Genomic DNA, 52,762 nt, shown 5'->3' with positions numbered 1-52,762 from the left:
AAGCATCGTTCATCACGATCGGTGACCGTAGTGCCCGAGGACTCCATGCGCCCACTGAACTGGGCAATCTCCAGGCTTCGTTCAGTCAACGGGGCATCCGCTGCCCAATGCTCCACGTCAACCCCAAGATGCTCGTCCGACTCACCGAACTGGAAGCCGACCTCCTGCAACGCCGTGCACAGGCCAAAGCCGAGGGTTGGATCGGTGAGATTGAAGGCATCGACCTCACCCTCACCTTCCTCCGTGCCAAGCGCGACGAGACCCAACGCCGAGCCCAGCGACCAACCCTGCACCTCGGCATCCCCGCCCGCCGCCGGTCGAAGGGGTCCGAATGACGTACCAGAGACCGATGCCTGATCCAGAACCTCGGACGCCTCGGCGCCCCCCGGAATATGATCGAACGGAACTGCCGTCCATGCCCGGCTCGCGGGCCCTCGGCCGGTACGGCCTCGACCTGCTCCTGTGGCCGGACAACCGCACCTATCGCATGCGAGCCTGAGCCAGTCCAGCCACGCCGCCGCAACGAATACATTCTCTTTCGCGAAATCGACAGCAAGAGTCATGCAGGGGGAAATCATGCCTACCCTTCTCTATTACCCTTTGGCTAAGCCTCCAGTGAACGTGGTCCACGAAGCGTTGCTGTACTGGGACGGCATCGCTTCGATCGTCTCGGATAGACGAGAAACGTATGAACGCACACTCATGGGCACGCTGCAAGATCTCAAGGACCGGGGATTTTACCACCCCATTAATCTCAAGCGTCATTACAGTCTTCTAGCCAACAGGGAAATCGAGGACTTTCCTGGGATGGTCGATCGGCTCCATGCACTCGGCCCCCACAGGGGGCGCCCTGTCTACCTCGACCACGGGGGCAAGGTGGGATTCGGTCTCGAAGAGGGGCTCATCGCACTTGGTGTGGCCCGACGTAATCGATTCCTTGAGCGTCCCAATCTTGGATTCCTCGTAATTCCTGAGAAGGCGCTACTCATCCTGGCCAGCACCATGGCTCAGGAGGTGGCCCGCTCGACAACGAGTATCTCCTACACGCCCTACACCGATCAGTCCACGGCTGATGAACTTTCGCTGAGGCCGAATGCATGGTCCGCTGTGTCGGCTTGGCGCGTGGAACTTGGCCGCATGCTGCCCATGCCGGCACCAGGAACCCCAACCTCCGAGGTTCTGGCCTTCCGTGAAAAATACGCCGCCGAGCGAGAACGTTTGATCAAGGCAACTCAGGCCATGCTCAGTGAGCTCAACCGGCACTGGGAACACCCGGCTGATGTTCTTCAACGCATGCGCAGCGAACTGACCCAGGCACGCGACGACTACCAGGGAGCTGTAAAGAGCAGTCGCATGGCGTGGATCACCAGGTCAATCTCCGCCACGGTGGCGGTAAGCACCGCGGTAGTCGGAGCCCTGGCCGTCCCAGACCTAGCGTGGGCGGCCGGTATCGCCGGAAGCATCGGGTTCAATATTGCCACTCGCGAGGTTCGTCCCGTGGTGCAGAAAAAGCAAGAGCATCCGTTCAGCTACCTCCGGCTCGTCGAGACAGAACTGTCGTAGCAGCGGCTTCGTGGCCGAGTTACTGGAGAGCGAGTATTGCTGAGCACCTGGGCGGACCGGAGATCCGTATCTCGCGCGGACTTCGGCGCCGCCCGCAGCCACCGAGCAAAGGCCCGACGAGCAGAGCTGCCCGTTACTGGACCAAGGAAGAAGCCGGCGCTACCGCGATCTGGCCGACGAACACCGCTGAGCAGCACGTGTCAGGCAACCGCGTCCCTGAGCAGGCAGCTTCGGGGACGAGGGCATCGGCGGTCTACCGGAGGCTAACGCTCACGCCTCGTTCCTCGAAGATCTCCAGGAGCAGGTCGAACAGCGCAACCCGGCGATCGCCGCCAGCGGGCACGCGCTCCACCAACCGTGCCCTGGCCTCGGCCGAGGAACCCCAGTGCAAGGTGAGAACGGAGTGGTGGCGCCCCAGCCGCCCCTCAGGCAGTCGTCCAGAGCGTCAAGGTTCCAGCCGAAGTATCCGCCAGGCCCGTTGATGGCTTCACCGATCGTGCAGTAGAAGGTGTCCTTGTCGACGATGTGCCGGCCGTTCAAGGTGAACGCCTGGCCTGCGGGCGCATCGGGCTTTCCCTGGCGTTGGTACTCCCGGGACCACAGGGCCACCGACAGCCACGCGTGTCTGTCCGCGGGTGCGAGTTCGTGCCACATTCCGGTGCGGTTCAGGCGATCAGTCCGGAGCAGATCCCACGCTCGTTCCGCTCCAGGCAAGGCGTTCTCGCACCACAGTGTCACCGTGAGGTCGACGAGGCCGGCTCCACGGGCGGAAGGCTTGACGTCGACGACGGTGACCTCGTTGACGAAGTAGGACCCCATGGTGGCACCGTCGCCGTCGAGGAGATCGAACCAGGCGTTCCCCGCCATGGCGCGACGACCACCGACATGATTGACGCTCTTCAGTAGGCCACCCTGCGGAAGGCAACCTTCGAGGCGCACTCGGCGAGCGCCCTCATCAGCCGGCAGAGGCGTGAAGAACCCCTCGGCCTCGTGGGCAAAGCCCCAGAAGTCGCTGTCGTCCTCGTCCGAGGTCAGCGTGTACTTCTGCCCCTCGCCGCCCCGCCCTGATGTTCGCATCGCCCCCCCATGAGAGCGCTGATCCTACCGACGCTCGGCGACCTGCCGGGCGGTCGCCGGCGCCGGCGCGCCCCCCTGACCCCATCCCATCCATCTCGGAGGTCCTTTGACGAGCCACATAACCGCCGTCACCCGTGAGAGTGAAGTGCAGAGAAGCACCGGCGAATACAAGATAAAGCCGATAAAACGACAAGTAAGAGAACTCCTCGGCTACCCCTACCCACGGCGCATCCCGAAGGACGTCTTCGTCGAGCAGTGGGTGGGCATCTCCACGGACGAGTTCCACCGCGCCAAGGATGCCGACGTCCGCTACATGCGCAATCGGCACCCTCTGATCGACCTTGGCTGGTCCCGAAGCGACTGCGTCCGGTACCTCACGTCGCTGGGTTTCGCCAACACGCCGAAATCGAGTTGCCTCGGCTGTCCCTTTCACGGCAACGCTCAGTGGCGGCACATCCGCGACACCAGCCCCGACGAGTGGCGGGACGTCGTGGACTTCGACGCTGCCATCCGCCAGGGCAACGCCCGCGCCAACGCCAGCGGCAACCCGCTGCTGGGACAGGCGTTCCTCCACCGCTCCCGCGTGCCGCTGGACCAGGCGCCGATCGACCACGTCACCACCGCCGAGTGGGCCGCCCGCCAGGACGAACTGTCCGACGGCCCCGGCATGGAGGAGTTGGAGCACGGTGTCACGGACGGCTGCTCCCCGTGGGCGTGCCGCGGGGAGGCGGACACCGCGCTGAGGCGGGACGACTTCGGACTGGCCTCTTGACCGTCCTTGATCTGTTCTCCGGCGCGGGCGGCTGGGGCCACGCCCTCACCGTCCTCGGTGTACAGGACGTCGGTCTGGAATGGGACGCGTGGGCCTGCCTGACCCGGGCCCGCGCGGGGCAGTTGACGCTGCGGACGGATGTGGCGCTGTATCCGGTGTGGCCGTGGGTCGGCCGTACGCGGGGGCTGATCGCGAGCCCGCCGTGCCAGGCGTGGTCGATGGCCGGTAAGCGCCTCGGGCTGGTGGACCAGCCGCTGGTACACCAGGCGGTCGCCGACCTCGCCGCCGGCCGGGATACCCGCGAGCATCTGCTCGCCGCCTGCCGGGACCCACGTTCGCTGCTGGCCGCCGAGCCGATGCGCTACCTCCACGCGCTGAACGCGGTGGGTGAGCCGGAGTGGGTCGCGATGGAGGAGGTCCCTGACGTCCTACCCCTGTGGCGGCAGTACGCGGCCGTCCTGCGCCGCTGGGGCTTCTCGGTGTGGACCGGCGTCCTCAACGCCGCCGACTACGGCGTGCCCCAGACCAGACGCCGGGCGATCCTGATCGCCTCCCGGGTCCGCACCGCCCAGCCACCCAAGCCCACCCACGCCCAGGTCGCGGAGCCGGACTCCCTGTTCGGGCCGGGTCGCGCCCGGTGGGTCAGCATGGCCCAGGCACTCGGCTGGGGCGCCACCGACCGTCCCGTTCCCACCGTGTGCGCCGGCGGCGGACCGGGCGGCGGGCCCGAGCCCTTCCCCTCCGGCTCCCGCAAGACACTGTCCGACGCCCGGGAGCGTGGCACCTGGATGCCCCGGTTGGACGAAGTGGTCGTGCAGTCCCGACGTGAAGCCGAGGCTCACCGTTGGTCCTGGTCTCTGCGCAGCAACAACCAGGCCAACGCCACCATCCGTCCGCTGTCCGAGCTGGCCGGCACGCTCTTCTTCGGGCACCGCGCCAATGAGTGCACCTGGGTCGCCGAACCCGCCACCTCTTCGGCCGCGGACCCCGATGCGCCGGTCGTTCCCGAGCCGATCCGGATCACCGCCCGCGAGGCCGGTCTGCTGCAGACTTTCCCCGCCGATTACCCCTGGGCCGGCAACAAGGGCCAGCAGTTCTCCCAGATCGGCAACGCCGTGCCCCCGCTGCTCGCCCGCCACCTCCTCGCCCCGCACCTCGGCGTCGCCCTCGACCCCGACGACTTCACCCTCGCCGCCTGATGCCCCACACCTCCACTCCCGAACCCGACGAAGACGACCTCTACGCCGTCCCACCGCCCCAGCCGGTGTTCCACGTCGAGCAGGCACTCCTGGGGGCTTTCCTCCTCGACCCGCACCGCCTGGACGACGTGAACGGCATCGCCGCTGACTCTTTCTCCACCGCCGCGCACGCCGCCCTGTATGCCGCGATCAGCACCGTGCCGCGGCCCGACCCCGCCGGGCACGCGAAGAACACCAAGTGGCTCGACCGCGTGCTCGCCACGGGTCGGGAGCAGGCGCGCGGACTGACCGCCTCCTACCTGCACACCCTCGTCCAGGTCTGTCCCTGGCCCAGCCACGCCCCCGCCTACGCCCGCATGGTCGAGGCGGAGCACGCCCGCCGCCGCCTGCTGACGGCCGCCGAACACCTCGTCCACACCGCCCACGACGTCTGTCTCCCGCACCCCGTCCAGCCGGTGCTCGCCGAGGCCGATGCGCTCGCGGCGGTCGTGGACGACATCGCGAACCGATTCCCCCCGCGCTCCGGTGTCCTCCCCCGCACCCCGGCGCCGCCCTCCGTCTGGACGACGGCAGCGAACCAGGCGAGATCCTGCGCATGCTGGCCGAACCGGCCGGATCCGTCGAGCACTGGGGCGAGCGCGTCCTGCAGCGCTCCCTCCTGGCCACGGCCGAGCACACGGGCCGACGCATCGAGGCGTACGCCGGCGACCCCGCGAACACCCCCTTCCAGCTCGTCGTCGGCGCCCGCCATCCGCGCCGGCCCGCCGACCACCACGGCCGCACACGCCGCCCGGTCCACACGAGCAACCCGATAACCCCGCACGTACACCGGTGGCCGGCGCCCAAGGCCCGGCCACCGGTGCCAGAGACGAGACCCCCTGTGACCACCGCCATCGACGCCCATGTCCGCCTCGACACCCACCCCACCCACCCGAGCGCCCTGCAGGCTCCTCCATCCCGGTCTGGTAGCGATGGATGCGGTCTTCCGTCCCGTGATAGATCTTCGCGACCAGCTCGTGGCGTTGCGCGTGACGGCTGCTCTGCGTTTCGATCTGTCGGCGATAATCGGGATTGTCGATGAGGCCCAGGATGTGTGCGGTCTTGAAGATTTTCCCGTAGTGGGCGAGGGCCTTGCCCAAGGACGTCGGGGTGCCGTTGCGGATCACAATGCGGATCGCGTCCGCGGACCGAATGCGGCCGAAATGGACCGCTCCGACGAGACGGAGCATGTCGTCCCAGCGCCGTTCGATGAGTGCGGTGCCGATCTTGTTGCGGGTGGCGTGCTGCAAGGGGCCGTAGTCTTCGCCGGAGGCGGTGTCCATGCGGGCGAGGGTCATGTCAGTGATGTCGGCGGCTGCAGGTGTGTAGGTGTAGCCGGAGAGCGCAAGCAGGCCGAAGATGATCTCTTAGTGCGGGCCGCCCTCCGCGACGATCTTCTGGGGCTTCCCATGGGGGCCTGACTCCGGGAGCCGGCGACCTTGAAGGCGTTGGTGCGGCGTTCGTTAACGTACGGCAAAGTGGCCGGTTTGCGGAACACCCCCGCGCCGGCGGGGAGAACTCTCCGCACACCGGGCACGTCAGGGCGGAGGGCGGAACACCCCCGCGTCGGCGGGGAGGACGCGAAGCACGCAGGCCGCAGCGACAGGGACGCATGAACATCTCCGCGTCCGCTGTTGAGGACACCGGGGCAATGTCCGGGGATGCGATTACGGTCATGATCCTCACAAGGCGACCGGAACCCTCCGCCCCATGAGCGCCGCATGGGGGGCATGAGCCAGTGACGATAAGCGCGGTAAATGCGACTGCAAGGCGAGAATGGTGATACGTATCCTTGTGGGCACTCTGGGCGGTTCCTGCGGGCGCGTTCAGGTCTGATATTCCAGACATCTGATTGCTCTTGAGGGTCTTCGGTGTTAACGGGTGGCATACCCGCCAGAGCGTGAAGCCTCCACCTCATAGAAAACGTGATGTATGTCACTCTTGACTGATGAACATGATCGCCACATGATCCTCACAGATTTCTTGTATTGAACACTTAAAGAGGACGGGTGGGTGGGGGGCGTGTTCACGCGGAGACGACGCCATGGTTGGCGCCGGCCGGTGCGAAGCGGGGCGATAGCCGTTGCACTGCTGGCGGGGGCGATACCGCCGATAACGGTTGGGATAACCCCAGCCTTGGCTGACGACAGGGCAGTTTCGGCGTCCGCTGACAGAACTGCCGAGTCGAAGGCGAGCGCTCTCGCGGCGGAGAGCGGTGAGAGGGTCGCTGTGGAGACGGCGACCACCGAGTCCTCTCAAATCTACGCCAACCCAGACGGCACATTCACCCAGGAGATGAACGCTGCTCCCGTCCGCGCCCGCAAGGACGGCGGAACCTGGGCCCCCATAGACACCGCTCTCGTGCGTGAGGCCGACGGCTCCATCCAGGCGAGCAACACGACAACCCATGTCACGTTTAACGGCGGTGACAGCGGCGAGCCGCTGGTGAAGCTGGAGGACGAGGGGCACACATTGCGGCTGGGCTGGCCCACCGCCCTTCCTGTGCCCCAACTGGACGGTGACACCGCCATCTACACCGATGTCCTCCCGGACGTTGATCTGCAACTGACGGCGCTGAGCACCGGGTACACCTCTGTACTCGTGGTGAAGACGGCCGAGGCCGCGAAAAACCCGGCGCTCGCAACCATCCAGATGAGTGTCGCAGGCGGCAGCCTGGGCATTTCCCCTACGGCCGACGGAGGTTTCATCGCGCGGGACGCCGACGGAACCCCGGTCTTCGAAAGCCCGGCCGGGCGCATGTGGGACTCAGCAGGTGACACTCCCACTGCTGCGACCAACGATGTCATCACGCAGTCCGCCTTCACGGCTTCCCCGACCGGAACACAGGAGGGCTCCGCAGAGACGGGACCGGCTCCACTGCCCGAGGCCGGAGGAGAGCCGACGCCCTCCCAGGGCCCAAGCAGCGGCGATGCGACGGCGGAACTCCCGCTCAAAATCACCGACACCGCCCTGGAGATCACGCCCGACCCGGCACTGTTGCACGGCGAGGACACCGTTTTCCCGCTCTACATCGACCCGCCGACCAAGGGCATCGCACTGGGCGACTGGACGGCACTGTCCTCAGACGGCGACAAGTTCTGGGAGTTCGACGGGGACAAGGGCGTGGGGCGCTGCTCCAACTACGCCGGCTACCTCTGCTCCAACAGCCCGTACACGCAGCGCCTGTACTTCGAGTATCCGCTCTCGTCGATCCACGGTAAGAAGATCCTCGACGCGACGATGGAGGTGTACCAGGTATGGACGTTCACCTGCGATCCGCACTGGTACGACCTAAGCCATGTCGACAAAGGCATCTCCTCCAGCACCACTTGGTCTACCCGGCCCACCGCGGACGACCTCATGGGCGACCGGAACGTGGCCTACGGCCGGGGCAGCCTGTGTGACCCGTCGCAGCCAGCGAACTGGGTGCGCTTCAGCGACAACGTGGACGAGGAGACGAACGAAAACCTGACGACGACGCTGGCGTCCCACGCTGCGAACAAGTCCGCGCAAATCACGTTCTCCCTGACCGCGCACGACGAGTCCGATGCCGGCGCCTGGGCACGCTTCCGCAACGACGCCAAACTGTCGGTCACCTACGTCTCCTACCCCAGCAAGCCGACCTCCTACGGCGTCCAGCAGGGCACGACAGGGCGGGCCTGCAACGCCGCCACCCTCCCCTTCGCCACCAGCGACACCACGCCGAAGATGCTGGCCACGGTACAGTCAGCCGACGGCTCCAACTCCCAGCTGCGCGCCCTGTTCGAGGTGTGGAAGGCCGACGGCTCCAGCCGCGCCTGGTACGCAGCTTCCCCGGACGAAGCCTGGGTGGCCGACAACGCTCCCCGCACCGCGACATCGACCGCGCTGCCGGCGCAGACGGATTACCGGATGCGGGTCAAGACGCAGGCGTACTACAAGACCGATCGCGGAGCCACCGGCGTTCTCGATTCGGCTTGGTCGTCCTGGTGCTACTTCCGTGTAGACACCGACTCACCACCGCCTCCCGTGGTGACGAGCGCCGACGATATCTACAAGCCGGCGGAGACCGATCCGGCCGCCGGCGGTGTGGGCGTCGCGGGCCAGTTCACTTTCACTCCTGCGGACACCAATCCCAGCACCGCCGGTATCCAGTCCGACGTCGTCAGCTACAGGTTCAAGCTGAACAGCGGAGCGGTCTCCGCCCCGATCAACGTCGCCAAGGGCGAGGCCGTCACCCGCACCATCACACCCAACCAACCCGGTGAAAACACTATCCAGGTCTGGGGCTACGACGCGGCCAGCCACAGCTCGCTCACCGGCTACTACAGCTTCCTGGTCAAGGGCGCAGAACAGCCCACCGGTATCTGGCACCTTGACAACGGCCTCACCGACACCACCACTGCCACGCAGCATCCGCTGACCTCCTCGGGCGCTACCTACGACGCCCTGGCACGCGGTGGGTCCGGCGCGGCAAAACTCAACGGCACCAGCACCTACCTCTCCACCTCCGGCCCGGTCCTGGACACCACCAAGTCCTTTACTGTCTCGGCCTGGGCACGGCTGACGAAGAAGGACGTCAACTACACCGTCCTGTCCCAGGCGGGAACGACTGCCTCGGGTTTCCAGCTGTACTATTCGACCGCCTACGACGCCTGGGTCTTCAACCGTCACCAGACCGACGTGTCCGGCCCCGCGATCACCCGCTCGATCGGCACCAAGCCGCCGGTCCTGAATGCCTGGACCCACCTGGCGGGCGTCTACGACGCGGCGGCACAGACCGTGCAGCTCTACGTCAACGGTTCCCCCCAGGGCGACCCAGTGCCGTTCACGGTCACCCCTTGGAAGGCATCCGGGAACCTGCAGGTCGGGCGGCTGTGGGCATCGGCGACCGGCAAGGAGCACTTCGCGGGCACCATCGACGAGGTCAAGGTCTGGTCCCGCGCGCTGGCCGACACTGAGGTCACCCACGACGCCTGGCTGGAGGACGAGGACATCAGCGACGGCACGGCCGGCGACCCCGTCCCAGCGCTCGTCGCCAAGTGGGACGCCACCGACCTGAGCAACGCCACCGGTACCACGGTCAAGGACACCAGTGGCTTCGGCCGCAACCTGACACTCAACGGAGCCGCGCTCACTCAGTTCACCACCGGCGACCCGGACATCGGCGAAGAGGTCACCACCACGCAGACGATGACCCTGAACGGCACCAGCGCCTACGCCACTGCCCCCGGGCCAGTCGTCGACGACTCCGGATCCTTCACCGCCACCGCCTGGGTCACCCTGGACCCGACCAAGCTCGCCGACACCAGCAAGTCCTACACGGTGCAAGTGTTCGGACAGTCGGGCACAAGCCAGTCCTCCTGGGGAGTCTGGTACGAACAGCCGGCCGGCAGCGCGCAAGGACGATGGACGTTCGGCCGACCTGACAAGGACGGCACCGGCGCCGCCTGGACCGAGAGCGAGTCCACCGCACTGACCACCACCCAGCTCGGCGTGCCGGTCATGCTGACGGCCGTCTACGACGCCCAGGCGGCAGCCGACCCCGAAGACACCTCCAAGCTCGGCGCGCTGCGGCTGTACGTCGACAGCGCCCTGATGGGAGACGAGGACGGCGTGCCGTACACGACCACCTGGCAAGGCGGAGGCGCGTACGAAATCGGCCGAGCGAAGATCAACGGGGCCGCCGCCCGCTACTTCCCCGGGAAGATCGACAGCGTCCGCGTCTGGGCCGGAGCCACCTCCACCGACAGCGTCGCCAACCGGCACAACCTCGAGCAACGGTAAAAACGGGACAGGCCGGGGCGCATCCGTTGCGCCCCGGCCGCGTCGTGACCCAGCTCGGGTGCCGCTGATGCTGCCGCCCAAGCCCCAACTGTCTCCCCATATATCCCGGACACACGCCTGTTCACGGACGTGTGTCCGGGAGCAGCGCCCACGGCACCGACGTCATTGCCACGGACGTTCCCCCACCCATCGTCAAACACGGAGAGTAACTGTGTCATCGCCACCCTTCCGCAGACGCCTTCCAGGGGCAGTCCTGCGCCGCTGGCTCGGCCGTGGTGCCCTCGTCACCTCCCTGGCAGTCCTTCCTCAAGTCGTGGTCCCCCTGGGGTACGACTTCGCTGCCCAGGCCCAGACCGCGACAGCCCGCAAGCAGCTGGAGGACCGGCCCGAGGCGAAGATCGACAAGGTCGGCAAGCTCAAACCCGGCACGTCCAAGGCCCCGAAGGACAAAGCGACTCCCGCCTCGGCCAAGACCCGTACCCGGCTGAAGAACACCTCCTGGCCGGCCACCGGAAAGGCCACCACCGAGGTGCCCGCGGCCTCTGAGAGCACCACCGTCACCGTCGGCGGACTCGGCGTGGACCTGGCCCAGGAACCCACCGCCAAGGGGCACAAGTCGGCCAAGACCAAGACGGAAGCCAAGGCCACCGGCCCCGCTGAGAAAGTGGCCCTGCGGGTCCACTCCCAGGCAGCTGCGAAGAAAGCCGGCGTCAACGGCATCCTGCTCACCGTCGACCCCGCCGAGGCCACCACCGGAGACACCGACCGGCTCCGGGTGTCTTTGGACTACTCCATTTTCAACGATGTCTACGGCGGCAACTTCGGTCCCCGCCTGAGCCTGGTGACGCTGCCGGTGTGCGCCCTGACCACCCCGGAAAAGGAGTCCTGCCGCAAGCAGCAGCCCGTCACCGGAGCGAACAACGACACCGGGGCACAGACCCTGACGGGAACCGTCTCCGCCCGTACCCTCGCGGCCGGCACCCCGGTGCTGCTGGCAGCGGCGGCCGACAGCTCAGGCGGCGGAGGCGACTACGGAGCCACCCCGCTGTCACCGACCGCGACCTGGGAAGCCGGCGGCAGCACAGGCGACTTCACCTGGAACTACCCGCTACGGGTTCCGCCGGCCACCGCAGGCCCCGCCCCGGAACTCTCCATCTCCTACAACTCCGCCTCGGTCGACGGCCGCACAGCCGGGGAGAACAACCAGACCTCGGTGGTCGGCGAGGGCTTCTCCATCACCGAGTCCTACATCGAGCGTAAATACGCCTCCTGCAAGGACGACGGCCAGTCAGGCAAGGGCGACCTGTGCTGGAAGTACGCCAACGCCACCCTCGTCCTCAACGGCAAAGCCGTCGAACTCGTCAACCCCTGCACCGACGACGCAGCCTGTGACACCGCGTCCCTGTCCGAAGCGCCCGGCGGCAACTGGAGACTGAAGAACGAGGACGGCACCCGCGTCGAACACCTCACCGGCGCCACCGGCAACGGCGACAACAACGGCGAGTACTGGAAGGTGACGGACGCCTCCGGCAACCAGTACTACTTCGGCAAACACCGCATGCCCGGCTGGAGCGACAAGAGCACCACCGACACCACCGACGACGACCCGACCACCGACTCCACCTGGACCGTCCCCGTCTTCGGCGACGACAGCGGCGAGCCGTGCTACAAGTCCACCGGCTTCGCCGACTCCTCCTGCAACCAGGCATGGCGCTGGAACCTCGACTACGTCGTCGACACCCACGACAACGCCAGCACCTACTGGTACAGCAAGGAGACGAACTACTACTCCAAAAACGCCGACACCACGGTCAACGGCACCGGCTACACCCGCGGCGGCTACCTCAACCGCATCGACTACGGCCTGCGCAGCGACCTGATCTACACCAAGCCCGCCGCACAGCAGGTAAAGTTCACCTACGCCGAGCGCTGCGTCACCACCGACGGATGCGCCAGCCTGACGAAGGACACCAAGGCGAACTGGCCCGACGTGCCCTTCGACATGATCTGCGCTTCGGGCACCGAATGCACCACGCAGATCGGGCCGGCCTTCTTCACCCGCAAGCGCCTGACCGACGTCACCACCTCGGTCTGGACCGGCACTGGCACCACGCGCAGGGACGTCGACACCTGGCACCTGGAGCAGAACTTCCCCGACACCGGAGACGCCTCGTCGCCCAGCCTGTGGCTGAAGTCCATCCAGAACACCGGCAAGGCCAACGGCACCACGGCCGCCATGCCGCCCATCGTCTTCGGCGGCATCCAGATGTCCAACCACGTCGAGGGCAGCGGCCCGGACACCCTGCGCTACATCAAATGGCGCGTGCGCACCATCAAGTCCGAGGCCGGATCCACCCTCACCGTCAACTACTCCGACCCCGACTGCATCTGGGGCAGCAACATGCCCAGTGCGGTCGACAAGAACACCCAGCGCTGCTTCCCCGTCAAGTGGTCCCAGTCCGGAGCAACCCCGACCACCGACTGGTTCCACAAATACGTCGTCACCTCCGTCTTCCAAGACGACCCCTACGGGCACGCCGACACCGCCGAGACGTACTACGACTACCAGGGCGGCGCCGGCTGGGCCTACGCCGACGACGAGGGCCTGACCAAGGCGTCCAACCGCACCTGGTCCCAGTGGCGCGGCTACGGCAAGGTCGTGGAAACCTCCGGCAACTCCGAAGGCCCGCGCTCCAAGAAGTCCACCCTCTACATGCGCGGCCTCAACGGAGAAAAGGAACTCGACGGCACCGCCCGCACGGAGAAGGTGACCGACTCCGCCGGGACTGCCCTCGACGACGCCCGCCAATACGCCGGCTTCGTCCGCGAAACCATCATCTACAACGGTTCCGAGGAACTCAGCGGCACCATCAACACGCCCTGGTCCCACAAGACCGGAAGCCACACCTACAGCTGGGGCACCACCGACTCCTGGATCGTCCAGGCCGGCGAGACCGCCACCCGCACCAAAATCTCCACCGGCACCCGCACGGTCAAACAAAAGACCACCTACGACACCACCTACGGCATGCCCCTCACCGTCGAGGACAGCGGCGACGCCGCCAAGACCGGTGACGAATCCTGCGTGCGCACCAGCTACGCCCGCAACACCGACGTCTGGATCGTGAACAAGGTCTCCCGCACCGAGACCTACTCGGTCCCCTGCGCCACCGTCCCGACACTCCCCGACGACGCCGTCTCCGACCTCACCACGGCCTACGACGGCCAGGCCGTCGGCGCCGCGCCGACCAAGGGCGACATAACCGCCTCCTACAGGATCACCAGCTACAACGCGGCCGACAAAACTCCCGTCTACCAAAGGGTCTCCAGCTCCACCTACGACAAGCTGGGCCGTCCCCTCACCGCGACCAACGCCCTCAACCAGACCGTGAAAACGGCCTACGTCCCCGACGGCAGCGGCTACGGCCCCCTGACCTCCAAAACCAGCACCGACCCCAAGCTGTACACGTCCACCACCGAGGTGGACCCGGCCTGGGGAACAGCCACCAAGACCACCGACGCCAACGGCAACATCACCGAGTGGGCTTTCGACGCACTCGGCCGCCTCCGCTCGGTCTGGAAACCGGACCGCTCCCGCGCCCTCGACGACGCCGCTAGCATCACCTACGCCTACAGCGTCAACAACGACAAGGAGACCTGGGTCCGCACCGACGCCCTCAAGGCCGACGGAAAAACCTACAACAGCTCCTACGAAATATTCGATGGCCTGCTGCGCCCCCGGCAGAAGCAGATGCCCTCGCCCAACGGCGGCCGGGTCATCTCCGAAACCCTCTACGACGACCGCGGCCTCGCCACTGTCGCCAACGACCAGGTCCACGACAACAACACGCCCTCGGGAGCGCTGGCCAACACCTACCCCGGCTCCGTCCCCGCCTCGACCGAAACGGTCTTCGACGCCGCGGGCCGCGCCACCGAATCCATCTTCCGGGTCTATGACCAGGAGAAGTGGCGCACCAAGACCGACGATCAGGGAGACCGCACCGCCGTCACCGCCGCCGATGGCGGCACCGGCACGCTGACCATCACCGACGCCCGAGGCCGGATTACTGAGCGCCGTGAGTACGGCGGCCCCGTCCCGACCGGCAGCGACTACACCCGCACCCTGTACGAATACACCCCGGGCGGCCAACTACAGAAGATGACCGGTCCAGACGGGGCAGTGTGGACCTACGGCTACGACCTACGGGGAAGGAAAACCACCTCCACCGATCCCGACAAGGGCACCGTCACCACCACCTACAACGACGCAGACCAACCTCTGACGGTCACGTCCACCCTCGACCGCACCACACGAACCCTCATCACTGACTACGACGAACTCGGACGTAAGACCGGTACCTGGGACGGCACCAAGGACAACGCCCACCAGCTCACCAAATTCACCTACGACACCCTGGCCAAGGGACAGCCGACCGCATCGATCCGCTACGTCGGCGGCACCACCGGCAAGATCTACTCCCAGGTCGTCACGGGCTACGACGCACTCGGCCGCGCCAAGGGCACCAAAACAGTCATCGCCGCCTCCGACCCCCTGGTCACCGCCGGCGCTCCGCAGACGTTCACCACGTCGGCCACGTACAACATCGACGGAACCATCCAGTCGACCACAATGCCCGCAGTAGCCGGTCTGCCCGCCGAAACCGTCACCAACAGCTACAACAGCCTCGGCATGCTCACCGGCACCGACGGCATGACCGACTACGTACAGAACATCGGCTACTCACCCTACGGCGAGATCGAAGAAACCCGCCTGGGAACGTCCACCGACGCCAAGCAACTGCAGATACTCAACCGCTACGAGGACGGCACCCGCCGACTGGCCAACACCCACACCGTCGACCAAACCAACGCCGGATACACCAGCGACATCGACTACACCTACGACGCCACCGGCAACATCAAGTCCATCACCGATGAAGCAGGCACCCAGGACACCCAATGCTTCACCTACGACGGATACCGCCGTCTGACTGAAGCCTGGACACCCTCCTCGAACGACTGCACCAGCTCCCGCTCCGCGACAGCACTCGGCGGACCGGCACCCTACTGGACCAGCTGGACCTACAAGCCCGGCGGCCTGCGCGACACCCAAACCGAACACACAACCACCGGCGACACCAAGACCGTCTACAGCTACCCCGCCGTCAGCACCGACGGAGCCGGCCAGCCCCACACCCTGACGTCCACCACCACAGGGAACGCGACCAGGACATACAGCTACGACGAACAGGGCAACACCACCAACCGCTACGGGCCCAGCGGTACAGCCCAAGTCCTTACCTGGGACATCGAAGGAGAGCTCACCCGCCTCACCGAGGGCACGAAGACCACCGACTACCTCTACGACGCTGACGGCGAGCTCTTGATACGCCGCGGCTCCGACAAAACGGTCCTCTATCTCGACGGCCAAGAACTCCACTACAACACGACCACCAAAAAACTCACCGCCCAGCGTTACTACCCGTCCGGCGATGCCACCGCCGTCCGTACCGAAGCGGGATTGTCCTGGATGGTAGACGACCACCACGGCACCGCATCGATGACGGTCGACGCCACCACACAAAACATCACCCGCCGCTACACCAAACCCTTCGGCGAAACCCGCGGCGCCACCCCATCGGCCTGGCCCGACGACAAGGGATTCCTCGGCAAACCCACCGACGCAGACACTGGCCTCACTCACGTCGGCGCACGTGAATACGACCCGACAACCGGACGCTTCCTCACCGTCGACCCTGTCCTCGCACCCGACGATCACGAATCCCTCAACGGCTACGCATACGCCAACAACACCCCCGTCACCAAATCCGACCCCACCGGGCTACGACCGGACACTGGATGCGAGCGGGGATGCAAAGACGCCGCAGGGAACTCCTATCAAGTCGCGGTGACTCCGAGCGCTAACGGATGGGTGTACCACTCGACCAAGACGTACACCCAAAATTTCGAGTACCAGAAAAATGATGGCAGTACCGGAAGCGGCACCATGACCGTCACCGTCCGCACAGACGGGGGTGTAAGCACAGCGAAAATTACCTTCAAGAAGGGCCCCGACCCGAAACCTGAGAAGAAGGAACAGCCCCGTTGGACCCTGCTCGCGGGCAGCTACCCCCAGCCGGCGAACCAAGCGGCAGAAGACCTCCTCGCCGACCGGCCCAAGCTGGCAACTTGGCAAAAGGTTGTGGTGGGTGCCATCGCCACCGTGGCCGCAGCTATAGTCGTTGCCCCGGTCGCCGTCGCCGTGGGCGAGGGATGCCTGGCTACAGCTCCGGTCTGTGCGGCGGAAATCGCAGAGATGGCGACCGGTGGTGCATCAGGCGGGAGCGCGCTTGTAGGCTCAGGAGCGGCCGGTGCTGCCGGACTCCGCGCGGCAAGAGGCGCGGAAGCGCAAGCTCTGGGCCTTCGCCGAGAAGAGTACGTGGCCAAACTAGTCGGAGGCTTCGTCGCTAAGGACGAGAAAGGGCAGGACATAAAGATTGTTATGCCCAACGTAGGGTCGAGCGGCCTCGACGTAGTCGGGCCGAATGGGGAATACATATTCGTGGGAGGTGGAGCGAAGGCGGCAAAACCGGCCGAATTCGGCAAGGCCCTCAAAATCAATAAGTACGCCGCAGACCAGGCTGGCGTGCAAGGTCATTACTACCTAGACGCCAGCAATACGCCCGAGAGTGCATTTGCGCAAGCACGCAAAGTATTCGGCGAAGATAACGTACACAGCTTCAACATGCCGTGAAGGTTGCAATGGGAGACGGTTTCATTCGCTGGTACAGAGAGTCAGGTGCGATTCCTGTATTCTCTGACCAAGTGGCCGCATTCAGAGACCATGGCGTGACAATCGCCAACCCGGCGACCGGACTAATGTCCATCGTCAACGTGGACGGGGAAAGTGTGCCCGTGGAGTCTAGGACGATACCGCGCCTGATAGGACTGAGGATTCCTTCTATTACCGTCAACTGGTGGCTCTCGTCTGACGTTGACGTCGTAGGTACACACACCCACGAGCCGATGGGCTGTGAGATTCAAACCTTCTGGCTAGACGGTTTGGACTTCGAGGAGGTAGAAACAATTCGGATGGCTGTTATTTCCGCAATCCGTCGAGTTTCCACGCCCACGCGAGCTCTAGTCTTCGACAAACAGGGAATAACTGATGCCAACGATTGGGACTCTGTGCTTCTTTATGGCGGCACTCAACTGCCAGGCGTCGTCGAATCGCTGCTCCTAGGCCCTGAAGTTTCAAGCAAAGTACTTCAAGCCTCGGGAAGTTTGACCGGGGAATACATCGAGGGTGGGCTAATGAGGGTTCTCGCGACCTAGCCCGGATCGTGCACCGCCTGGGCCTTCCGCCATGGCGTCAGCGCCGCTGATATCGCGGTGTCCAAACCGGCCTTGCGGACAGTCTCGACCAGCAGCACACCCCCGGCCTGCGAGACCACCGCCCGGCCGCCACCCTCGACGCGGACACACGGGTAGGACCCGATACGCTTCTTCACCTGGAGAGTGCTTCTTTCCTTGCGGCGACATGGACCCTAGACAAGTCCCATCGTTGCAGGTCAGGAGCACTCTCCGCTTATTTGATCAAACCTCGGACGCTCCGCCCGGTGAAAGCGCGAGGCTAAGGGCAATACCGGTAACTTAGGGTTTTGGTATGCGTTTGGCCCGTTTGGGTTTGGTGGCGCCAACGATGGTGACGGCCGCAGCAGATGGGCGGTTTGCAACGCGGTGGACAGCGCGTTTGAGGGGCCAGCTGGCGACTTTGCGTTTGATGACGCGGGGGTTGGCCCGGCGGCGTCGCCGTGGCAGGAGGCGTTCGAGGAGTTCAGCGTGGGTAGCTTTGACCGCGCGGGCGAGTCGGCCGGGGGGAAAATGCCGCCTGGTCGGTGACCTGGCGGCGCACGACGCGCAGTGAGCGGGTGAAGGAGATCCGGTCGGGATCCTGGTCGACTTGTCGTGCGGCCTGGTGCATCAGGTGCCGGATGGCATGGTGGACGAGCAGAAAGCCGTATAGTTCCTGCTCGGCCCCGTCGGGGTGCTGCGAACGCAGTACCAGGTGCGACCCGCCGAGGTGGGTCTTGATTTCGTCGAGGGTGGACTCGAACTCCCATCGCTGGGCGTAGAGGGCGGCCTGAACCGCCCCGTGTTCGGCAGAGATCTCAGCTTGTGGTGGTGACCTGGGTTTTTTTGCTGGTGAGGTAGTAGTTGGTCTCGTGTTCGGCGGGTGGAATGTGCCCTATCTCACCGTGGAGTCGGCGGTGGCAGTACCAGTCGATCCACTCGGCGGTGGCGAGTTCGACCTGGGCAAGGTTTCGCCAGGGCCGTCCAGGCTTGATCAGCTCGGTTTTGAACAGGCCGATCGTGGACTCCATGAGGGCGTTGTCGTAAGCGTCGCTGACCGAGCCGATCGATGCCGCGATGCCGGCGGCATCCAAGTGCTCGGCGAGCCGGAAACTCGTATATTGCGATCCGGCATCGGAGTGATGTATCAACTCGCCGCGCTGATACGGCCGTTCGTCGCGGTCGCGTTGCCACAGGGCCATGTCCAGCGCGTCCAGGACGAGCCGCGTCTCTTTCGACAGAGCGGCGGACCAGCCGACGATGCGGCGGGAGAAGGTGTCGACGACGAAGGCGACGTAGACGACTCCCGACCATGTGCTGACGTGGGTGAAGTCGGCAACCCAGCAGCGGTTGGGGGCGGGCGCGACGAAGTTGCGGTCCAGCAGGTCCGGCGCCCGCTTCACAGAACTGTCTGGGATCGTGGTGATGATCCTCTTCCCGCGGACGGCTCCGGTGACGCCCAGCTCGCGCATCAGGCGTTCGACGGTGCATCGGGCCACGACGTGGCCCTGTCGGTGCAGCTCACGCCACACCTTCCTGGCTCCGTAAACACGGTAGTTGGACTCGAAGATGTGCCGGATGAGCGGCTTCAGTTCGGCGTCGCGGACGGTGCGGGCCGACGGGGCCTGGAGTCGTTTGTGGTGGGCGTAATAGGTGGAAGGGGCGATCTTGCAGTCGTGCTCGGTGAGCACGCGGCAGATCGGCTCGACCCCGCCGAAGCGGTCCCGGTGCTCGTCGATGAACGCTACGAGCGTGTGTGTGGCCGGTCGAGCTCGGCCGCGAAGAAACTCGCCGCAGCCTTCAAGATGTCGTTCGCCCGTTTCAGCTCGGCGATCTCCTTCTTCATCGCCTTGATCTGTGCGGACTCCTTCGTGGTCGTCCCCGGCCGCTGACCGGAGTCGATCTCGTCCCGCTTCACCCAGTTCCGCAAGGTCTCGGCCGAACCGATCCCGAGCTTCTGGGCGACTGCCCTCAAGGCCGCCGACTCGTTCGGATAGTCACCACGGACCTCGGCGACCATACGGACCGCTCGTTTGCGCAGCTCAGCTGGATAGGAGGAAGGACGTGCCATGACTCAATCCTTTCACGGAATCGAGTCTCTACCGAACACGGGGCGGTTCACCATCGAGGAGTGCTCCCCGTACTTGGAAACCAGGTCGGCGACGTGGTTGCCGACCATGCCGCCGAACCAGCGGCACTGGTCCCGGGCGTGGGCGAGGGCCTCGGGCGAGTCGTCGGCGGTGACGTAGGCGGGGGCGGCGACGCAGATCGTGAGGGCGTCGGGGTCGCGGCCCGCGTCGGTGGCCGCCTGCCGGACGGCCTTGACCATCCACTCGGTGAGGAAGGGGTCGGCGAGCTGGAGGATGAAGCCGTCGGCCTTCTGCCCGGCGAGCGCGAGGGCCCTGGGGCCGTACGCCGCCATCCACACCGGCAGCTTCCCGTTCTTGATCCAGGGGATGCGGATCGGGTTGCCGTCCACGGTCGCCTCGCGGCCCTCCGCCAGGTCGCGGATGACCTCGATGGCCTCGCCGAGCCGGGCCAGGGTGTTGGGCTTGCGGCCGGCGACGCGCATCGCGGAGTCGCCGCGGCCGATGCCGCAGACGGTCCGGTTGCCGAACATGTCGTTGAGGGTGGCGAAGGTGGAGGCGGTCACCTCCCAGGTGCGGGTGCCCGGGTTGGTGACCATGGGGCCGACGTGGAGCTTCGTGGTGTGCTCCAGGATCTGGCTGTAGATGACGAAGGGTTCCTGCCAGAGCACGGCGGAATCGAAGGTCCAGCCGTAGCGGAAGCCGTTGCGCTCCGCCCGGCGCATCAGGCCGACGACCTGCGAGGCGGGCGGGTCGGTCTGCAGGACGAGTCCGAAGTCCACTGCGGTGGCCTCCCAGTTCGAGTCGGTGCGACGAGACCCCGGGCTGCTCAGCCCAGGTACTGACAGAGGCCGCGCGGCACGAAGACCCCGTGCCCCGCGCGGCCCACGTACTTCCGCCGGTCGATGACGACCTCGCCCCGCGAGAGGACGGTCTCGACCCGGCCGGTCACCGTCCTCCCCTCGTACGCCGAGTAGTCGACGTTCATGTGGTGCGTCTCGGCCGACAGCACCTGGGTGGCGTGCGGGTCGTAGATCACCACGTCGGCGTCCGCGCCGGGGGCGATGGTGCCCTTCTGCGGATAGATGCCGAACATGCGGGCCGGGGTGGCGCAGGCGATCTCGATCCAGCGGCGCCGCGAGATGTGGCCGTCCACGACCGCCTGGTGCAGCAGGTCCATCCGGTTCTCCACCCCCGGCAGGCCGTTGGGGATCTTCGAGAAGTCGCCCCGGCCGAGCTCCTTCTGGCCCACGAAGCAGAACGGGCAGTGGTCCGTGGACACCACCTGGAGGTCGTTCGTCCGCAGGCCCCGCCAGAGCGCCGCCTGGTGCTCCTTCGGCCGCAGGGGCGTCGAGCACACGTACTTGGCGCCCTCGAAGTCCGGCTCCGCGAGGTTGTCCGTGGACAGGAAGAGGTACTGCGGGCAGGTCTCGCCGAAGACCGGAAGCCCCATGTCCCGGGCGGCCGCCAGCTCGGCCACCGCCTCCTGCGCCGACACGTGGACGACGTACAGCGGGGAGCCCGCGACACGGGCGAGCTGGATCGCGCGGTGGGTGGCCTCCGCCTCCAGGAGCGCCTTGCGGACCTCCCCGTGGTAGCGGGGGTCCGTCTCCCCGCGGGCCAGCGCCTGCTCCACCAGGACGTCGATCGCGATGCCGTTCTCCGCGTGCATCATGATCAGCCCGCCGGTCTCGCCGGCCACCTGCATCGCCCGCAGAATCTGCCCGTCGTCCGAAAAGAAGACACCCGGATAGGCCATAAACAATTTGAACGAGGAAATCCCATGCTCGATGAGCTTCGGCATCTCCTTGAGCGTCGCCTCGTTCACGTCCGACATGATCATGTGGAACCCGTAGTCGATCGCGCAGTTCCCGTCCGCCTTCTCCATCCAGGCATTCAGGCCGGCCTGCAGCGACTCACCTTTCACCTGCACCGCGAAGTCGACGATCGTCGTCGTCCCGCCCCACGCGGCGGCCCGCGTCCCCGTCTCGAACGTGTCCGACGCGAACGTGCCGCCGAACGGCAGCTCCATATGCGTATGCGCGTCGACCCCGCCCGGGATCACATACTTCTGCGACGCGTCAATAACCCGGTCCGCCGTCCACTCCTGCGTCCCCGGCGCCGCCAGCGCCACCACCCGGCCATGCTCGATCAGCACATCCGCGTGCACCTCGTCCGCGGCCGTGATCACAAGACCACCGGTAATCAGGGTCCGAGTCATTTCCCAGTCGTCCCTTCACGCCGACCAACGAACAGACCACCACTGACGCGGGCCGGGGACACACCCCGGCCCGCTGGCCCCCTCACGCCGCCACCTCGCACGACACACGGCCTACTCCGTTAGAAAACCTCTGGTCACGCGACCGAACGAAACTCTTGATTGCTCTAGGAACCCTCAAAGGACATGGCGCTGAGCATGCTGAGAGTTCGAGTTGGTCGGAGTACCCCGGCTCGTCGTCAGAGGAGCGTTCCCCATCATGCGGACGTCCTGGAAGAAGAGGGGCAGGACCGTTGCGGTGAGCAGCGCGGTCAGGGCCGCCAGAAGGAACATCCGACTGCCGAGGGTGTTCACCATGACCGGTGCCGCCGCGACGCCGAGGGGCATGAGCGCGTAACTGCTCAGCATGTCGAGGGAGAGCACACGGCCCAGGGTCTCGTTCGGTACGTTCCGTTGCAGGGTGCTGATCCAGACGACCCCGCCGAAGGCGTATCCGGCCCCGGTGGCGAAGGCTGCCAGACCGATCAGCGGCACGGGCGCGGCGTAGGCCAGGCAGGCGAGCTGGAGCCCTGCCGCCGCGTTCGCGCAGATGACGGCGGTGCCCGCGTTCCGTGGTGTCCATCGCGCGGCCAGGATGCCGCCGGCCAAGCGCGCCGGCCGCCTGGAGGGCGATGAGAGGCCCGTAGGAGGCGAAGTGGCCTCCTTTTCGCAGCAGGTCGGGGAGGAGGAACAGGAGCGGGCCGATCACGACGAGGGCGTGTACCGACCCCAGGGCCATCATGGCCAGTGCCCAGGGCCTGGCTCTCACCTCACCGAATCCGGCGCGTGCTTCCTGCCACGCGTTGCGCGACGGCGGCCGTGCGGGGCGCGGGTCCTTCGTGCCGATGAGCGTGAGAATGCTGACCAGGAAGGTGGCCACGTTGAAGAGCAGGACGCTGTCCGCGCCGTGGGCCGCCAGGAGAATCCCGCCCGCGGCCGGCCCGATGACGGCGGAGAACTGGAGGGCGGCCGACCGGAGCGCGTTCGCCGCGGGAATCGCCTCCGGAGGCACGAGCGACGGTACGAGGGCCCCAAAGGCGGGCCTGAAAAGGGCGGCGCCGGCGCCCATCATCGCGGCCAGTGTCATCAGCAGCCACAGAGGGAGATCCGAGGGCGCAAAAAGAAATCCGAGGACGGCCGTGAGCCTGAGGATGTCGGAAACGGCCATGACGCGCGCCCGGGACGATCGGTCGACCCACACACCGGCGAACAAGGTCACCACGGCGAGTGCGACGCCCTCCGAGGCCAGGGCGGAACCAAGGTCGGCGGCTCGACGCTCGTTCAGGATGATCCCGACCATCGCGACGGCGAAGGCGCTGTCGCCGACGGAGCTGGCGAGCTGACTCAGCCACAGGCGACGGAACCGCGCGTACCGTAAGGGCTGAAAGAACGCAGGCATGGGTCCACTTCCGACTTCTCCGCTTCTCCTTCTCGGCTTCTCCGTGGCTCGCGCGGAGCGATGGCGGGGCGGCGTTCGTCCCCGCCATCTGGATGGCCTCCGGTTTCCTTACCAGGGCTTACCCGGGAACGCTCCCATGCCGTCCACCTCCTTCCCGTGTCACCACGAGAGGAGTGGCAGGTGTACCAGCCGGGCCGAACGGCCCAGCGGGAAGCCTGAACCACTCCCCCCGCGATGCGTCGAACGACTCCATGAGACATCTCCGGCCGGTCGGGATTCTTTTCTCAGCGTGCACATCGCTGGTCCCGGCGTGAGCCGGTGCCCTCGGTGGCGGGCGTACGAGCGTGCAGTCCTGGAACACAAGGGGTCGCGCTGGGGATAGAAGCGCCGAATCCGCCTCCCTACGGTGATTCGAGATCAATGGCGCGGAACGGAGCGCCGGCGCCTACCCACCGCGGCAAGGTGACGAGCAGAAAGGCAACCTTTCATGAACCACTCCCACGGGGTGTCCCGCCCACCGGCCCACACCGCACACGCCGCCGGCCCGGAAGGCACGGCGCACCACCGCACGGGCGCTTCCTGGGGCACCGCGGCGAAGGCGACCGCGCACTGTCTGAGCGGTTGTGCCGTGGGCGAGATTCTCGGCATGGTCATCGGTACGGCGCTGAGATGGAGCAACGCTCCCACGATGGCCCTGGCCATAGCACTGGCCTTCGTGTTCGGTTACGCGACCACCCTGACCGCCCTCGTACGGGCCGGGCTCACCCTCGGCGCCGCGTTCAAGGTCGCCCTGGCCGCCGACAGCGTCTCCATCGCCGTCATGGAGCTCATCGACAACGGCGTCATCGCCCTGGTCCCGGGGGCCATGGACGCCCACCTGACGGACGGTCTGTTCTGGACGTCGCTCCTGGGTGGATTCGCCGTCGCGTTCGTGGTCACCACCCCGGTCAACAAGTGGATGATCGGCCGCGGCAAGGGGCACGCCGTCGTCCACGCCCACCACTGACGTCACCTTGCCGCCACGCCGGCCCGGCGTTCCCGCCCGGGAAGCGGTCGGACCGCGCTGTCTTTCGCGGCAACGGCCTACGTCCTTGGCACGGCAAGCATCTGACGGTGTCACAAGTCCGGCCGTCAGAGCGAGCGTCGTCCCGGAGCGCGAGGGCGTTCCGGCAGGGGTGGTCGTGTCCGGAAACGAGTGGCTGGATAATCTGCGCCCGGCGCAGGGGCTCCCGAGCCGACACCTCCCGTGCGCCTGCCACAGGTCGGCCGACCACCGGCTACCGGCCCGCCGGACGACCGCCCCCCTCCGGACAGGAATCGCGACGCCCATGCCCGACGAGACGCCCGCCAGAACCACGCTGCCGCCTACCAGGCAGGTGACCGCTCCGCCGGCCGGGGATCCTCCCGCCGAGCCCTGGGCGGCGATCACTCACTTCGCCGAGCGGACCCCGCACGCGCCGGCGCTGGGCGACAGCCGACGCACGGTGACGTACGCGGCGCTGGTCGAACGCGTACGGCGCCTCTCCACCCAGCTGCGCGCGAGGGGGATCGGGCCCGGTGATGTCGTGGGGGTCCTGCTGCCCCGGAGCGCGGACTTCGCGGAGACCGTCCTGGCGATCTGGCACGCGGGAGCGGCCTACCTGCCCCTCGATCCGGCCGACCGGACGACGTGGACGGCCGACGGGATCCGGCAGGCCGGGGCCGTCCTGTGCGTCACCCGCTCGAAGGACGGGGCCGGGTCCGGGCCCGGGACCCCAGGCCGACCCGGACTGCCGGTGCCGGTGCTCGACCTGGCGCGCGTCGAAGCGGCCCGGCCCCCCGTCGTCCCCTCCCAGGGCAGGCCGGAGGCCGGAGCGCCCGAGCCCGGCAGCTGGGCGTACCTCATCCGGACGTCGGGCAGCACCGGGCGCCCCAAGCTCGTGCCGGTCACCCATGGGGGGCTGCCCCACCTGGTGGCGGCGCAGCGCCACGCGATCTCGGGACTCGGACCGGGCAGCGTGGTGCTGCAGGTGTTCACCCCCCTCTTCGACGGCTGGGTCTTCGACCTGCTCCTCGCGCTCGGCCACGGCGGCCGTCTGGAAGTGCTCGACGAGGAAAGGCTGGGCCGCCCGCTGCCCGCCGTGGCCGCCGAGACCGGCACCACGCACGCGACGGTGCCGGCGGTCCTCGCCCGCACCCTGCGACCCACGGACTTCCCCGGTCTCAGAGTCCTGCTGAGCGCGGGCGACGTCTGCCTCCCGGAGACCGCCCGGCGGTGGGCCGGGCACGTCCAGTTCGTCAACGGATACGGCCCGACCGAGGCGACCGTCTGCGCGACCCTGCACACGGTCGACCCTGCGGCCCCGCCCTCCGGCACCGTTCCCGTCGGCCGTCCCGTACCCGGTCGCCGGATCCTGCTCCTTGATGACGCGCTGCGGCCCGTCCCCGACGGGGAGTTCGGCGAGATCTGCATCGGCGGCTGGGGTCTCACACCCGGGTACGTCGGTGACCCGGAGGAGACGGCACGCCGTCTGGTCGAGGATCCCACGGGCACGGTTCCCGGTCCGATCTACCGCACGGGGGACCGGGGCCGGCTGCGGCCCGACGGTGACCTGGAGTTCGGCGGACGTCTGGACGCGCAGACCAAGGTGAACGGGTACCGCGTGGACCCGACCCAGGTCGAATCGGCTCTCGTGCGGCTGCCGGACGTCCGGGACGCGGTGGTCGTGGTGGACGAGAACGTGGAGGGGCGGAGGCTGCTCGGCTACGTCACGCTGAAGGACTCGGCGTCCCTGCGGCGTCACGGCAATGACCTGCGGGCCGAGCTGCGCAACGTGCTCCCGACCCACCTCGTGCCGGCCTCGGTGACGGTGCTGGACGCGTGGCCGCTGACCCCCTCGGGCAAGGTCGACCGGAGTCTGCTGCCGCCGCCCGGGCGGGAGGCCGCCGCCACGGCCCCGCTCTCGGGACCGGCCGCCCGTCTGTCCCGCATCGCGGGGGAGGTCCTCGGCAAAGGGGCCCTGGGCGCCGACGACTCCTTCACCGCGCACGGTGGGGGCTCGCTCCAGGCCGTCGAGTTCACCGCACGCGTCCGGGCGGAGACGGGAACGGTCCTTCCGCTGCGGGCCGTCCTCGAAGGGGCCGTCATCACCGAACTCGTCGCCCTCGCCGTCCCCGTCGAGCAGGACGGCCCACCGCTTTCGCTGCCTGCCGGCGAGAGCGCCGGACCGCCGCCCTGCTCGGCCGCCCAGCAGCGCGTCTGGCTCGCGGAGACCATGTCCGGCGGGACACCCGCGTACCACGCCGCCTCCGTGGCCCGGGTCCGCGGCCCCTTGTGCGAGCCGTCCCTGCGTGCCGCCCTTCAGGCGCTGGTGGACCGTCACGAGGTCCTGCGCTGCCGGCTCCCGGTCCACGACGGGACCCCGCGCTACGTGGTCGATGCCACCGCCCGCGCGGAGGTGCGGTACAGCGATCTGCGGGACGCCGCGGATGTCGAACGGGCCGTGTCCGAGGCCACCCTCGCCGCGGCCCGCCAGCCCTTCGATCTGTCGGCGGGGCCCCTGATCCGCTGGCACCTGTTGCGGACGGCGGACGAGGAACACGTCCTCGTCCAGACCGAGCACCACGCCGTCCACGACGGGCACTCGGCACGGCTGCTCCTCGCCGACCTGGTGCGGGGCTACGCGGAACACGTCCGCCACGGACGCATAGGCATCCAGCCGGCCCTTCCCGGCTACGGGGCGCTCACGGCCGCCGAGCGCCACTGGACGGCCGGGCCCGGGGCCGAGCGGCAGAGGGCGTACTGGCGCGTCGCACTGGACTCACCCCCGCCGCCCCTGCCGCTGCCTGCCCGGAAGGCGTCTGCTTCCGCCTCCGGTGCGGAGGGCGCGGAGCAGCGTCTACATCTGGACGCAGAACTGCTTTGCCAGGTAAAGGAGTTGGGGCGTGCGCACGGCGCCACCGTCTTCATGGTCGCTCTGGCCGCGTTCCTGACCGTCCTGCACCGGACGACCGGCGCACGGGACTTGCTCGTCGGCTCGGGGATGGCGAACCGGCGCCGCCCCGGTACGGCCGAGGTGGTGGGCATGTTCGTGAACACCGTGGTGCTGCGCGGGAAGCCGCACCCCGGCCTGTCGTTCTCCGCCTTCCTCGCGGAGGTGCGTTCGACCTGCCTGGACGCGTACGAGCACCAGGAGCTGCCGTTCGAGGAGGTGATCGCCCTGCACCCGCGGCGCACCGGCGAGGAGAGGAACCGGCTTGTGCAGAGCGCCTTCAGCTTCCACGACACCCCCTTGACCGTCCTCCCGGAGTCACCGCTCGACATCACGATCCGTGAGGGTCTCCCCCTGGGCGCCGCCAAGTTCGAACTCGGCGTGACCGGCTTCCCTCACCACGAGGAGCAGCCGGACCGCAGCGGGATCGGCCCGGACGGTCTGCTGCGCATACCCCGCTCCCGTGGCCCGGTCCTCCCGGCGGACCGGCCGGCGGGACTCACCCTGACCTGGCAGTACGAGACCGCGCGGCTCGACGACGACACCGTGCGCGGCATGATGGACTGCTACGAGGCTGTCCTGCGCACGGTGGTCGACCGCCCCCACACGGCGATGGACGACCTTCCGCACTGGGCGCCCCGGGCCGCCGAGGCCGTGGAGCCCTCCCCGTCGGCCCCCGACAGGCGGGCGGCCAGCCTGAGGTTCCCCTCCCCGTCCGGCATCACCGGGTCGCACGGGCACGCCGTCGCACTCGCCCGGTTGATGGGCCGGGTCCTGGGGGTGCCCGACATGGGGACGGAGGACGACTTCCTGGAGCTCGGCGGCGATTCGCTCGGCGCGCTCCGCTTCACCCTGCTCGCCCGCTCCGAACTGGGCCTGGACATCCCCCTGAAGCCGTTCCTCGGGGCGCCGACGGCCGCCGCGGCGGCGGCTTTGGCACGGCCGACGGTCCAGGAACTCATCCCGCGCCGCCCCAGGCGCCGTTCGGCAGAGGAGGCGTAGGAGCGTGCCGTCGTACGACCGTGTGTGGTTTCCGCTCGCGGAGCCGCAGCGCTGGCTGCTGGACCAGCTCGGCCCCGGCGTCGATCCCTCCGCGCACGTGAGTTTTCTCGCCCATCACGTGCGCGGTCCCCTCGACCTTCCCCGGCTGCGGCGGGCCCTGGACGCGCTCACCGCTCGTCACGAACCCCTGCGCACGACCTTCGCCGCCGACGAGGACGGCACGATCCGGCGGCAGTGCGTCGAGGCACCCGACGTGACGCCGGAACTGACCGTCGTAGATCCTCTCGCCGCCCCGTCGGGCACTGTGTCCCCGCTCGATGACGAGGGTGCCCTCCTGCGGGACTTCGCCGGTCGCCCGTTCGACCTGGCGCGGGGGCCGCTGGCACGTGTGCTGGTGATACGCCGAGCGGCCGGGGAACACCTCGTCGTCCTGGCGGTCCACCTCCTGGCCGCCGACGGCTGGTCGTTGCGGATCCTGATGGACGAGCTGGGCGGGTACTATGCCGACACCGAACGCGCGGACGCGGTCCTCCCGCCGCTCGACATCCAGTACGCGGACTGGGCCCACTGGCAGGCCGGGAGAGCGTCCCACCCGGAGTGCCCACTCCCCCAGGTCCTCCCCCGTCCGGCCGGCGGGCCGGGGCGGCGCCTGCGGACGGCTCCCGTACCGATCCTGGAGGCGCAGAGCCTCGCCCGTCAGGAACGGGTGCCGCTCTTCACCGTGCTCCTGACGGCCTTCGCGCTGGCGGCACGCCGGACGTCGTCTCCTCGCGTGGTGGTGGACGTCCCCGTCTCCGGGCGCGACCACCCGCAGCTCGCCGCGATCACGGGCTTCTTCACCCGGCTCCGCCGGTTCGACGTCCCGCTCCCCGACGGCACAACCTTCCGTCAGGCGTTGCGCCGGGTGCACGACGCCTGGGCGGAGGCCGAGGAGAGCGGTACGGGCCCCGGGAACCCGCTCCGCCCGGCTCCGGCGGACAGCGTCGTCCCCCTCTTCTCCTACCGCAGCGGCGACGTGCAGCCGCGGCTGCTGCTGGAGGGATGTGTGGTGACCGAGGCCGATTGGGTGCACGACGCCGCGAAGGTGGATCTCGGGCTGATCGCGGACCGCGTCGGGGACGCCGTGCGCCCCCTGCTCGAGTTCCGGCCTTCGATCGTCCCGGAGCGGGCCGCCGGTCGCCTGGCCGGGCGGTTCGCGACACTCCTGGACGGCGCGGTGCGCGACCCGGACGGACCGGTGGGCTCCGAGGAGCGAGGAGCGCCCTGACGGCCGCCGTCACGACATTCCGAGCTGTGACATGGGCGTGAGCGATATTCTCGTGGCGGGCCGGCGCACGCGGGGACGGGTACGGGCGCACCGGCAGACGGGGCATGGGGGGGCGACGTTCGGGTGTGTGAGGCGGAGGACGGGGAACTCCTGGGGCGGGAGCGGGAGACGGCCTTGCTGTCCTGTGCCCTGGAGGCGGCGATCTCCGACGGGAGAGGAACGGCGGTCCTGCTGCGGGGCCAGGCCGGCATCGGGAAATCGGCACTGCTGACCTGGGCACGGAGCGCGGCGCGGCGGCGCGGCTTCGCCGTCGTGCAGGCGGTAGGGGCCGTGGCCGAGGCAGAGCTCGCCTTCGGAGGCTTCCACCAGGTCTTCTGGCCGCTGCTGAAGCGCTCCAGAACCCTCCCCGCACGGGACCGGGACGTGCTGGAGTGCGCCTTGGGCCTGGGTGAAGGACCGCCTGCCGGTGCGGCCTCGCTGGGTGCCTCCGCCCTCACCCTGCTCACCGAGGCCGCGCGCGACCGACCGCTGCTGGTCCTGGTGGACGACGTGCAGTGGATGGACGACTCCAGCACCGCGGTGTTCGACTTTCTGCACCGGCACGTCGCCGCTCTGCCCGTGGTCTTCGTCGGTGCGGGCCGCGAGGACGATCCGGCCACTGAACGGTGGTCCGCGGAGCCGGTACGGGTGGGAGCACTGGAACCGGCCGCCGCCGATGCGCTGTTGCGCCGCCACCACCCGACCCTGCCCGCGGCCGCGGCCACACGGGTGCTGGCGGAGGCCGCCGGCAATCCGCTCGCCCTCATGGAACTGCCCGCGCTACGGGGCGACGAGCACGACGCGGGGGTCCCTGGCGCCCCCGGCCGGATGTCCTTGACGCACCGGCTGGAGCACCTCTTCGCCGAGCGGATCCGTTCGTTGCCCGCTGACGCCGCGCACGTCCTGCTCCTGGCCGCTCTCGGTGGCCGGCTGGACGTACGGGAGGCGGGCGCCGGACCTGTTCCCGCGGTGCCCGGAGAGCCCGCGGAGGTCGTCGCCGCCCTTGAGGCGAGCGGGCTGGCGCACCTCGACGGGGACGGTGCCCTGGCCTTCCGCCATCCCCTGGTGCGCAGTGCGGTGATCTCCCTGGCCTCGCCCGAGGACGAGCGGGCGGCCCACCGGTTCCTGGCGGGGCGGCTGGAGACCGGTGATCCCCGGCGGCTCCGGCACGAGACGCTGGCCGCGGTCCTGCCGGACGCGTCCCTCGCCGAGCGGCTGGAAGAGGCCGCGCGGCGGCTTGCGCGACGCGGCGGCGACGCGGAGGGGGCGGTGCTGATGGACCGGGCGGCAGCCCTGAGCGCCGACGCCGCGTCCCACACGGCCCGCCTGACATGGGCCGCCGTCATGGCGGCACGGGGCGGACGGCTCGCCCACACGGCGGAGTTGGTGGAGGAGCTCCAGCGCCGTCCGGTGCCTCCGGGCTTCGCGCCCCTCTTCGCCTACGCGGTGGTGTACGTCGACCAGAGCCACCGGATCGACTTCGAGTCGTCCTTCACACTGCTGCCGCAGGCCCTGGACCTCCTCTCGCGGACCGGGGTGGAGCCGTTCGAAGGGCTGGCGGAGCAGATGTATTTCAAGCTCCTGCTCGCCACCTCCTACACCGACGACCCCCGGGGCCGGCGCGCTCTGGAGAAACACGCCGACGCCGTCTCTCCGCTGGCTCGGCTGTGCCGTGCGGTCTGGTCCGACCCACCCCGGACGGCGCACGGGGCGACCCGTGAACTCGACCTGCTGACGCAGCAGATGAGCGAGGAGCAGGAGGCGGGGGCAGCGTGGCTGCTGCTGTGGACCGCGGCGGCGGTCGACGCGGCCGACGAGACGCTGTGGCGCCGCTTCACGGGGCAGCACGCCTATGCCACCCAGGGCTCGGTCGCGAAGGCCCGGTTCTACCAGGACTACCTGCGGGGCCGGTGGGAGAGCGCCGCCGCGTGCCTGCGGGAGGCGGAGGCCGCGGACGACCGCGGTTACCACTGCAATGCCTTGCTTTTCCGTCACTACTACGCGCACTTCCTGGCCGGCCGGGGCGACGAACAGGGCCTCCGGGAGATGGAGGCGCTCATCGAGCCGACGGCCTCGGGCGCCCGGATGCGGTTCGTCACTGACCACATCGTCCACCTGCGGGCCCTGGTCGCGCTGGCGCACGGCCGGTACGAGGAGGCGTACCTGCTCCTGGTCCAGCTCATGTCCCCCGGGGTGCTGCCGCGCGGTCTGCCCTGGTTCCACCTGCCGTACTTCGACCTCGTGGTGGCCGCCGTGCACACGGGTCGCCGACGCGAGGCCGCCGCCCACGTCGAGGCCGGGCAGGCGGCGCGGATGGCCGACATCTCAGGTCACCACGCTTTCCTCCTCGCCGCGGCCGCGGCCGTCGCCGCGACCGACGACGTCGCGGACGCCCGGTACCAAGCCGCCTACGCCGTCGAGGGCGCCGAGACCTGGGTCTTCGGCATGGCCCGGCTGCGACTGGCCCACGGCTCGTGGCTGCGCCGGCGCCGGCGCGCGGAGGCACTCGACGTACTGCACCGAGCGCACGAGGCGTTCAGGCGGCTGGGCGCGGAGCCCTGGGCCGAGTGCTGCGAGGAGGAGATGGCCGCCGCGGGACCGGCGATGGCGACGCTCGGCGGACGCGGGCTCCTGACGGGCCAGGAACGGCGCATCGCCCAGCTCGCCGCGACGGGCCTGACGAACAAGGAGATCGGTACGGCACTGCAGGTGTCACCTCGTACCGTCGCGGCGCATCTGTACAAGATCTTCCCCAAGCTCGGGGTCACCTCCAGGGCCGGGATCTCCCGGGCACTGGCCGACGACTCGGCCCAGCAGGACTGAGCGCGGTTCCCGCCCGGCGTCCGGCGCCCCCTGGTGATCCCGCCGCGAGGGAAGGGCTCCCGTCCTCGCCGCTCCCTTGAGCGCACCGGTCCCTGTCGTCGGCTCCACCGAGCCGTTCTCGGCCCGCTGGTCCCTCCACTCGGTCGGCGACATTCCGTAACGGGCGCGGAAACACCTACTGAAGTGGGCGGCCGTGGCGAATCCCCAGCGCTGGGCCACCGCCTGGACCTTCACCCCGCTGCCGCCGCGGCCCAGTTCCCGCCGGCACTCCTCCAGCCGGCGCTGCTGTATCCAGCGGCCGATCGTGCCGTTCTCCCCCGCGAAAAGCTTGTGCAGCCGGCGCACGGACATGTGGTGGGCCTCCGCGATGGCGTCCGGGCGGAGCCGGGGGTCCGGAAGCCTGGAGTTCACCCAGCGTCGGATCTCGTCCGCCGCCCGGCGGTCGCCGTCCGTGAGACCGCTCTCTCCGGGGCGGGCGTCACGCTCGGCCTCCTCGGCCACCAGGCTGGTGAGCAGGTCCGCCGCCTGGTGCCACAGCCGTGTCGCCATGCCGCCCCTTCCCTCCTCCGTTCCCCAGGATCCCTCGGCCGTGGCCAGGGAGAGCAGCAGGGGATGCAGCAACGAGGCGACGCCCGTCGAAGCGTCGTACGCCCGGCCGGTCGTCCGCGCCAGGGCATCGTCCGGGAACGGCACCAGCCGGCGTGGCACGCTCAGCACCGCCAAGGCGCATCCGGCCGTCCCGCTCACCACGACCGGGGCGGCCGAGTCGGCCAGAACCAGGCTCCCGGGCGTCACCCGGCCACCGCGTTCGGGGGCGAGGAGGAGGCCGCCCCGGAGCGGGGCGCAGACCGTGATCTCGCGGGAGTCCGGCTCGTCGGCCGCCCGAGACGGCAGGGTGCGTGCGTGGGCGATTTCCGCGCCGGCAATGACACCGATCCGGACGTACGACGGCCGTTCCGGACCCGCGGCGTGGAGAACCGGACCGGAACGCGGGTCCGGTCCATGGAGTGCAGGCTCAGGGGACGGCACCGTGGGCTCCTCTGGTCTTGTGCGCGAATGGTCCGCGCCTCCACTTTCGGCGTGCCCCGCCTCCGGTACGTAGGTCGGATGACTGACGCCCGGGGCGCGTCAGTTCACGGCGGTGCGCTGTGCTCCCCTCGACAGCTCCGGGCCGGACGTGCCCTCCGCCAGGTCACCGGCGAGTCTCCACTGCCGCGGTGGCACGCCGAACACCCCCTTGAAGGCGCGGCTGAAGTGGGCGGGGCTCTGAAAGCCCCAGCGGCGGGCGACCGTCGAGACCGTCGGGCTGACGCGTCCTCGACGGGACAGTTCCCTGGCGCACTCCTCGACCCGGCGCCGCAGGATGAGCCGCCCCACCGTCGTCCCCTCCCCTTCGAAGAGGCGGTGGAGATAGCGCACCGAGATGTAGTGGGCCGCGGCCACTCGTTCCGGTGTCAGGTCCGCGTCGCCCAGGTGCCGGTCGATGTAGTCACGGACGCGCGGCACAAGGCGGGCGCGCGTGTCGCCCGGCGGTTCCTGGTCCCTCCCGAGCAGTTCGTCGGCGAGGAGGGCGATGAACTCGACGGTGTTCCCGGCGAGCAGGTCACCGGTGGCCGGAGTCACCTGGTCCGCGAGGTGGGAGAGACGTTCGAGGAACGGGATCAGCAAGGCGGCGACACCGCTCCGTCCCGTCACGGCACGCCCGGTGAGCTGGAACAGGTAGTCCGCGGGGTCGCCCAGCGTCTGCCGGGGCAGGGAGACCAGCAGCATCCGGAAGGACTCGCGCTGGTCCAGGGCGAAGGGCCGGCGCGGGTCGATGAAGACCGCTTCTCCGGGCTCCAGCGCGGTGCTCCTTCCGTCCTGGGTGAGGAACGCGGTGCCCGACTGCTGGAGGGCGATGGCGACCCGTTCGGCCGGACTGCGGGCGATGTGCCGGGGAGTGCGGCTCATCTGCGACGGCCCCGCTTCGGCGAGCAGCAGGCTCAGATAGCCGAGATGGGTGATCGACGGTGGCGGAAGGTCTACTGAAGAGGTACGCATCACGAGACGGACGGGGGCGAGGAGACCGTCGAAGGCGTCCTGCCACGGTCGGGGCACCTCGTGTTCCCGTCCCGCCGCCATGTCCCGAAGAACGTGTCCCACGCGTGCTCCTTGTCCTCGGGCGCCGGCCGGTCGGCGAACTCTCCGCTCAGGGGGTGCGAACGGCCACGTGCGTTCCCTCACATGCTCGGCGGCGTGGGAAGTCCCCACATAGGTCATTTGACGTGCGGCCATGGCCCAGGGCGGAGCGTCAGCCGCCCTCTGGGACAAGAGGTGTGCACGGACAGGCACGTATGGCCGGTGCGGAGGGGCCGCGGAGCCCCGGCCGGTCCGTAGGCTGGGGGGTCCGTTGGCCGGGCGGCCGCTGCCGCGGTCAGGAGCGGACCGGCCCGACGGATCCGTCAGCTCTTCCGTCCCGGATCGCGCCCACGCGCGGGAGTGTGTCGTGGAACATGTCGCCGGACCGCCTCCGGTCCTCGAACAATTGGCCCAGGCTTTCGTCGAGGCCCACGAATGCCCGGGCGTGCCGGGGAGAGCGGGGCCCGTTCTCTCCGGAGCGGCGCTCGCCGCCCTGCGTGGAGAGGCCGACAGGACACCGGACGTCGAGGAGGAGTGGCTGGCGCTCCCGGGTCGCGACGGGGACCGCGTCCGCGTGCGGATCCTGCGGCCGACCGACAGCGAGGAGCTCCTGCCGGTGGTGCTCTACCTGCACGGCCTGGGCTGGGCCCACACCACCGCCACCACGCACCAGCGGCTCCTCGAGGACTTGGTCCTCGGTTCTGACGCGGCCGTCGTCGTACCCGAGTACGACCGTGCTCCGGCCGCCCGCTATCCGGTCGCCGTCGAGCAGAGCTACACCGTCGCCCGCTGGATCGCGGAGAACGGCGCCGACTGGCGGCTCGACGGCTGCCGCATCGCCGTCGTCGGCGTCTCGGCAGGCGCCAACCTCGCCGCCGCCCTGACACTGCTCGCCAAGGAGCGGGGAGGCGTGGACTTCGTCCACCAGGTCCTGGTCTGCCCCGTCACGGACGCCACCGGTCGGACGGCGTCCTACCAGGACTTCGCCGAGGGCTACTTCCTCCGCAGTACCGTCATGCGGAGCTTCTGGCAGAGCTACGTCCCCGACGCGGCACGGCGCAGGGAGATCACCGCGTCGCCGTTGCTGGCGACCGCGGACGACCTCAGGGGGCTGCCGCCGGCGCTGGTTTTGACCGCGGAGGCCGACGTGGTGCGCGACGAGGGCGAGGCGTACGCGGCGAAGCTGAGGGCGGCGGGCGTCTCCGTCGTGTCCGTGCGCTACCACGGCACGATCCACGGTTTCATCCTGTTCGACATGCTCCGGGACAGCGACGCGGGCCGGGCCGCCCGGACGCAGACCGTGGACATCCTCCACGTCGCCTTGCACCGGGGGTGGTGAAGACCGTCCGGAGGGAGGAACGAGGCGCACCCGTTCCGCCGTGCGCCCTCGGGCAAGACCTGTGCACGGGGGGCCGGTTCGCGCCGCACGAAGGGACATAACGTCCCGGTGTGCCGCCTCGCGGCGGCGCGTCGACGTACGTCCGTCCCTCACGAAACGGGTTCAGCCATGCACGAGTTCACTCCTGTCACCCCTGTCCTGGAGCCGGCCGCGGCGGCCTTCGCCGAGGCCACAGCCCAACCGCCGTTCCTCTTCCAGATCTCCGTGGCGGACGGCCGCAAGGCCGTCGACGAGGTCCAGTCCGGACCGGTGGAGAAGCCCGAGGTCGACGAGGAGTGGGTCACTATCGCCGTCCCCTCCGGCGGATCCGTCAAGACGCGCGTCGTGCGTCCCGCCGGCGTCCGGGGCGAGCTGCCCGTCATCCTGTACATCCACGGCGCGGGCTGGGTCTTCGGTAACTCCCACACACACGACCGGCTGGTGCGGGAACTGGCCGTCGGGGCCGGTGCGGCCGTCGTCTTCCCGGAGTACGACCTGTCCCCCGAGCACCGCTACCCGGTGGCCGTCGAGCAGAACTGGGCCGTCGCCCGCTGGGTCGTGACCGACGGGGCGGACAAGGGCCTGGACGCCACCCGCATGGCGGTCGCCGGAGACTCGGTCGGTGGCAACATGAGCGCAGCACTCACGCTGATGGCCAAGGAGCGGGGCGGTGTGGCCCTGCGCCAGCAGGTGCTCTTCTACCCGGTCACCGACGCGTCCTTCGACACCGCCTCCTACCACCAGTTCGCCGAGGGCTACTTCCTTCGCCGCGACGGCATACAGTGGTTCTGGGACCAGTACACGACCGACGAGGCCGAACGCGCTCAGATCACCGCCTCCCCGCTGCGCGCCACCACCGAACAGCTCACCGGCCTGCCGCCCGCCCTGGTCATCACCGCCGAGGCCGACGTCCTGCGCGACGAGGGCGAGGCGTACGCGAACAAGCTGCGCGCCGCCGGCGTGCCGGTGACCGCCGTGCGCTACCAGGGCATTATCCACGACTTCGTCATGCTGAACGCCCTGCGGGACACCTACGCCGCCCGGTCCGCCATCGCCCTCGCCGTGGACACGCTCCGGGCCGCGCTCGCCGAGGACTGAACCGGCACGGGCGGCGACGCCCGGGACAGGGCCCGCCCCGTGCGGACGCCCCGGGGTACGCGGGCCCGGCAGGCCGGCGTACCCCCCGCTCTTCCCGTTCCCCCTCCGAGCAGGCAGGCAGCCCATGGACACCCCCGACAGCCCGACGCCCGTTCCCGGCGGCCGGCACCACGAACCCGATCTGCGGAGCATGACACGCATCAACCTCCGTCCGATCGCGTCACCGATGCCCCTCGGCTTCTACGCCGTGGCCATCGCCTCCGTCATCGTCGGCTGCCTCCAGCTCGGCGTCTTCGAGGAGAACGCCCACCGGGCCGTCGCCTTCACCATCCTGCCCGCCTTCGTGCTCCAGCTCCTCGTGGGCGTCCTGGCGTTCGGCGCCCGGGACGTCCTCGCGGCCACGCTCATGGCCTGCTTCTCCGGGACCTGGCTGGCCACGTCCCTCGTCCTGGCCCTCGCCCCGCCCGGCGGCACGGCGGTGCTGGGCGTCCTGAACCTCGCCTTCACCGTGTTCGCCGCCCTCATGGCGAGCGTGGCCAGGGCCAAGCGGGCCCTGTGGGTCGTGCTGTGCGTCGCCGTCCCCCGGTTCGCCGTGGCCGCCGTCGCCAACCTCTCCGGCGTCGCCTGGCTGGGCACCCTCTCCGGCGTCCTCGCCCTGGTCCTGGCCTCCACGGCCCTGTACGCGGCCTTCGCCCTCATGCTGGAGGACATGCGCGGCGAGCAGGTCCTGCCGATCGGCCGCAGCGGCCCGGCACACCACGCCGTCGAGGGCGACCTCTCCGTCCAGCTGCGCAACCTCGAACGCGCGGCCGGTGTCCGACGCACGCTCTGAGCCCTCCGGTCGTCGTGTCCGCCCGCACCGGTGGCGCCGGCGTCCCCCAGGACCACGTTTCGAGGAGTCTCCGTGAGGCCCGTCCAGCAACTCGTCACGGTGAACGTGTTATCGCCGGACCACGGCGCAGCCCGGCTCGTGGTGGGGATCCGGCACGATCCCGGCGACCCGCTGGCGGTGCGACTCGACTTCGCCCCGGCCGAAGACCCGGACGAGGGCGGGGCGGCGACCTGGGTCTTCGCCCGGAGCCTGCTGGAGGACGGTGTCGTCCGGGCCGTCGGCGAGGGCGACGGCCGGATCCGGCCCGGCGACGCCGGCGAGACGCACATCGAACTGGTCTCCCTCTACGGCTCCTGCGTGGTGCGCTTCCGCACGGACACGCTGTGCTCCTTCCTCTCCCTGACCCAGCCCCGGCCACCCGACGTCTCTCCGCGGATCCGGACCGAGCTCGACCGGATGCTCAACGCCATCCTCGGGCGGCGCGGCTAGAACCACCCGCCGCCCTCCCCTGTCCTTTGCGGGGCTCGTCGGGCCCTGCCCCACTCCTCCCGAGAACGAGAGGCCCCGTCATGACGACGATGCCGGTCAGCGGTGTCACCCCCTTTCCCGACCTCGACGACGGCGACACCGCGGACCTCGTCGTCCGCAACGCCAAGATCCATACCGGTGATCCGGAGCGTCCCGCCGCAACGGCCCTGGCGGTCCGCGACGGCAGGATCACCGCCCTCGGCGACGAGGGGACGGTCGCGCGGCACGTGGGGCCGCGGACCCGCGTGGTCGACGCGCTGGGCCGCCGGGTCGTCCCCGGCCTGAACGACTCGCACCTGCACGTGATCAGGGGCGGCCTCAACTACGTGCTGGAGCTGCGCTGGGACGGCGTGCCCTCGCTGCGGCAGGCGCTGGCCATGCTGCGTGAGCAGGCCGGCCGCACCCCGAAGGGCCAGTGGATACGGGTGGTCGGCGGCTGGACGGCCGAGCAGTTCGCCGAGCGGCGGATGCCGACGGTGGCGGAACTCAACGCGGCGGCCCCGGACACCCCCGTCTTCGTCCTGCACCTGTACCAGTCCGCCCTGATGAACCGCGCCGCCGTACGCGCCGCCGGCTACACCCGCGACACCCCCGACCCGAGGGGCGGACAGATCGTGCGCGGACGTGACGGGAAACCGACAGGGGTCCTGCTCGCCGCGCCCAGCGCGCTGATCCTCTACTCGACGCTGGCGGCGGCGCCCACGCTGGGCGAGGAGGACCGGAAGACCTCCACCCGGCACTTCCTGCGAGAACTCAACCGGTTCGGTCTCACCTCCGCCGTCGACGCGGCCGGCGGGTTCCAGAGCTTCCCGGAGAACTACCGGACCGTCACCGAGCTGGCCCGGACCGGAGAGCTCTCCTTGCGGATCGCGTACCACCTCTTCCCGCAGACCGCCGGACAGGAACTGGACGACCTGCGGCGGTGGATCGAGACCGTACGCCCCGATGAGGGCGACGAATGGCTCCGGCTGAACGGTGCCGGAGAGAACCTGACCTGGGCGGCGGCCGACTTCGAGAACTTCTCGGAGCCCCGGCCCGAACTCGCCGCCGGCTACGAGGCCGAGTTCGAGAAGGCCGTCCGGCTGCTCATGGAGAACGGCTGGGACTTCCGGCTGCACGCCACCTACGACGAGACCATCCGCCGGGATCTGGCGGTCTTCGAGAAGCTGGCGGCGGACGGCCTCTTCCCCTCGGGCAACCGCTGGCTTTTCGACCACGCCGAAACGGTGTCCCCGCGGAGTCTGGAGCGGATCGCGGCGCTGGGCGGCTCGATCGGCGTGCAGAACCGCATGTCCTTCCAGGGCAGGGCCTTCGTCGACCGGTACGGCGCCGAGGCGGCCGAACGCACGCCGCCGGTCACGGAGATGCTCGAGCGGGGCCTGCCGGTGGCGGCGGGCACGGACGCGACCCGGGTCTCGTCGTACAACCCGTGGGTGGCCCTGCACTGGCTCGTCACCGGGCGCACCGTGGGCGACCTCTGCCTGTACCCGCCGGGCCGGCTGGTGTCACGGGAGAAGGCGCTGGAGATGTACACCCGGGGCGGCGCCCGGATGACCGGCGAGGGCGAGGTGAAGGGTCTGCTGAGGACGGGTTTCCTGGCGGACTTCGCGGTCCTGTCCCACGACTACTTCGCCGTGCACGCGGACGACATCCCGCACATCGAGTCGGTCCTCACCGTCGTCGGCGGCCGGCTCGTCTACGCGGCGGCGGAGTACGAGGGCCTGGACGAGGTGGTCCCGCCCGTCAGCCCCTCCTGGAGCCCGGTGGCCCACTTCGGCGGCTACCAGGCGACCCCGCCACCGGGAATCACGGGGGCGCGCCAGGCGGACCGCCTGGCCGAGGCGGTGGCGGCGTCGGAGCAGCACCGCCAGTGGCGGGTCGCCCGTGGCTTCGCCCCTGAGAACGCCCCCCAGGTCTTCGATCCGTGCTTCGTCCTCTGAGCGGACGCCGACGAGCCATGCAGTGTGAGAACAGCCCCGGCCACCCTGAGCAAAGCTGCGGTGCCCCTCACGACCGTAGCGTCTGTACGTGAACAGGGCAGGTCAGCCCGCAAGCTGACGACGGATCAGCCCATGCGGCATCGCCCTGCCCCCTCGGGCACTTCTCTTCGCCCTCTCGACTCTCATCCCCTTGAAAGGACCCGTCGTGATCGACTTCGATGCCGTCGAGGCAGCCCCCAGCCCCGACCTGCTCACCCCCGACAACGCGATGATGCTGTTCGTGGACCACCAGCCGCAGATGTTCTTCGGCGCGGCCAGCTCGGACCGCGCCGGGGTCATCAACGCCACCGTGGGCCTCGCCAAGGCGGCCACCGTCTTCGACGTGCCCGTCGTGCTGTCCACCGTCGCCGCCGAGTCGTTCTCCGGCCCGCTCCTGCCGCAGTTGCGCGAGGTCTTCCCGAAGCACGAGATCGTGGACCGGACCACGATGAACGCCTGGGAGGACCCCGCGCTCGTCGAGGCGGTCAAGGCCACCGGCCGCAGCAAGATCATCCTGTCCGGGCTGTGGACCGAGGTCTGTCTCGTCCTGCCCGCCCTCTCCGCCCTCGGCCAGGGCTACGAGGTGTACGTCGTCGCCGACGCCTCCGCCGGCGTCACGCCCGAGGCCCACGAGCACGCCATGCAGCGCATGACCGCGGCCGGCGCCGTCCCGGTCACCTGGCTCCAGGTCCTGCTGGAGCTCCAGCGCGACTGGGCGCGCTCGGAGACGTACACCCAGACCCTCGACGTGGTGAAGGAGCACGGCGGCGCCTACGGCATGGGGGTCGTCTACGCCCAGTCCATGATCGACCCGCACGCCGCGGGCTGACCCCGCCTCCGACGTCCCCCAGGAGCACGACGATGGACATCGGTCTGCTGGTCCTGCGGCTTCTCGTCGGGCTTCTCGTCGCCGGGCACGGAGTGCAGAAGGTGAGCTTCCGGCTCGGCGGCAAGGGGCTGGCGGGCGGTGCCGCGGAATTCCGGGGCGACGGCTTCCGCGGCGGCGCCCTGACGGCTCTCGCCGCGGGCGGCGCCCAGATCGGGGCGGGGCTGACGCTCGCCGCCGGTGCCCTGACCCCGCCGGCCGCGGCCGGTGTCATCGGCGTGATGACCGTGGCCCTGACCGTGAAGCTCCCGCACGGGCTGTGGGTGCAGAACGACGGCTACGAGTACCCGTTGGTCCTCATGGTCCTGCCCGCGGTCCTCACCCTCACCGGTCCCGGCCGCTGGTCCGTGGACGCGGCCCTGGGCCTGACGCCCTGGCCCGTCTGGTGGACCCTCGTCGCCGTGGCCGGCGGGGTGGGCAGCGGCCTGGCCGTCCGTGCGGTGCTGCACCGCCCCGCGCCCACGGGGCCCGGCGCCAGGCTCCGTACCCGCCCCTCAGACACCCGGAGTGGAACATGACGGCTCCTCCGTCCCTCGACACCCCGCCAGAGCCGGAAGGGAGAGGAGGTGCAGGCATTCGGCACCGTGCAGCACGTGGGCATCGGCCTCTCCCACGAGAGTCGGCTGTACTCCTGCCGACGCCTCAACCTTCTGCTGGCCGACACCCAGATGCTGTACGCCTTGTACAAGAAGCACCACTGGCTCATGCGTGGGCCCACCTTCCACCAACTGCACCTGCTCCTTGACCGGCACGCGGAACAGCAGCTGGCGATCGTCGACCTCCTCGCCGAACGCGTCCAGAGCCTCGGCGGCGTCGCGGTGGGCGACCCCCGGCACGTCGCGGAGATGACCCGCGTCCCCCGCCCGCCCGACGGCGTGGAGAAGCTGCCCGCCATGCTGTCGCGCCTCCTGGAGGCGCACGAGACGATCCTGGTCGACGCCCGGGACGCCGCGCGCCGGGTGGCGGAACGGGACGACGTCGGCAGCGAGGACCTCATCGTCTCCGAGGTCATCCGGACCGGCGAGACCCAGGTCTGGTTCCTCGGCGAGCACCTGGTCCGCACCCCGCTGACCCGCGCCTGAAAGACGCCCTCCGCCCCGCCGAAACCCCGCACAGAAAGCGCAGACACATGTCCCATGCCCAGGCCATGTCAGGAAAGGGCCTCTCACGGCGTACGGCGATCACGGCCGGTGCCGCCACGGTCGCGTCGCTCGGCATCGGCACCGCCGCCGCACACCCCGCCGCCGCCCAGGACCGCGCGCCCTCCGGACAGCCCCGGCCCACCATCGTCCTGGTGCACGGTGCGTTCGCCGACGCGTCCAGCTGGTCGCCCGTCATCGAACGGCTCCAGGACCGCGGCTACCGCGTGCTGGCCCCCGCCAACCCGCTGCGCGGACTGCACCACGACGCGGCCCACATCACGGCGTTCCTGGAAAGCGTCGAGGGCCCCGTGGTCCTGGCGGGCCACTCCTACGGCGGTGCGGTGATCACCCAGGCCGCCGCGCGCACCCCCGGCGTCCGAGCGCTCGTCTACGTCGCGGCGTTCATGCCCGACGCCGGCGACGTGCTCGGCGAACTGTCGTCCCGGTTCCCCGGCTCGCAGCTGGCACCGGCACTCATCCAGGTGCCCTCACCCGCGCCCGACGGCTCCCCCGGCATCGACCTCTATCTCAGGACCGACAAGTTCCACCAGGTCTTCGCCCAGGACGTGCCGCGCGACACCGCGCGCGTCCTGGCCGCCGTCCAGCGTCCGCTGAGCGCCACCGCCTTCGGCGACCGGGCGACCGAGGCGGCCTGGCGCACGCTCCCGTCCTGGACGCTGATCGCCACCGAGGACCGCGGCATCCCGCCGGAGCTCCAGCGCTTCCAGGCCCGGCGCGCGGGTTCGCACACGGTCGAGGTCCCCAGCTCGCATCTGCCGCTCCACAGCTTCCCCCACGCGGTGACCTCGCTGATCCGATCGGCCGCCGGCGCCGTCCGGCGCTGACCGCGCCCCACTCCCGAAGGGATGTTCCGTGTCTCTCCCCTCCGAAAGCTCCTACGCGCGTGACCTGGCCCAGGTCGAACGAGCCAACGCCGACGGCCGCGTCCCCGTCGTCTTCGTCCACGGCCTCTGGCTCCTGCCCACCAGTTGGGAGCGGTGGGCGGCCGTGTTCGACGCCGCCGGTTTCGTCCCCGTCATGCCGGGCTGGCCCGACGACCCCGAGACGGTCGAGGAGGCCAACGCCCACCCCGAGGTCTTCGCCGGCAAGAGCGTCGGTCAGGTCGCCGACCACTTCTGCGACCTCGTGCGGAAGCTCGACCGCAAGCCGGTGGTGGTCGGGCACTCCTTCGGCGGCCTGATCACCCAGATCATCGCGGGCCGCGGGCTGTCCCGTGCCTCGGTGGCCATCGACCCGGCACCGTTCCGGGGCGTGCTGCCCCTGCCACTGTCCTCCCTGCGGGCGGCCAGTGCGGTACTCGGCAACCCCGCCAACTACCACCGGGCGGTGCCGCTCACCTACGAGCAGTTCCGGTACTCGTTCGCCAACGCCGTCAGCGAGGCGGAGGCGCGCGAGCTGTACGAGACCTTCGCCGTGCCGGCCCCGGGCGAACCGCTGTTCCAGGCCGCGGTCGCGAACGTCAACCCGTGGACCGAGGTCAAGGTGGACACTCTGAACCCCGACCGGGGTCCCCTGCTCATCCTCTCCGGGGAGAAGGACAACACCGTTCCGTGGGCCATCGCCCACGCATCGTACAAGAAGCAGGTGCGCAACGGGTCCGCGGTCACGGAGATCCTGGAGATCCCGGGCCGGGGCCACGCCCTCACCATCGACAGCGGATGGCGCGAGGTCGCCGACACGGCCCTCGCCTTCCTCAACCGTCACGTCGATCCCACGGCGGGAGACGCGGCATGACCGCCCACTGACGAACACGCCCCTCCGAGCGGCCGGTCCGGACCTCTGTGTCCGGGCCGGCCGCTTCGCGTTCTCCCCTCGTCCGCCCGGTGGGTGCCGCGCGAAGGACGGAAAAAACCGGAGGGGCACCTCCGCGGCCCGTGGCTGCGGAGTTCCGGCCTGTGGCCGCGGAACTTCGGCCTGTGGCTGCAGGGCTTTGGCCTGTGCGTGCGCGACCGCCGGTTCCGTTCCGTCCGCGTCCTAGCGTCGAAACCGCGGTGGGGGGGGCCGTGTCCTCGCCGCTCGACGCGGTCACGGTTCCAGGGAGCGGCACGATGACGTCCGACGGCACGACGGGAGCACCACCCCGGTCCTGTACGTCGCTGGCGGGGCGGGACGCCCCCTGGTCAGCCTTGCGGGACGCCGTGGTCGCGGCCCCGGCCGGAGGGCGGGCGCTGTGGCTGCGCGGCGAGGCCGGCATCGGCAGGACCGCGCTGCTGGACGAGGCGGCCGCCTTCGCCTCGGAACGGGGGATGCGCGTCCTGCGGGCCGCCGGCGCCGCCCCGGAGGCGGGCATGGCCCTCGACGTCCTGCGCCGGCTGGTCCGGCCCCTGCTGGACCGGCACGACGTGCTGACCGACTCCCAGCGCCTCTGTCTGGAAGCAGCCTTGGACATCGTGGTGGACACGACTCCCGGAGGGTTGGCCGTCGCCGCGGCCACCCTGGCGCTGCTGAGCGGGATCGCCGACGAACAGCCCCTGCTCCTGGCCGTCGACGACCTCCAGTGGGTGGACGCGCCCAGCGCGGGCGTCCTGGCCTTCGTCCAGCGCAGAATCGCCACCGCGCCGATCGTCCTGGTCTGCGCCGTGCGCGCCGAGGCCGCGTCGGCCCTGGACAGCACCGGTGCCGAGGTCCTGGATCTCGCCCCGCTGACCTCCGCCGAGTCGGATGCGGTCCTGCGCCGCCGCCGGCCCGACCTCACGGCGCAGACCCGGGCCCGCCTCGTACGGGAAGCGGCCGGCAACCCGCTGACCCTGGTGGGAACGCCCGCGCGGCCGGAGCACGTCGACCGTACGGAGCAGGCTCCGGCCCTCGCCGCTCCCTCGAGCGACCGCCCGGCACACGACTTCGCCGTGCGGCTCGACGCCCTGCCTCCGCGAACCCGCTTCCTGCTCCTGCTCCACGCGCTCGCCGGCCACGAGGAACGGAGCGTCCGCCTGGTGATCGAGGCCGCCGTCACCGCCGGATCGCCGGCCGCGGAGGACACGCTGGTGGCGGCCGAGAGGTCCGGCCTGGTCCGCCTGCACCACGCCAGACTGACCTTCCTGCACCCTCTGGTCCGCACGTGCCTGATACAGACAGCCTCCGCCGCGGACCTGCGCCGCGCCCACGCCGCCCTGGCCGCCGTACTGCCCCGTGACGACGAGCGGCATGCCACCCACCTGGCCGCGGCCGTCGAAGGCACCGACGACGACGTGGCGGACCACCTCGTGGAGGTGGCCCGCCGCAGGATCCGGCACGGTGGCCACGCCGAAGCCGCGACGCTCCTGGAGCACGCCGCACGGCTGAGCGCACGCCTGGGAGCTCGCGGCGCCAGGCTCACGGCCGCCGCCCACGCGGCGGCCGTCGGCGGACAGCCGGCCCTCGCCACCCGCCTGCTGGCGGACGCCGAGGTCGAAGGCGTACCCGCTGACAGCCGCCCCCTGTGGGAACTGACCGACGCCTACGTCCGGTTCGAGAGCGACGGCGATCTCTCCCCGGCCGTCACCCGTCTTCCGGCGCTGCTCGCCGGTCTGCGCCACCGTGCGCCGACGGCAGACGACACCGCGCGGACCACCCTCCGTTTCCTGCTCCACCTGACGGCCGTCTTCTCCGACGAGCCGGCGCTCCGCGACGCCCTGCGCACGGAACTGCCCCGCTCCGGAGCCGTGGCACGGCTCTGCTCCGACCTCTGGAACCGGCCCACCCGTCCGGACACCGACGGAACGCGCCGCCTGCGGCGGCTGGTAGCGGCGCTGACTCCCGAGGAAGAGGTCAGGGACGCCTGGCAGTTGCTGTGGATCGCAGCTGCACTCGACAGCGTGGGCGAGCACGCCCAGCTCTGGCACCGCGTCGTCCAGCGGGCGCCGTATCTGACCCAGGCGCACGTGGATCTCGCCACCTGCGGAGACGACTACCTGCGAGGCCGGTGGGACCGCTGTCTCACCGTCTCCCGCCGGGGCGCGCACACGGCCCGGGAGCAGGGCTGCGGACTCCACGAACGGCTCTTCCGCCTCACCGAGGCCGCGGTCCACGCGGCACGCGGCCGACAGCCGGAAGCGGTCCTGGAACGGATCGAGTCCTGGGCGGCGAAGCGCGGCCAGTCCTACGTCCTGCGCCGGATCACCGGCATCCGCGCCGTTCACGCCCTGGCCTCGGGAGCGGACGAGACCGCGTACGCGCTGGCGGCGTCCCTGACCCCGCCGGGGACGTTGCCTCCTCAGGAGCCGCACTTCCAGCACGTGTTCCTCGACCTGGTCGAGGCGGCGGTGCGGACCGGACGCCGCGCCGAGGCGCTGCGCCACATCGCGGCCGGCCATGAGATCCGGATGGGGGACATCGCGCCCCGGCACGCCTTCGTGCTGGCGGCCGCCGAGGCGATGGCCGCCGAGGGCGGGGACGTGCACACCCTCAGCGAGGCCGCCTACGCGATGCCGGGGGCCGACGCGTGGCCCTTCGAACTGGCCCGCCTGCACCTGCGCCATGGCGCGTGGCTGCGGCTCGCCCATCGCCCCGAGGAGGCCCGTGCCCACCTGCTAACCGCGCACACGCATTTCACCAGGCTCGGGGCGGAACCCTGGTCCGGCAGGGCAGCGGCGGAACTCCGGGCCGCCGGCACGGTCGTCGCGCGGACCAGGCCGACAGAGGTGTGGCAGCTGTCCCCCCAGGAGCTGCGCATCGCGCGACTCGTGGCGTCGGGCCTGAGCAACGGGCAGATCGCCGAGCGGCTGAAGGTGTCACCGCGCACCGTCGGCACCCACCTCTACAAGATCTTTCCGAAGGTCAACGTGGCCTCCCGCGCGGCCCTGGCGCACGCGGTGCGCGAAGCGTACGACCGCTGAACGGCCGGATGGCCCAAGGGCGTTCCGGAGCAGGTGACTCGGTGAGCACGTGTTCTTCGGGAGCACGAGCCCTGGACTCAGGCGCGGGGCGGGGCGCTGGTCCCCCGTCTCGCCTGCTGCCTCCACTCGCGCGGGGACACGTCGTAGGCGGACCGGAATCTGCGGGCGAAGTGGCTCGGGCTGGAGAAGCCGCAGCGGGCCGCGACGGCTCCGATGGTGAGGCCCGCGTGGTCGGGCGAGGCCAGCATCTTCCGGGCGGTGGCGAGCCGCTCGGAGATGACCCACTGTTCCAGGCTCATGTCGGCGTCGCGCAGTACCTGGTAGAGGTGGCGGACCGACACCCCGTGCGCGTGGGCGATGCTCTCCGCGGAGAGGCCGGGGTCGGTGTGGTGCCGGCGGACGTGGGCCATCACCCGGGTGAGCAGGGTCTCGTCCATCACCGACCGCACGACCGGTGTCCGCGGGTCGTGCGCTGCGGATATCAGGAGCGCGCGGACCAGGTCGGCGGTGGCACCCGCCAGGGCCGTCGCGCCGGGGTCCCGGGCCAGTCGGCCCGGATTCCGCCACATGTCCCGCAGGTGCCGCAAGACCAGGTCGTGGAGCGGACTGGCCCGCAGCTGGAGAGAGGCCCGCACCACCGTCTCCACGGGCAGGCCGATCCGCTCGACGTCGAAGACCATGGCCTGGGATCCCCCGTCGCCCGACCATCCGTAGACGCGGGGCGAGAGCTCGTGGAAGACGCAGACGTCGTCCGGCCCGAACGTCAGCCGCTCGCCGGCTACTTCCGCGCGGCCCGTCCCCCGGTGCTGGAGCGACACCGAGACGACCGGGTTGCTGCGTTGCCTGCGGATGTGCGCGGGGGTGCGGTGGGCCTCGAAGCCACTGTTGTACGTGGAGAACATCGGCAGGTCCCCGACGTTCCAGAGTTCCATCCGGGCGTGAACACCTTCGGAGGACTCGTGAACGATGCGGTTGGGCACCGACTCGTTGGTCATCCCGTGCCGGAACGCCTCCAGCCGTTCGGCGGGGGGCAAGGCGCCAGTGTCCAGCAGCAACAACGTTCCTCCACCTGTTCTCCCTGTTCGAGGACCGATTCTCCTCGCGCTCGCGGTGGCGCTCAAGGCACTTCCGTGAAGCTCTGGCCCGCGGGAGAAGAAACCCTCGTTCCCCCGCACTCGGCGACCGGCGCGCAGCTGGCCAGGGCACCGTCGGGCCGAACGCCGGCAGACAGCACCGTCGCCGCTGCCCGGCATCACGAAGGCGACGGAGGCAGCGCGCGTCGGTACAGAACCACCCACCTGGCCGGCCTGACGTAAGAGCCCTTGACCTCGATCTCTGCCGCCGAGGCGACGGCCCTGCACTCCGGGATCCAGGTGGCGGCCGTGGCGTCGCCGCGCTGCGAATCGAGAAGCTCGGCCGATTCCAGCCGAACTCAGGCACTACCAAACCGGCATCGGCCTTGGGGAACATCGGTACAGCCGTTGGCGCTGAGAACGATCATGGTCGGCTAGCACAGCGATCATCCCCAGAACTGAGGTTCGCCGAAAGATCGTCGATCACGGGTGGGGCCTGGCTACGGTCCGCGTCATGCCGGTGGAGTTCTTAACTGATGATCAGGCCGAGGCGTACGGGAAGTTCGCCGAGGAGCCGACGAGACCCGAGTTGGAGCGGTTCTTCTTCCTGGACGATGTGGACCGGGATCTGATCGCGCTGCGGCGTACGAAGCATCATCAGCTGGGCTTCGCCCTCCAGATGTGGTGTGTTAACTGCACCAGTGCCTCCGATCATGGAGCGAGATGATCTCCGCCTGCAAGGAAGTGTGTGTTGCAAGACCTGCATCGCCAGCTGATCGAGGGCCGGGCCGATGTGCCGCGCGTCGGCTCGGTTATCGAGCTGGAATCCATACCTCGGTACACCGTTCTCGACGCTGACGGGGCCGCCGTCGCCCCCGTCCTTCCGTACCTCCGCGGCCTGATCCTGGACGACAACCGGCCGTTGACCGCCAAGAGTTACGCGTACGATCTGCTGCGCTGGTACCGGCTGTTGTGGTTCCTCGGCATCCCCTGGGAGCGGGCGACGGAGGCAGAAGCGTCCGCGTTGGTCGGATGGCTCCGGGTCGCTCCGAATCCGCAGCGCCGCCGGGGGAACCCGAACGCACCGCACCCCGGCTCGGTGAACCCCCGCACGGGCAAGCCCTATCTCAAGGCCGGCTACGCCCCCAGCACGATCAACCACTGCCTGACCGTGGTCAGCAGCTTCTACGCCTACCACCGGCACTACGGCCGGGGCCCGCTCGTCAACCCGGTGCCGGAGTCACGGGCACAGCGCCGGGCGCTCGCTCACCGGGCCCCGGACAGCGAGGTCCCTCAATTCCGGCGGGCCAGGCTCCGCCAGCGGGTCCGCCGGACCGATCCCCGCTCGATTCCCGACTCGATGTGGGACGAGTTCTTCGGGGCGATGACGTGCGGCCGTGACCGGGCCGCGGTCCTGCTCTACGTCTCCAGTGGCTCCCGCGCCAGCGAACTCCTCGGGGTCACCCCGGGAGACATCGACTGGGCCAAGCAACTGATCTGGGTGATCACCAAGGGGACCGACGACCGCGAGGCGGTCCCGGCCAGCCCGCAGGCGCTGACGGTCCTGGCCGCCTACCTCGACCACATCGGACTGCCGCCGGCCGACGAGCCGGTTCTCCGCACGCGGCGGGGCCCGGACCGGCCGCTGACCTACTGGGCGATGCGGCGCGTGATCCAGCGCGCAAACGAGAAGCTCGGTACGAACTGGACCCTGCACGACCTGCGGCACACCGCAGCCACTCGGATGGCAAACGACCCCAACCTCACCCTCGCCCAGGTCCGCGCGATCATGCGGCACACCGACCTGGCCAGCACCGGCCGCTACCTCAATGCCCGCGTCGAGGACCTCTTCGACGCCCTGCAGGCCCACTACAACCGCCCGCGGGTGCAACGGACCTTCGCCGCCGGTTACGACCCCGACGACGTCAAGGCGGTGTTCGGTGCCTAACCGCACGACCGTCGAGACCTACACGGCCCGCCACCGGCGCCAGAACTACGACACGGTGCCCAATCAGACCGAGCCAAGAAGGTTCACCAGCGCATCGCTGAAGGCGGCCCCAGCTCCCCGGCCCGCAAAGCCTCCGGCCCCGTTCGGGGACCTGTCGCAGGCCAGCATCGACGATCTGTGCGAGCTCGCCCGTCACGCGTGGCCGAACCAGGGGCGCTCCCTGGTGGAGAAACGCACGGCTGGCATCCGGATGCTCTTCGGGCACCTGGAGACACTGTCGGGGCAGACCTGGCAGGAGCGCTGGGAGGCCAGCGGGTTCAACGAGGAGAACGCCCTCTCGGTCAATGTCCTGGGACGGCCAGGGGTCGGCTACGACGGCAGCAACATGGTCTCCGCGCTGAAGATGGCCTTCGCCGCCCGGATCATCCAGCCCTCGCTCTCCGGATTCCGGGCGAACAAGTTCTCCGACTACGCCGAGCCGTTCCGGAAGATCCAGCAGGACCCCCGGCTGGACGAGTTCTTCAAGACGGTCGACGCTCAAGAGCGGCTCACCACGATGCACCGGCAGCGGGCGAAATTCGACGTGACCTGCGCGCTCACGACACAGGGCATCCACTTGGAGGACCTGACCCCGCCGGCCCTGCTGCACTACTCGCTGGAGAACAAGCGTCTGGGGCTGACGCCCGGCGCGACCAAGAGAACCACGCGTTTCGCGGCCCTGGGCGCCTGGGAGATCCTGCACAGGATGGGGCACTTCCCTCCTGGGACGGCCCCGACCCTGAGGACGTTCATCTATGACGGTCAGCGAAGCGTCGAGGAACTCGTCGACCGCTACAACATCAAGAACGCTGCCGTCCGGCAGCTCCTGATCGACTACCTGGCACGGCGCAAGGCCGACACCGACTACATCACCCTCGAAGGTCTCGCCCGCCAGCTGGCGAGCCTGTTCTGGGCCGTCATCGAGGAACTCAACCCCGAGCAGAAGGACCTGAACCTCAGCCAAGAGCTATACGACCAGTGGCGGGCCGAGATCCAGTACTGGCGGAAGAACGGCAAGGCCGACCGGACCCGGCTACGAAAAGACGCTGCCTCTGTGCTGCTGGCCGTCCGCTGCCTCTACGTTGACCTTCACAGTTGGGCCGTCGCCGAACCGGAGCGGTGGGCTCAGTGGGTGGCTCCCTGCCCGATCCTGCCGCGAGATCTCAAGGGGTTCGGCAAGCGGCGCCGCGAGATCAACCGGCGGATGGCCGACCGCACCCGCGCTCGCCAGCCTCTGTTGCCGGTCCTCGTCCGACATGTTGAGGACCGTTACGAGCACCTGGCGGACCTGCTGGAGGCTGCCCGTCCCGTCCCTCTTGGCGAGCCGTTCGAATATCAGGAGCGTCGTTACAGCCGCACGGATTCCCGCGAGGACCGCCGCCGGGCCAAGGCCCTAGCCGAGCCATCCGTACGGATCATCGACCACAGCACCGGCGAGATGATCAACGTGACCATGGCGGAGGAGTCGGCGTTCTGGGAGTGGGTGGCCGTTGAGATCCTGCGGCACAGCGGCATCCGGGTCGAAGAGCTCGTTGAACTGACTCACCTGAGCATTCGCCAATACGAACGGCCCAACGGCGAGGTCATCGCTCTCCTGGTCGTCGCCCCGTCGAAGAGTGAACGCGAGCGGGTTATCCCGATGTCCGCCGAGCTGTTCCATGCCATCGCGCAGATCATCCGCCGCCAGACCCGCAACGGCCAGGCCATTCCCCTCGTGACCCGCTACGACTCGCACGAGAAGCTCTGGTCAGAACCTATGCCGTTTCTGTTCCAGCGTCAGCTGGGGACTATCCGCAATGTCATCGCCCCGCACACGATCCTCAACATGCTCGCGCGCAGCTGCGAAGAAATTGCTGAGAGCGCCCCGGCGTTCGCCGGCACCAAGTTCACGCCGCACGACTTCCGCCGACTCTTCGCGACCGAGATCGTCAACGGCGGCCTTCCAATCCACATCGGTGCCGCCCTCCTCGGACACCTGAATCTCCAGACGACACAGGGCTACGTCGCGGTCTTCGCCGAGGACATCGTCAAGCACTACCAGGAGTTCCTGAACCATCGCCGAGACCTGCGTCCCGAGCACGAGTACGGCGATGTGACCCCCGAGGAGTGGGCCGAGTTCGAGGAGCACTTCGACAAACGCAAGGTCGAACTCGGCAACTGTGCTCGCCCCTACGGGTCACCCTGCCAGCACGAACACGCCCCGTTGACTGAACGAAGCCTGGAGATTGCCCAGTTCAGTGGGCGCATGGAGTCCTCGGGCACTACGGTCACCGATCGTGATGAACGATGCTT

The 52,762-nt window shown here is 69.4% G+C and carries 31 protein-coding genes and 6 pseudogenes; 26 read left to right on the top strand and 11 right to left on the bottom strand.

The window, feature by feature from the left end; genetic code table 11:
* Positions 1-335 (top strand): annotated as a pseudogene (locus ACIQR3_RS36470) (hypothetical protein); the annotation flags it as partial.
* Between the two features lie 241 nt (positions 336-576).
* Positions 577-1,563, top strand: coding sequence for a hypothetical protein (locus tag ACIQR3_RS36465; protein ID WP_403545626.1), 987 nt, complete (start codon positions 577-579; stop codon positions 1,561-1,563).
* A gap of 270 nt (positions 1,564-1,833) precedes the next feature.
* Here the strand turns inward: ACIQR3_RS36465 and ACIQR3_RS36460 are convergent, their stop codons facing one another.
* On the bottom strand, positions 1,834-2,640 hold the full coding sequence (locus ACIQR3_RS36460) for a barstar family protein (protein ID WP_403545624.1): 807 nt from the start codon (positions 2,638-2,640) through the stop codon (positions 1,834-1,836).
* Positions 2,641-2,785: 145 nt separating this feature from the next.
* Here ACIQR3_RS36460 and ACIQR3_RS36455 point away from each other — a divergent pair, with 145 nt between their 5' ends.
* The 3 genes from ACIQR3_RS36455 to ACIQR3_RS36445 are packed head-to-tail and all read left to right on the top strand — an operon-like array spanning position 2,786 to position 5,426.
* Positions 2,786-3,412, top strand: coding sequence for a hypothetical protein (locus ACIQR3_RS36455; RefSeq protein WP_403545623.1), 627 nt, complete (start codon positions 2,786-2,788; stop codon positions 3,410-3,412).
* Positions 3,409-4,611 (top strand): DNA cytosine methyltransferase, encoded by a 1,203-nt coding sequence (locus ACIQR3_RS36450; RefSeq protein WP_403545621.1) that lies wholly within the window; start codon positions 3,409-3,411, stop codon positions 4,609-4,611. Before ACIQR3_RS36455 ends, ACIQR3_RS36450 begins: the two co-directional genes overlap by 4 nt.
* Positions 4,611-5,426 (top strand): DnaB-like helicase N-terminal domain-containing protein, encoded by an 816-nt coding sequence (locus ACIQR3_RS36445; RefSeq protein WP_403545620.1) that lies wholly within the window; start codon positions 4,611-4,613, stop codon positions 5,424-5,426. The genes ACIQR3_RS36450 and ACIQR3_RS36445 overlap by 1 nt, the downstream gene beginning before the upstream one ends.
* A 204-nt stretch (positions 5,427-5,630) precedes the next feature.
* Here ACIQR3_RS36445 and ACIQR3_RS36440 read toward each other — a convergent pair.
* Positions 5,631-5,957 (bottom strand): annotated as a pseudogene (locus tag ACIQR3_RS36440) (Tn3 family transposase); the annotation flags it as partial.
* Positions 5,958-6,879: 922 nt separating this feature from the next.
* Between ACIQR3_RS36440 and ACIQR3_RS36435 the strand changes: the two are divergent.
* The 3 genes from ACIQR3_RS36435 to ACIQR3_RS36425 all read left to right on the top strand — a co-directional run bounded on the left by ACIQR3_RS36435 (position 6,880) and on the right by ACIQR3_RS36425 (position 17,751).
* A complete protein-coding gene (locus tag ACIQR3_RS36435; RefSeq protein ID WP_403545618.1) occupies positions 6,880-10,416 on the top strand; it encodes a LamG-like jellyroll fold domain-containing protein in 3,537 nt (1,178 codons plus the stop codon).
* A gap of 313 nt (positions 10,417-10,729) precedes the next feature.
* Positions 10,730-17,170 carry an RHS repeat domain-containing protein gene (locus ACIQR3_RS36430; RefSeq protein WP_403545616.1) on the top strand — a complete coding sequence of 2,147 codons (6,441 nt, stop codon included), beginning with the start codon at positions 10,730-10,732 and terminating at the stop codon, positions 17,168-17,170.
* 95 nt (positions 17,171-17,265) lie between these two features.
* Positions 17,266-17,751 carry a hypothetical protein gene (locus ACIQR3_RS36425; protein ID WP_403545614.1) on the top strand — a complete coding sequence of 162 codons (486 nt, stop codon included), beginning with the start codon at positions 17,266-17,268 and terminating at the stop codon, positions 17,749-17,751.
* On the opposite strand, the pseudogene ACIQR3_RS36420 reads toward ACIQR3_RS36425, so the two are convergent.
* The 6 genes and pseudogenes from ACIQR3_RS36420 to ACIQR3_RS36395 form a co-directional block, all read right to left on the bottom strand.
* A pseudogene (locus ACIQR3_RS36420) lies at positions 17,751-17,927 on the bottom strand (IS1380 family transposase); the annotation flags it as partial. The gene ACIQR3_RS36425 and the pseudogene ACIQR3_RS36420 sit on opposite strands and share 1 nt — an antisense overlap.
* Positions 17,928-18,587: 660 nt before the next feature.
* A protein-coding gene (locus ACIQR3_RS36415; RefSeq protein WP_403545613.1) for an IS3 family transposase occupies positions 18,588-19,840 on the bottom strand; the annotation gives its coding sequence in 2 pieces (ribosomal slippage) (positions 18,588-19,558 and positions 19,558-19,840; 1,254 coding nt in all).
* A 48-nt stretch (positions 19,841-19,888) separates the two neighbouring features.
* Positions 19,889-20,638, bottom strand: a pseudogene (locus ACIQR3_RS36410) (TIGR03842 family LLM class F420-dependent oxidoreductase); the annotation flags it as partial.
* A 47-nt stretch (positions 20,639-20,685) separates the two neighbouring features.
* On the bottom strand, positions 20,686-22,077 hold the full coding sequence (gene hydA, locus ACIQR3_RS36405; protein ID WP_403545611.1) for a dihydropyrimidinase: 1,392 nt from the start codon (positions 22,075-22,077) through the stop codon (positions 20,686-20,688).
* A gap of 174 nt (positions 22,078-22,251) precedes the next feature.
* Positions 22,252-22,722, bottom strand: coding sequence for a hypothetical protein (locus tag ACIQR3_RS36400; protein WP_403545628.1), 471 nt, complete (start codon positions 22,720-22,722; stop codon positions 22,252-22,254).
* A 46-nt stretch (positions 22,723-22,768) separates the two neighbouring features.
* Positions 22,769-23,512, bottom strand: a pseudogene (locus ACIQR3_RS36395) (MFS transporter); the annotation flags it as partial.
* 487 nt (positions 23,513-23,999) lie between these two features.
* On the opposite strand from ACIQR3_RS36395, the gene ACIQR3_RS36390 reads away from it, so the two are divergent.
* From ACIQR3_RS36390 to ACIQR3_RS36375, 4 genes are all read left to right on the top strand, one after another.
* Positions 24,000-24,518 (top strand): DUF4396 domain-containing protein, encoded by a 519-nt coding sequence (locus tag ACIQR3_RS36390; protein WP_403545609.1) that lies wholly within the window; start codon positions 24,000-24,002, stop codon positions 24,516-24,518.
* A gap of 322 nt (positions 24,519-24,840) precedes the next feature.
* The gene (locus ACIQR3_RS36385) at positions 24,841-28,485 is read left to right on the top strand and encodes an amino acid adenylation domain-containing protein (RefSeq protein WP_403545607.1); all 3,645 of its coding nucleotides are present in this window, start codon (positions 24,841-24,843) and stop codon (positions 28,483-28,485) included.
* Between the two features lie 4 nt (positions 28,486-28,489).
* The gene (locus ACIQR3_RS36380; protein ID WP_403545605.1) at positions 28,490-29,752 is read left to right on the top strand and encodes a condensation domain-containing protein; all 1,263 of its coding nucleotides are present in this window, start codon (positions 28,490-28,492) and stop codon (positions 29,750-29,752) included.
* A 123-nt stretch (positions 29,753-29,875) separates the two neighbouring features.
* Positions 29,876-32,614, top strand: coding sequence for a BREX system ATP-binding domain-containing protein (locus ACIQR3_RS36375; RefSeq protein ID WP_403545603.1), 2,739 nt, complete (start codon positions 29,876-29,878; stop codon positions 32,612-32,614).
* Here the strand turns inward: ACIQR3_RS36375 and ACIQR3_RS36370 are convergent.
* Both ACIQR3_RS36370 and ACIQR3_RS36365 read right to left on the bottom strand, forming a co-directional pair.
* Positions 32,504-33,643, bottom strand: coding sequence for a helix-turn-helix transcriptional regulator (locus ACIQR3_RS36370; protein WP_403545601.1), 1,140 nt, complete (start codon positions 33,641-33,643; stop codon positions 32,504-32,506). The two genes, ACIQR3_RS36375 and ACIQR3_RS36370, sit on opposite strands and share 111 nt — an antisense overlap.
* 99 nt (positions 33,644-33,742) lie before the next feature.
* A complete protein-coding gene (locus ACIQR3_RS36365) occupies positions 33,743-34,756 on the bottom strand; it encodes a helix-turn-helix domain-containing protein (RefSeq protein ID WP_403545599.1) in 1,014 nt (337 codons plus the stop codon).
* Positions 34,757-35,099: 343 nt separating this feature from the next.
* On the opposite strand from ACIQR3_RS36365, the gene ACIQR3_RS36360 reads away from it, so the two are divergent.
* The 11 genes from ACIQR3_RS36360 to ACIQR3_RS36310 all read left to right on the top strand — a co-directional run bounded on the left by ACIQR3_RS36360 (position 35,100) and on the right by ACIQR3_RS36310 (position 47,410).
* Positions 35,100-36,071, top strand: coding sequence for an alpha/beta hydrolase (locus ACIQR3_RS36360; RefSeq protein ID WP_403545597.1), 972 nt, complete (start codon positions 35,100-35,102; stop codon positions 36,069-36,071).
* A gap of 168 nt (positions 36,072-36,239) precedes the next feature.
* Positions 36,240-37,208 (top strand): alpha/beta hydrolase, encoded by a 969-nt coding sequence (locus tag ACIQR3_RS36355; protein ID WP_403545595.1) that lies wholly within the window; start codon positions 36,240-36,242, stop codon positions 37,206-37,208.
* Between the two features lie 190 nt (positions 37,209-37,398).
* Entirely contained in the window at positions 37,399-38,040 is a 642-nt protein-coding gene (locus ACIQR3_RS36350) for an acetate uptake transporter family protein (RefSeq protein ID WP_244405792.1), read from the top strand.
* A gap of 99 nt (positions 38,041-38,139) precedes the next feature.
* A complete protein-coding gene (locus tag ACIQR3_RS36345) occupies positions 38,140-38,529 on the top strand; it encodes an SsgA family sporulation/cell division regulator (protein WP_403545592.1) in 390 nt (129 codons plus the stop codon).
* Between the two features lie 80 nt (positions 38,530-38,609).
* Positions 38,610-40,508, top strand: coding sequence for an amidohydrolase (locus ACIQR3_RS36340; protein ID WP_403545590.1), 1,899 nt, complete (start codon positions 38,610-38,612; stop codon positions 40,506-40,508).
* Between the two features lie 205 nt (positions 40,509-40,713).
* The gene (locus ACIQR3_RS36335) at positions 40,714-41,376 is read left to right on the top strand and encodes a hydrolase (protein ID WP_403545588.1); all 663 of its coding nucleotides are present in this window, start codon (positions 40,714-40,716) and stop codon (positions 41,374-41,376) included.
* Positions 41,377-41,408: 32 nt separating this feature from the next.
* Positions 41,409-41,951: a DoxX family protein gene (locus ACIQR3_RS36330; protein ID WP_403545586.1), complete on the top strand. Its 543-nt coding sequence runs from the start codon at positions 41,409-41,411 to the stop codon at positions 41,949-41,951.
* 48 nt (positions 41,952-41,999) lie between these two features.
* Positions 42,000-42,515, top strand: a complete 516-nt coding sequence (locus ACIQR3_RS36325) for a Dps family protein (protein WP_403545584.1) — start codon at positions 42,000-42,002, stop codon at positions 42,513-42,515.
* A gap of 47 nt (positions 42,516-42,562) precedes the next feature.
* Entirely contained in the window at positions 42,563-43,420 is an 858-nt protein-coding gene (locus ACIQR3_RS36320) for an alpha/beta fold hydrolase (RefSeq protein ID WP_403545582.1), read from the top strand.
* Positions 43,421-43,448: 28 nt separating this feature from the next.
* Positions 43,449-44,330, top strand: coding sequence for an alpha/beta hydrolase (locus ACIQR3_RS36315; RefSeq protein WP_403545580.1), 882 nt, complete (start codon positions 43,449-43,451; stop codon positions 44,328-44,330).
* A 314-nt stretch (positions 44,331-44,644) separates the two neighbouring features.
* Positions 44,645-47,410 carry a LuxR C-terminal-related transcriptional regulator gene (locus ACIQR3_RS36310; protein WP_403545578.1) on the top strand — a complete coding sequence of 922 codons (2,766 nt, stop codon included), beginning with the start codon at positions 44,645-44,647 and terminating at the stop codon, positions 47,408-47,410.
* A gap of 77 nt (positions 47,411-47,487) precedes the next feature.
* Here ACIQR3_RS36310 and ACIQR3_RS36305 read toward each other — a convergent pair whose 3' ends face one another.
* Positions 47,488-48,444 carry an AraC family transcriptional regulator gene (locus ACIQR3_RS36305; RefSeq protein WP_403545576.1) on the bottom strand — a complete coding sequence of 319 codons (957 nt, stop codon included), beginning with the start codon at positions 48,442-48,444 and terminating at the stop codon, positions 47,488-47,490.
* A gap of 553 nt (positions 48,445-48,997) precedes the next feature.
* On the opposite strand from ACIQR3_RS36305, the pseudogene ACIQR3_RS36300 reads away from it, so the two are divergent.
* The 3 genes and pseudogenes from ACIQR3_RS36300 to ACIQR3_RS36290 all read left to right on the top strand — a co-directional run.
* Positions 48,998-49,174, top strand: a pseudogene (locus ACIQR3_RS36300) (DUF4158 domain-containing protein); the annotation flags it as partial.
* Positions 49,175-49,234: 60 nt separating this feature from the next.
* Positions 49,235-50,431 carry a tyrosine-type recombinase/integrase gene (locus ACIQR3_RS36295; protein WP_403545574.1) on the top strand — a complete coding sequence of 399 codons (1,197 nt, stop codon included), beginning with the start codon at positions 49,235-49,237 and terminating at the stop codon, positions 50,429-50,431.
* Positions 50,424-52,762 (top strand): site-specific integrase (locus tag ACIQR3_RS36290; protein ID WP_403545572.1); only part of this gene is annotated, 2,339 nt, incomplete at its 3' end. The genes ACIQR3_RS36295 and ACIQR3_RS36290, both read left to right, overlap by 8 nt.

It is taken from the genome of Streptomyces sp. NPDC090994, assembly GCF_044768905.1.
GTDB lineage: Bacteria > Actinomycetota > Actinomycetes > Streptomycetales > Streptomycetaceae > Streptomyces.
Note: the sequence above shows the minus strand (reverse complement) of the source record. Positions and strands in the feature narration are given on the sequence as shown.

Bases quoted from the DNA above. Each gene is read 5' to 3' on its own strand.
- ACIQR3_RS36460 (WP_403545624.1), bottom strand. From the start codon at position 2,640: ATGCGAACATCAGGGCGGGGCGGCGAGGGGCAGAAGTACACGCTGACC.
- ACIQR3_RS36320 (WP_403545582.1), top strand. From the start codon at position 42,563: ATGTCCCATGCCCAGGCCATGTCAGGAAAGGGCCTCTCACGGCGTACG.
- ACIQR3_RS36310 (WP_403545578.1), top strand. From the start codon at position 44,645: ATGACGTCCGACGGCACGACGGGAGCACCACCCCGGTCCTGTACGTCG.
- ACIQR3_RS36340 (WP_403545590.1), top strand. From the start codon at position 38,610: ATGACGACGATGCCGGTCAGCGGTGTCACCCCCTTTCCCGACCTCGAC.
- ACIQR3_RS36355 (WP_403545595.1), top strand. From the start codon at position 36,240: ATGCACGAGTTCACTCCTGTCACCCCTGTCCTGGAGCCGGCCGCGGCG.
- ACIQR3_RS36465 (WP_403545626.1), top strand. From the start codon at position 577: ATGCCTACCCTTCTCTATTACCCTTTGGCTAAGCCTCCAGTGAACGTG.
- ACIQR3_RS36350 (WP_244405792.1), top strand. From the start codon at position 37,399: ATGACACGCATCAACCTCCGTCCGATCGCGTCACCGATGCCCCTCGGC.
- ACIQR3_RS36445 (WP_403545620.1), top strand. From the start codon at position 4,611: ATGCCCCACACCTCCACTCCCGAACCCGACGAAGACGACCTCTACGCC.
- ACIQR3_RS36390 (WP_403545609.1), top strand. From the start codon at position 24,000: ATGAACCACTCCCACGGGGTGTCCCGCCCACCGGCCCACACCGCACAC.
- ACIQR3_RS36385 (WP_403545607.1), top strand. From the start codon at position 24,841: ATGCCCGACGAGACGCCCGCCAGAACCACGCTGCCGCCTACCAGGCAG.
- hydA (WP_403545611.1), bottom strand. From the start codon at position 22,077: ATGACTCGGACCCTGATTACCGGTGGTCTTGTGATCACGGCCGCGGAC.
- ACIQR3_RS36330 (WP_403545586.1), top strand. From the start codon at position 41,409: ATGGACATCGGTCTGCTGGTCCTGCGGCTTCTCGTCGGGCTTCTCGTC.